At 65.4% G+C, this 45,488-nt stretch carries 33 protein-coding genes and 1 pseudogene (1 of these 34 cut by a window edge); 17 read left to right on the top strand and 17 right to left on the bottom strand.

Translation table 11 applies throughout. The annotated features are described in order from the left end of the window. The first annotated feature begins 186 nt into the window (after positions 1-186). The 5 genes from AC6H0N_RS10120 (at position 187) to AC6H0N_RS10100 (ending at position 4,591) form a co-directional block, all read left to right on the top strand. A complete protein-coding gene (locus AC6H0N_RS10120) occupies positions 187-555 on the top strand; it encodes a diacylglycerol kinase (RefSeq protein ID WP_497573991.1) in 369 nt (122 codons plus the stop codon). A 67-nt stretch (positions 556-622) separates the two neighbouring features. Beyond that, the gene (locus AC6H0N_RS10115; protein WP_497573969.1) at positions 623-1,807 is read left to right on the top strand and encodes a glycosyltransferase family 4 protein; all 1,185 of its coding nucleotides are present in this window, start codon (positions 623-625) and stop codon (positions 1,805-1,807) included. Then, entirely contained in the window at positions 1,804-2,631 is an 828-nt protein-coding gene (locus tag AC6H0N_RS10110; protein ID WP_497573968.1) for a UDP-2,3-diacylglucosamine diphosphatase, read from the top strand. The genes AC6H0N_RS10115 and AC6H0N_RS10110 overlap by 4 nt, the downstream gene beginning before the upstream one ends. A gap of 69 nt (positions 2,632-2,700) precedes the next feature. Next, complete coding sequence (locus AC6H0N_RS10105; RefSeq protein ID WP_497573967.1) at positions 2,701-3,864, top strand: UbiH/UbiF family hydroxylase; 1,164 nt, start codon at positions 2,701-2,703, stop codon at positions 3,862-3,864. A 13-nt stretch (positions 3,865-3,877) separates the two neighbouring features. Next, positions 3,878-4,591, top strand: a complete 714-nt coding sequence (locus AC6H0N_RS10100) for a DsbC family protein (protein ID WP_497573966.1) — start codon at positions 3,878-3,880, stop codon at positions 4,589-4,591. Between the two features lie 28 nt (positions 4,592-4,619). Here the strand turns inward: AC6H0N_RS10100 and mltA are convergent, their stop codons facing one another. Further along, the gene (gene mltA / locus AC6H0N_RS10095) at positions 4,620-5,816 is read right to left on the bottom strand and encodes a murein transglycosylase A (RefSeq protein WP_497573965.1); all 1,197 of its coding nucleotides are present in this window, start codon (positions 5,814-5,816) and stop codon (positions 4,620-4,622) included. 181 nt (positions 5,817-5,997) lie between these two features. Between mltA and AC6H0N_RS10090 the strand changes: the two genes are divergently transcribed. Next, a complete protein-coding gene (locus tag AC6H0N_RS10090) occupies positions 5,998-6,864 on the top strand; it encodes an ATP-binding protein (protein WP_497573964.1) in 867 nt (288 codons plus the stop codon). 2 nt (positions 6,865-6,866) lie between these two features. Beyond that, positions 6,867-7,805, top strand: a complete 939-nt coding sequence (locus AC6H0N_RS10085; RefSeq protein WP_497573963.1) for a Nudix family hydrolase — start codon at positions 6,867-6,869, stop codon at positions 7,803-7,805. Between the two features lie 106 nt (positions 7,806-7,911). On the opposite strand, the gene AC6H0N_RS10080 is transcribed toward AC6H0N_RS10085, so the two are convergent. The 11 genes from AC6H0N_RS10080 to AC6H0N_RS10030 all read right to left on the bottom strand — a co-directional run bounded on the left by AC6H0N_RS10080 (position 7,912) and on the right by AC6H0N_RS10030 (position 18,050). After that, complete coding sequence (locus AC6H0N_RS10080; RefSeq protein WP_497573962.1) at positions 7,912-8,109, bottom strand: DNA gyrase inhibitor YacG; 198 nt, start codon at positions 8,107-8,109, stop codon at positions 7,912-7,914. Between the two features lies 1 nt (position 8,110). Next, on the bottom strand, positions 8,111-8,866 hold the full coding sequence (gene zapD / locus AC6H0N_RS10075) for a cell division protein ZapD (protein WP_497573961.1): 756 nt from the start codon (positions 8,864-8,866) through the stop codon (positions 8,111-8,113). A gap of 88 nt (positions 8,867-8,954) precedes the next feature. After that, a complete protein-coding gene (gene coaE, locus AC6H0N_RS10070) occupies positions 8,955-9,566 on the bottom strand; it encodes a dephospho-CoA kinase (RefSeq protein WP_497573990.1) in 612 nt (203 codons plus the stop codon). A gap of 2 nt (positions 9,567-9,568) precedes the next feature. Continuing rightward, positions 9,569-10,282 (bottom strand): SPOR domain-containing protein, encoded by a 714-nt coding sequence (locus AC6H0N_RS10065; protein WP_497573960.1) that lies wholly within the window; start codon positions 10,280-10,282, stop codon positions 9,569-9,571. A 40-nt stretch (positions 10,283-10,322) separates the two neighbouring features. Further along, positions 10,323-11,057, bottom strand: coding sequence for a type III pantothenate kinase (locus tag AC6H0N_RS10060; protein WP_497573959.1), 735 nt, complete (start codon positions 11,055-11,057; stop codon positions 10,323-10,325). Beyond that, positions 11,054-11,836: a biotin--[acetyl-CoA-carboxylase] ligase gene (locus tag AC6H0N_RS10055; RefSeq protein WP_497573958.1), complete on the bottom strand. Its 783-nt coding sequence runs from the start codon at positions 11,834-11,836 to the stop codon at positions 11,054-11,056. The genes AC6H0N_RS10060 and AC6H0N_RS10055 overlap by 4 nt, the downstream gene beginning before the upstream one ends. Before the next feature lie 85 nt (positions 11,837-11,921). Next, positions 11,922-13,349 carry a nitrogen regulation protein NR(I) gene (gene ntrC, locus AC6H0N_RS10050; protein ID WP_497573957.1) on the bottom strand — a complete coding sequence of 476 codons (1,428 nt, stop codon included), beginning with the start codon at positions 13,347-13,349 and terminating at the stop codon, positions 11,922-11,924. A 36-nt stretch (positions 13,350-13,385) separates the two neighbouring features. Further along, on the bottom strand, positions 13,386-14,456 hold the full coding sequence (gene glnL / locus AC6H0N_RS10045) for a nitrogen regulation protein NR(II) (RefSeq protein WP_497573956.1): 1,071 nt from the start codon (positions 14,454-14,456) through the stop codon (positions 13,386-13,388). A 57-nt stretch (positions 14,457-14,513) separates the two neighbouring features. Then, positions 14,514-15,011: a DUF4124 domain-containing protein gene (locus AC6H0N_RS10040; protein WP_497573955.1), complete on the bottom strand. Its 498-nt coding sequence runs from the start codon at positions 15,009-15,011 to the stop codon at positions 14,514-14,516. A 181-nt stretch (positions 15,012-15,192) separates the two neighbouring features. After that, a complete protein-coding gene (gene glnA / locus AC6H0N_RS10035) occupies positions 15,193-16,602 on the bottom strand; it encodes a type I glutamate--ammonia ligase (RefSeq protein ID WP_497573954.1) in 1,410 nt (469 codons plus the stop codon). Between the two features lie 269 nt (positions 16,603-16,871). Next, positions 16,872-18,050: a cation diffusion facilitator family transporter gene (locus AC6H0N_RS10030; RefSeq protein WP_497573953.1), complete on the bottom strand. Its 1,179-nt coding sequence runs from the start codon at positions 18,048-18,050 to the stop codon at positions 16,872-16,874. A gap of 53 nt (positions 18,051-18,103) precedes the next feature. Here AC6H0N_RS10030 and AC6H0N_RS10025 point away from each other — a divergent pair, with 53 nt between their 5' ends. Genes AC6H0N_RS10025 through clsB form a run of 4 tightly spaced genes read left to right on the top strand, consistent with a single transcriptional unit; the run spans position 18,104 to position 21,613 of the window. After that, positions 18,104-18,556 (top strand): rhodanese-like domain-containing protein, encoded by a 453-nt coding sequence (locus AC6H0N_RS10025; RefSeq protein WP_497573952.1) that lies wholly within the window; start codon positions 18,104-18,106, stop codon positions 18,554-18,556. Positions 18,557-18,574: 18 nt separating this feature from the next. Continuing rightward, a complete protein-coding gene (gene nadA / locus AC6H0N_RS10020; RefSeq protein ID WP_497573951.1) occupies positions 18,575-19,675 on the top strand; it encodes a quinolinate synthase NadA in 1,101 nt (366 codons plus the stop codon). Between the two features lie 43 nt (positions 19,676-19,718). Then, positions 19,719-20,459: an endonuclease/exonuclease/phosphatase family protein gene (locus AC6H0N_RS10015; protein ID WP_497573950.1), complete on the top strand. Its 741-nt coding sequence runs from the start codon at positions 19,719-19,721 to the stop codon at positions 20,457-20,459. Then, positions 20,456-21,613 carry a cardiolipin synthase ClsB gene (gene clsB / locus AC6H0N_RS10010; RefSeq protein WP_497573949.1) on the top strand — a complete coding sequence of 386 codons (1,158 nt, stop codon included), beginning with the start codon at positions 20,456-20,458 and terminating at the stop codon, positions 21,611-21,613. Before AC6H0N_RS10015 ends, clsB begins: the two co-directional genes overlap by 4 nt. A gap of 7 nt (positions 21,614-21,620) precedes the next feature. Here clsB and AC6H0N_RS10005 read toward each other — a convergent pair whose 3' ends face one another. The 3 genes from AC6H0N_RS10005 to AC6H0N_RS09995 are packed head-to-tail and all read right to left on the bottom strand — an operon-like array spanning position 21,621 to position 27,136. Next, entirely contained in the window at positions 21,621-22,040 is a 420-nt protein-coding gene (locus tag AC6H0N_RS10005; RefSeq protein WP_497573948.1) for a CoA-binding protein, read from the bottom strand. A gap of 27 nt (positions 22,041-22,067) precedes the next feature. Beyond that, complete coding sequence (gluQRS, locus tag AC6H0N_RS10000) at positions 22,068-22,985, bottom strand: tRNA glutamyl-Q(34) synthetase GluQRS (protein ID WP_497573947.1); 918 nt, start codon at positions 22,983-22,985, stop codon at positions 22,068-22,070. A gap of 14 nt (positions 22,986-22,999) precedes the next feature. Next, positions 23,000-27,136, bottom strand: a complete 4,137-nt coding sequence (locus tag AC6H0N_RS09995; protein WP_497573946.1) for a CheR family methyltransferase — start codon at positions 27,134-27,136, stop codon at positions 23,000-23,002. 290 nt (positions 27,137-27,426) lie between these two features. On the opposite strand from AC6H0N_RS09995, the pseudogene AC6H0N_RS09990 reads away from it, so the two are divergent. From AC6H0N_RS09990 to AC6H0N_RS09965, 6 genes and pseudogenes are all read left to right on the top strand, one after another. After that, positions 27,427-27,561, top strand: a pseudogene (locus AC6H0N_RS09990) (excisionase); the annotation flags it as partial. 22 nt (positions 27,562-27,583) lie between these two features. Beyond that, on the top strand, positions 27,584-29,119 hold the full coding sequence (locus AC6H0N_RS09985) for a FecR family protein (protein WP_497573945.1): 1,536 nt from the start codon (positions 27,584-27,586) through the stop codon (positions 29,117-29,119). Between the two features lie 20 nt (positions 29,120-29,139). Continuing rightward, positions 29,140-31,074, top strand: coding sequence for a CHASE2 domain-containing protein (locus tag AC6H0N_RS09980; RefSeq protein WP_497573944.1), 1,935 nt, complete (start codon positions 29,140-29,142; stop codon positions 31,072-31,074). A gap of 57 nt (positions 31,075-31,131) precedes the next feature. After that, positions 31,132-31,851: a response regulator transcription factor gene (locus AC6H0N_RS09975; protein WP_497573943.1), complete on the top strand. Its 720-nt coding sequence runs from the start codon at positions 31,132-31,134 to the stop codon at positions 31,849-31,851. Positions 31,852-32,260: 409 nt separating this feature from the next. Beyond that, entirely contained in the window at positions 32,261-39,901 is a 7,641-nt protein-coding gene (locus AC6H0N_RS09970) for a DUF7933 domain-containing protein (protein ID WP_497573942.1), read from the top strand. Continuing rightward, positions 39,898-44,085, top strand: coding sequence for an OmpA family protein (locus AC6H0N_RS09965; RefSeq protein WP_497573941.1), 4,188 nt, complete (start codon positions 39,898-39,900; stop codon positions 44,083-44,085). Before AC6H0N_RS09970 ends, AC6H0N_RS09965 begins: the two co-directional genes overlap by 4 nt. 142 nt (positions 44,086-44,227) lie before the next feature. Here AC6H0N_RS09965 and ychF read toward each other — a convergent pair whose 3' ends face one another. Beyond that, entirely contained in the window at positions 44,228-45,319 is a 1,092-nt protein-coding gene (ychF, locus tag AC6H0N_RS09960) for a redox-regulated ATPase YchF (protein WP_497573940.1), read from the bottom strand. Continuing rightward, positions 45,316-45,488 carry the end of an aminoacyl-tRNA hydrolase gene (pth, locus tag AC6H0N_RS09955; protein ID WP_497573939.1) on the bottom strand. The gene runs 439 nt beyond the window's last position, so the window shows 173 of its 612 coding nt (coding positions 440-612); the start codon falls outside the window, past its right edge; the stop codon is at positions 45,316-45,318. Before pth ends, ychF begins: the two co-directional genes overlap by 4 nt.

Below are 45,488 nucleotides of genomic sequence, written 5' to 3'. Positions count from 1 at the left end.
TGAAACAGGCCCGCGCCGATGATAGTGCAGATACCTGTGTGAAAGTAGGTCATCGTCAGACTAACCCCATATGCAAAAAGCCCGCTCAAATCGAGCGGGCTTTTTTGCGTCTACCGCACGGATGACGCGTGTTCGTCATGGTTTGCTGGCATGATCCGGCGTGATGTCTGGCGAGGAATCGGCATGATGGAAAGTCCGCACAAGGGGAAATCCGGCTTTCGACGCATCTGGAATGCCTTTCATTATTCGATGGCGGGTATTACGGCTGCGTATCGCCACGAGGACGCATTCCGTCAGGAGGTGTTGCTAGCACTGGTGCTTGTGCCGCTCGGTTTTTGGCTCGGAGAGGGTGGGGTCGAGAAGGCGCTGTTGGTTGGCAGCGTGCTTTTGGTGTTGTTGGTCGAACTGATCAACTCGGCCATAGAGGCCACAGTGGATCGCATTTCTCTCGATGATCACCTCCTGGCCAAGCGCGCGAAGGACATCGGTAGCGCAGCGGTGTTGCTCGCGCTGATCATGCTCGCCACTGTATGGGGCCTGATTCTGTTCTGTTGATGGTTTTATTGCGTTTTGCATTCGGCCGTCACAATTCTGTATTCATCGCAGCCTATGCTGCGATGCCATGAATTCTGATTCTCTTGATGCAGAGGAACTCTGGAGCAATCCCGGTCTGCGCATAGCGCTGGTTACCGAGACCTATCCTCCGGAGGTTAATGGTGTCGCAATGACACTGCGTTGCATGGTCGAGGGTCTGATTGCCCGTGGCCACCGAGTGCAACTGATCCGACCCCGGCAAACAGCGCTGGACAAACCTCTCTCTGACGGCGATTACGATGAGGTGCTCGCGCGCGGCTGGAAGTTGCCCCGGTACGATGGCCTGCACTTTGGGCTGCCTGCACGTACTCGCCTGAGCAAGCTGTGGCAGCGGCAGCGCCCGGATTTGGTCCACGTTGCGACTGAAGGCCCTCTGGGTTGGAGTGCTGTATCCGCCGCCAGAAAGTTGCGTATTCCCGTGACCTCGGATTTCCACACCAATTTCGACCACTACAGCCGGCATTACGGTGTGGGGTGGCTGCGCAAGCCGGTTTCTGCGTATCTGCGAGGCTTTCACAATCGCACCGCACGCACCTTTGTACCTACTTCGGCGATGGCGAGCACGCTGCTCGACCAAGGGTATCGGGGTGTCGACGTCGTCGCCCGCGGCGTGGATACGGCTCTCTATGATCCTTCTCGGCGCGATGAGGCGTTGCGGGCCTCGTGGAAGGTAGCCGAAGGCGAGCTTGTGGTTCTGTATGTGGGGCGCCTCGCGGCCGAAAAGAATCTCCCGCTCGCAATGCAGGCCTTCCGGGCCATTCAGGTCGAACGACCGGAGGCCCGTTTCGTCCTGGTCGGTGACGGACCCATGCGCGCGCGGCTGGCTGACGAGAATCCGGATTGCGTTTTCGCCGGGATGCGGACGGGCGTCGATCTGGCCCACCACTACGCATCGGCCGACCTGTTCTTGTTCCCGAGTGTGACCGAGACCTTCGGGAACGTGACCCTCGAAGCAATGGCCAGTGGCCTGTGCGTTGTGGCTTACGACTACGCCGCGGCCAGAGATGTGATTCGTTCAGGAGAGAACGGGATGCTCGCCACTTTTGACGACGCCAGCGGCTTCATTACAGCAGCTCGGGCGGCCGCCGCCGCACCGGAACAACGGGCTGAGATGGGGCTGCAAGCCCGCATTACGGCGATGGGGATCGATTGGGGAGCGATCAACGATCGCTTTGCGGCGTCGTTGCTGGAAGTCTGGAAGGAGGCGCAATGACACATGTTCGCGCGATCTTCATCTCGGATGTGCACCTCGGGACCCGGGCATGTCAGGCGGATCGGCTGCTTGCGTTTCTGCGCGAGTACGAAGCGGATCATCTGTATCTGCTGGGCGACATCGTGGATTTCTGGGCGATGAATCGCAGCATCCAGTGGGCGCCATCGCACAACACGGTCGTTCAGAAAGTGCTGCGCCGGGCGCGCCACGGTGCTCAGGTGATTTTCATCCCCGGCAACCACGACGAGGCTTTGCGCGAGTATGCCGGTGTGTCCTTCGGCGACATCCGCGTCGAGAGTGACTGGATTCACGTGGCGGCGGACGGCCGCAAGTACTGGCTGATTCACGGTGACGAATACGATCAAGTGACGCGCCACCATCGATGGGTGGCGGTGCTCGGGGATGTCGCCTACAACGCGCTGGTCCGCATCAACCTGTTCATCTCGCGCTTGCGTCGCCTGTTTCGAAGGCCTGGATACTGGTCGCTCGCCGGCTATGCGAAGCAAAAGGTCAAGAAGGCCGCGAGCTTCATCTTTGATTTCGAGGACGCAATCGTCCATGCGGCACGCCAGCGCGGCATGGATGGCGTGATCTGCGGCCATATCCACTGGCCTGCCGATCGCGATGTAGGCGGCGTGCGCTACCTCAATTGCGGGGACTGGGTCGATACCTGCAGTGCAGTGGTGGAGTACCTGGATGGCCGTATCGAGGTCGTGCGCTGGGGCGACATGGCGCTTGCCGATGAGGCACTCGCCGCCGCGGCTGCATCTGCAAAGGCGGCTGACGATGTGGGCATGCCGGCCAAGCAGCCGTCTTCGGTCTGAGGCAGGGCTTTCAGTGACTTCAGCGCAGTGCTCGGGCAGAATGGGCCGGTTTCCCGCTGGTGTCCGAACATGGATTTTGATGTCCTGATTGTTGGTGGTGGGCTTGCAGGAGCGAGTCTGGCAGTAGCCTTGCGCGGCAGCCGTCACCGCGTGGCGTTGATTGAGGCTCGCCCGCCGATGCGTCCGCAGGGCTGGGATCAGCGCATCTATGCCGTCAGTCCTGCCAGCCGGGTGTTTCTCGACGGCATCGGTATCTGGAGTCATCTTGATACGGCACGCATGGTGCCCGTGGACGGCATGGCCATCCACGGTGACGCCGGCGGACGTCTCGATTTTGCTGCGTATGACGCTGGGGTTGGCGAACTGGCCTGGATCGTCGAGTCGTCCCACATGCACCTTGAGCTGTGGGAAACGCTGCGGCGTCAGCACAACGTTGAATTGCTGTGTCCGGCCACACCGTCGGAGCTTGAGATCAGCGATTCCGATGCAAGCCTGCGTCTCGATGACGGCCGGCGTCTTCGCGCAAAGCTGATCGTTGGCGCAGACGGCGCCGATTCCTGGGTGCGCGAGCAGGCCGGCCTCTCGGCCTCGATTTCGCCGTATGGCGAGTTGGGCGTGGTGGCCAACTTCAGTTGCGAGAAGCCGCATCGCAACATCGCGCGGCAATGGTTTCGGGACGACGGCGTGCTGGCGTGGCTGCCGCTGCCGGACAACCGCGTCTCGATCGTATGGTCCGCGCCAGAGGCCCACGCGCAAAGCCTGATGGCGCTCGCGCCCGAAGCATTTGAGCAGCGGGTTGCCGAGGCCGGAGGTCGGGCACTGGGGGCGATGCAGGCAGACGGGCCGGCAGCTGCGTTTCCCTTGCGCTTGCTGCGCGTCGCTGAGACCGTGCGCCCTCGCCTGGCCTTGATCGGCGACGCTGCGCACGCCATCCATCCCCTGTCCGGTCACGGCATCAACCTCGGCTTCAGTGATGCCGCAGCGTTGGCGGAACGGCTGAACGGGCTGCCCGCCTGGCGCGACCCTGGCGAGCTCGCGGTGCTGCGCGCCTACGCTCGCGCCCGTGCCGAGGAGCCCGCGCTGCTGCAAGGGCTGACACACGCCCTGAACCGTCTGTTTGTTACCGATAACCCCCTTGTGCGCACAGTACGCAACCGGGGTATGAACCTTACGGCGCGGCTGCCGGTCTTAACCAACGCTCTTGTCCGCTACGCGACCAACGGCAAATTCTGAAACGGAGAACTGCATGTCGATCAACACGCTGCGCACGGTGATGTGCGCAACAGCATTGCTGTGCGCAAGCATGGCGCACGCCAATGAAGAGACGGTGAAGAAGGCGATGAACAAGTTCATCGGCGACTCCGCCGTAGAGTCGGTACGCAAGACGCCGTATGCCGGCATGTACGAGGTGCTGCTCAAGAGCGGCGATCTGTTGTACACCGACGAGAAGGTGGGATTCATCATCGACGGTCGCGTCATCGACACGGCCCGGCGCGTCGACGTAACCGAAGAGCGCCGCAATCAACTTTCCGCGATCGACTTTTCCATCCTCCCGCTCAAGAACGCAATCAAGCAAGTGCGTGGCGACGGCTCTCGCGTGCTTGCCACCTTTGAAGACCCGAACTGCGGCTATTGCAAGCGCTTGGGGGCCGAACTGGCGTTGATGGACAACGTCACCGTCTACACCTTCCTGTATCCGTTGCTGGGGGCAGATTCAGTCGCCAAGTCACACAACATCTGGTGTGCGAGCGACCGGGCCAAGGCCTGGAATGAATGGATTCTGGACAACAAGACGCCGCCCTCGGCGAAGTGCGATACGTCTGCAGTAGAGGCCAATGTGGCGCTCGGCCGCAAGCTGCGCATCCAGGGAACGCCGACCTTGTTCTTTGCGGATGGTCGTCGTGTCGGGGGTTACCTGCCCGGTCCGCAGATTGAGGCTATTTTCGCCGAAGTGAAGTGACACACATGGCCGGCATTGCCGGCCATGTTCATTGGCCGGCTTGCATTCCCTTCGGAAGGAGCACCCACATGCGCCCCTGCTGGCGCATGCGTCCGGCCTGCTCGCCCGCTTCCGGCCCCGTACCCCAGTAGAAGTCTGCCCGCACCACTCCGCGAATGGCGCTGCCGGTGTCCTGCGCCATCATGATCCGGCGCAACGGACGATCCGACAACGGGTGCGTGGTATCGAGGAACACCGGTGCTCCCAACGGAATGAAGCGCGGGTCTGAGGCAATGCTGCGTCCGGCCGTAAGAGGTACCCCGAGGGCGCCGATCGGGCCGTCGTTCGTTGGCGGCAACTCGCGGAAAAAGACGTAACTCGGGTTGGCATTGAGCAATTCGTCGAGTCGCTGCGGGTTGTTAATCGCCCATTGCTTGATGCCCTGCATCGACGCCCGGTCCAGTTCCAGCTCTCCGCGCTCCACCAGCCAGCGCCCGATCGAGGAATAGGGGTGCCCGTTCTGGTCGGCATAGCCGACACGCACCCGCGTACCGTCGTCGAGCTGCATCTGCCCCGAGCCTTGTACCTGCAGGAAGAAGAGATCCAGCGCATCCGAGGCCCAGAACAGCACTTTGGCCGGGAATGCGTCGCCCATCGCCGCGATCTCGCCGCGCGTCCAGTACGGCACCAGGCGGTTGCCGACCAGCCGGCCGCGCAAACGCATGTGACGCAAATCGGAGTGCTGGCCGGCCAGATCGACCGAGATCATGTCAGCGGGCGGGGCATGCACCGGCCAGCGGCTCTTGGCAGAGGGTGTGCGGCTACCCGCGATAACCGGTTCGTAGTAGCCGGTGACCATGCCCTCACGGGTGTTGTCGGGATTCACCGCGAGCCAGGGCGTGAAATGTTTCTCGAAGAAGTTGCGCGCCCGGCGGTTGGAGGGCGACGAGCCGAGCGTCGCAGCTGCAGCGCAGACGTCGCCCCAGCCCGCCCGCTTGGACAGGACTGAGCAGCTGCGCAGCAACGCCGGCCAGGCTTCTGCGTGTCGGTCCGACGACCAGTCCGGCAGCTGCGACCAGCTTCCCTCCTGCAGTGGCTGGGCGGGGGGCGGCTCGGGCTGATCGACGGGGGCGCACACCGGGCAAACGGGGCAGACCGGCGGCGCCGGACACTGATTGGCGATGGCCGGCGCGGTTGCGACCAGCAGGGCGGACGACAGCAGCGCGCGCAGGAGCAAGGGATTCATGTGGGCTTCGGGTAAACTTGGAAAATTGCGCAACGACAGTATACGGGCCGTCTGATGCCCGAGGGAGCGAAGATGTGGGTGATTCTGCTGGAAGCCGCGATTGCGGTGATTCTCCTTCTGCTCATCGTCTGGTTCACGCTGCCGAAACGGCGCAAGGACAAGCAACAGGATGACAACGTCGATGAATGAACTTGCACGCTTCCTTACTCGTGCCGAACAGCTTCTGGAGCGCGTCGAGCGCATGTTGCCGACCGGCGCACAGGAGCCCGACTGGAAATCTGCCATTGCCTTCCGTTGGCGTCGACGTGAAGGGCGTACGTGGCTGCAGCCGGTGACGCGGCCGCACCCGATTCGCTTGAAGGATCTGCGCGACATTGACGATCAGAAGGAGCGCATCGAGCTCAACACCCGCCAGTTCGTCGAGGGCCGCTACGCCAACAACGTGTTGCTGACCGGCGCACGCGGCACCGGCAAGTCTTCGCTGGTGAAGGCCGTTCTCAACGCCTACGCCAAGAAAGGCCTGCGCCTCATCGAGATCGACAAGGATGACCTGATCGATTTGCCCGACCTCATCGAGATGGTGCAGGAGCGTCCAGAGCGTTTCATCGTGTTCTGCGACGACATGTCTTTCGAGGATGCCGAGCCTGGCTACAAGGCGCTCAAGAGCGTGCTCGACGGCTCGGTTGCGGCGCTGCCCGACAACGTGCTGATCTACGCCACCTCAAACCGCCGGCACCTGATGCCGGAGTATCACGACGAAAACCTGCAGACGCGGCACGTTGGCGGTGAAATTCATCCGGGCGAGGCGACCGAGGAGAAGGTGTCCTTGTCCGAGCGCTTCGGCATGTGGATTTCGTTCTACCCGTTCTCGCAGGATGAGTATCTGCAGATCGTCTCCTACTGGCTCAAAGCCTACGGGCTCGACGCCAAAGCCGTTGAAGCCGCGCGTGCCGAGGCTTTGCAGTGGGCGTTGCAGCGCGGCTCGCGTTCCGGCCGCGTGGCGAGCCAGTTTGCTCGTGACTACGCCGGTCGCGCCGGGCTGGTGTGAGAGTGGGCAAACGTGTGGAAGTGGCCGCGGGCGTGATCGTCCGTGGAGACGGCGCCTTTCTTCTCGGGCGCCGTGCGCCGGGCACGTTCTACCCCGGCTACTGGGAATTCCCCGGCGGAAAAGTCGAGCAGGGCGAGGATGCCGCTGCGGCACTGATCCGCGAGCTCGATGAAGAGTTGGGCATTCGTGTGCACGCGGTTGAGCCGTGGATCGTGCGTCGGCATGACTACGAGCATGCCTGCGTAACCCTGCGTTTTTTCCGTGTTACCCAGTGGGAAGGCGAGATCAACGATCACGTGCACGATGCGCTGTCATGGCAATTTGCCGAAACAAGCGACGTGGGCCCGATGCTTCCGGCCAATGGCCCTGTGATGAAGGCGCTGCGCCTTCCTGCATTCATGGGCATCACCCACGCACTCGAGATCGGCGTCGACGAACAGTTGCAGCGGGTGGAGGCGGCGCTGGTCGGTGGCCTGCGGCTGATCCAGATTCGCGAGGCAGACATGCCGCGCGATGCATTGCTGCACTTCACTCGCGAGACCCTCGCCCGGGCGCGCGAACACGGTGCAATCGTGCTCGTGAATGGCGCGCCGAGCGTGGCGCTGGCAGCCGGGGCGGATGGCGTACATCTGAAAAGCACGGATCTGGCGCACACCGATGTCCGGCCGGATTTCGAGTGGGTCGGGGCGTCCTGCCATGATCGTTCAGAGCTTGAGCGTGCGGCACACCTCGGGCTGGACTACGCGCTGCTCGGGCCGGTCCGGCCGACGTTGACGCATCCTGGCGTCAATGGGATCGGCTGGAAGCGCTTTGCTGAGCTGGCCGGGGACCTGCCGATGCCGGTGCTTGGGCTGGGAGGCCTCTCGGGCGATCATCTAGGGGAGGCGCGTGCTCACGGCGCGCACGGCGTGGCGAGCATCCGCTCGGCTTGGTGCGCCTAGGGCTTGTTCCCAACGCCTCGTCGCTGAAACGTGGCGACGCAGTACATCCGGGGGCTTTCAGGTAGTTGCTTGGCAGCTGCTGCGGGCCGCTTGGAGACCACAGGCCCTAGTTGTCGCGAGGAGGTTCCTGGTCGTCGTCGGGCGGCGCATCCGCCGCCACCCGGTACTCTTCAGAGGCCCAGGCGCCCAGGTCGAGCTGACGGCAGCGTTGCGAACAGAACGGGCGGTACTTGCTGGCCGCCTCCCATTTCACCGGCGTGCCGCATTGTGGGCACTTCACCGTCAGTTGCTTTTGTTCGGGCATGTCAGATGCTGCAGAAAGTCAGTCCGAACTGAACGTCGCGCTCGGTCGGACGCGGGCGCGCGAGGGTTTCCGGACACAGGAAGCGGATGTTCAGAGCGAACTTGTTGGCGGAAATTTCGGGGACGACCTGGCCGCCACCTTCAATGCTCACGCGCACCAGTTGTGCCGTGCGGCCGGTCATCGCCAGCTGATGGCCACCGTTGCGCGCCACCAGTGATTCGGTGTGCCCGCTGGCACGCAGCAGGCGCAGCACGATGGTGAGGCCGTCACGAATCGGCAGCATGGGGGTCGCCCAGGTGACGAGGTCGTGGCGTCGCGTTACGGCGTCGCGGCTGAGCCAGTAGTGATACGAGGGCAGGTCGAACTGACATACCCCGCCCGGGATCGCCGCACGGCTGCGAATGGCCATCAGCCACTCGTTCTCGCGCAGGTACTGGCCAACCTTGCCGGCCATTGCCTGGAGCGAGGATGAGGCCTGTTCGATCTCGTACAGCGCGCCGTTGAGCGCCTGCTCGGAAATCTCGGGGTTGTTGCGAAAGGCCATCAGGATCTGGCGCTGGCGCTCCAGTTCCTGCATCAGATCGACCTTGAGTTCGGTGCGTCCGGCGACTTCCAGCACATCGAACAGCGTGAGCAGGGCCACATGATGTTCATGCGGGCCGTCACTGCTGCTGAAGTAGCCGAGCCGGGCGTACAGGTCTTCCAGACGCAGCAGTGTGCGAATGCGTTCGCTCAGTGGGTATTCGTAACTGATCACTGCTTCGCGCCCGGTCCTTTGATGGCCTGTTACCTGTATTTCAGCCAACGATGATAGCACAGCGAAATCGACCGTCAGGCCCGCAGCGTCAAGCGTTTGCTGCTGCGAGATAGCGGTCGTGCAGCGCGTCGATCTGGCGGTGCAGGGCGGCGAGATCGCCACTGTTGTCGACGATGTCGTCAGCGGCGGCGAGGCGGGTTTTACGCGGCGCCTGGGTAGCCATGATGGCGCGCACCTGGTCGGCAGCGAGGCCGCTGCGGGCGACCACGCGGCGCACCTGTTCGTCTTCCGGGCAGTCGATTACGCAGACCCGATCGCAGCGCTGCTGCCAGTGCCCGGACTCGATCAGCAGCGGCACCGCCAGCACGACGTAGGGCGCCACTGCCGCGCCGCAGCGCAGCGCGCTTTCGGTGCGAATCAGCGGATGAAGGATGGCTTCCAGCTGTTTGCGTGCGTCTGGGTCGGCGAACACGAGGGCGCGCATTGCAGCGCGATCAAGCGCGCCGGCGCGATCAATCAAGGTGTCGCCGAACAGTTCGCGAATGCTGGTGATGGCTCCGCCGCCGCTACCGGTCAATTCGTGCGCGATCGCATCGGTATCCACCACGGCGGCACCGAGAGCCGCGAAGCGCTCGGCCGCAGCGCTTTTGCCGCTGCCAATACCTCCGGTGAGACCGACGATGAACGGACGATCCGTCACGGTCACGGTGAGCAGGTCCCGCTTGCATCGGGCCCCACGACGGCGCTCAGACTGGCTGCAAGCGCATCGAGCGCAGGCACTGGGCCGCGCAGCTCGATGCGGTACTGACCGATCGTACCGGGAACGATTTCAGCACTATTGACGCCCTGTGCACGCAGGGCTTCAAGGCGCTGTTCTGCAGCGCCTTCGGTAGAGAACAATCCGAGTGAGACCGACCAGCGATTGGGGCCTTCTCCGCGGATCAGATACATGTCCGACACGCCGCGCTGCTGCAAGGTGGCGACGCGCTGCTCGCCAGCCTCGGCGCTGGCTGCGGGCGGGATGCGCACGCGCCAGTTGGCCGGCTCCTCAAGGGTTTGCTGCGAGAGGGTGACGGTGTCACGGTGGGTCTCCGCCAGCCTAGTCACTTCGGCCAGTGCGGTGCGCCCACGCACGCGGTAGGCGGTGCAGGAGTCGAGCGATGGCTCAGGGCTTGGCTGCGGAGCCTGCTCCGTGGGCGCATCCGCCGCGGGCGGGATGTTCTTGCGGCTGCTCGCGGCTCGCGCGGTTTCCGTGGGCGGGCGGGCACCCGGTTCGATGGCGTCCGGGCGAATCTGGTTGGTCAGCCGTTCGGGTTCGCCGCGCAGGTCGGAATGGCCGAGCCAACCCATGCGACCGCCGGCAAAGGCGACGAGGTTGAGCAGCAGCAATACGATCAGCAGGGTCCGTAGTGACATGCGCGCACTTTAACGCATGACGCCTGATTTGCGCGCCGGCTCAGCCACGCGCGGCGTCGGAATCGGCGGCAACCACGGCGAGTCCACGCAGCACGAGGTTGTCGATGCGGCGTACCGGCACCGACAGCAGCGGTTCGAGGCGCAGAGCGTTACCGCCGGCCAGCAGGCACAGCGCATTCGCTTGCGTTGCGATGCGCGCGAACATGCGCTCGATGGCGCCGGTCTGTGCATACAGGCAGCCGGTGACGATGGCGTCCACGGTGTTGCGTGGAGGGTCCTGAGGATCGCCATCGGCGAGCGGGAGTTGTGCGGTGTCGCGCGCCAGAGAGCGACGCATCAGCTCCTCGCCAGGGAGGATCAGGCCGCCGTGAAAGCGCCCGTCGGCGTCGAGCAGGTCCACCGTGGTTGCAGTGCCGGCACACACCACGATGGCCGGGCCGGCGTGCAGGGCGTGGGCGCCGATCAGGGCCGCCCAGCGATCCGGACCGAGCTGGCCGGGCTGGTCGTACAGGTTGGTCACGCCGCACAAGTCGGGCGAGGCGTGCAGCCAGCGCAGCGGAATGTCATGCGCTGCGACGCATTCCTGCAGGGTGCCGGCACAGGCATCCCCGGCAACATTGACGCCGAGCGCCTCGCGCAGCGCCGGAAAGCGCGTCAGGGTCGTGCTCAGCCCAGACGTTTCAGAGTGCGCAAACGCGTCTTCGGCCAGCCACTGTTCGCCGTCGACGACCGCCCATTTCACCCGCGTGTTGCCGGCGTCCAGCAGCAGTCTCATGACTGGGGCCTCAGAGAAACCTCGCCCGACAGGATGCGCCGGGTGTGGGATGCGTCGCGCAGCAGCAAAGCGCCGTCTTCGGCCACACCGTCGCAGATGCCGTTCGTGTCGCCGGCCTCGCTGCAGATGCGCACCGCCTGTCCGGCAAAAGCGTCGCGCGACTGCCACGCGGCATGTACCGCCGCAAAGCCGCCTTTGCTGAAATCGATCAAGCGCGCGCGCAACTGCTTCAGCACCATCGCCAGTACTTCCTCGTCTGCAGGGGCCAGGTCGACATGCTCACGCAGGGCGGTTGCGCCGGTCGGCAGTGCGATCGGCGTCGTGCGCAGGTTGAGGCCGATGCCGATGATTGCGCGCTTTGCGCGTTGCTGTCCGGACACCAGTTCGACAAGGATTCCGGCCAGTTTTTCACCGCCGCACAGTACGTCATTGGGCCATTTGAGAGCGACGCCGCGGGCGCCGAGCATTTCCATGGCTTCTGCCAGTGCGAGGCCGACGACCAGTGACAGGCCGCTCGGCGGCGGGGCGTCTGCGGGGAGCTGCCAGGCGCAGGAAAACGTCAGCCCTTGACCCTCCGGCGACAGCCAGGCGCGGCCTCGGCGGCCACGCCCCGCGCTTTGGCGGCGTGCGAGCACGACCTGAAGAGCGTCGTCGGCCGGCGCACGGGCGCTCATCAGATCATTGGTCGAAGCGCATTCATCGACGCATTCGAGCGAGAAATGGGTCGCCGCGTCGCCGAGCAGTTCGGCAACGCGGTGCATGGAAAGCAAGTGGGGCACGCCGGCGGACTCAGATTGAAAGGCGCCATTATCGGCCAAGCCCGGCAAGCGGACCAAGCGCGACGCAGCGCCGTTCCGCAAGCGCTCAGTCGCCGTGCTCTGCCTCGAGGGATGCGTGCCGGACGTCTTCGATGTCCAGATCCTGGATTTTGCGTGTAATGGTGTTGCGCCCGATGCCGAGCAACTGCGCGGCCTCGATCTTGCGCCCGCCGGTAGCGACCAGCGCACGGCGGATGAGCGTGCGCTCGAAGGTGTGCGACAGCTTCTCGAACACTTCTCCGGGCGCGTTGGCCAGCATGCGATCGACGTCCCGCGCGAGGCTCTCGGTCCAATCGGCTGAGGGGGCAGCGTTGGGCTGGTCGCGCAGTTCCGGCGGCAGATCGGCCAGGTCGACGACCTGACCCGGCGCCATGACGGTGAGCCAGTGGCACACGTTCTCGAGTTGGCGCACGTTGCCGGGAAAGGAGAAACCCTGCAGGTGGCGCAGCGCTGCTTCGGAGATGCGCTTGGCGTCGACGCCGAGATCTTGGGCGCTCTTCTGCAGGAAGTGGCGCACCAGAATGGGGATGTCTTCCTTGCGCTCGCGCAGCGGCGGCAGGCGCAGACGGATGACGTTCAGGCGATGGAAGAGGTCTTCGCGGAACAGGCCCTGACGTACGCGCTCTTCGAGGTCCTGGTGGGTCGCGGCGATTACGCGCACGTTGGCGCGGATTGGTTGCTGGCCGCCGACGCGATAGAAGTGGCCGTCCGACAGCACGCGCAGCAGGCGCGTCTGCAGTTCGGCCGGCATGTCACCGATTTCGTCGAGAAACAGCGTACCGCCTTCGGCCTGTTCGAAACGCCCACGGCGCTGGGCAGCGGCACCGGTAAAGGCGCCGCGCTCATGGCCGAAGAGCTCGGATTCGAGCAGGTCGCGCGGGATGGCGGCGGTGTTGATGGCGATGAATGGCGCGTCGCGGCGCGGGCTGTGGCGGTGCAGGGCGCGAGCGACAAGCTCCTTGCCGGCGCCTGATTCGCCATTGATCAGCACGGTTGCGTGCGATTGAGCCAGGCGTCCGATAGCCCGGAATACCTCCTGCATCGACGGCGCCTGCCCCAGAATTTCGGGGGCAACCGGGGTTTCAGCTTCCGCACCGGTCTGGTGCGTGCTCTGTTCGAGTGCCCGCTGCACCAGCGCAAGCGCCTGATCAACGTCGAAGGGCTTGGGTAGGTACTCGAAGGCGCCGCCCTGGAAGGCCGACACCGCACTGTCCAGATCGGAGTAGGCGGTCATGATGATGACCGGCACGCTCGGGTGCTCGGCTTTCATCCGCTGCAACAACTCAAGCCCCGAGCGCCCCGGCATGCGGATGTCGGAAATCAGCACGCTGGGCGGATTCGGAGCGTCCTCCAGTGCGGCGATGGCATCGTTCGCAGAGGTGAAGCTCTCATGGGCGATATCCTCTCTCGACAAGGCCTTTTCGAGCACCCAGCGGATGGAGCGGTCATCATCGACGATCCAGACGGTATTCATGATCAATGCACTATTCTGGTGCGCCCGGGGCAAGCCCTATGCGCGGTTGGAAATCGGCAGCAGGAGGGTGAAACACGTACGGCCGGGTTGGCTCTGTACGTCGATCATCCCCTGATGTTGCTCCACAAAGCTCTGTGCGATGGACAGGCCCAGACCGCTGCCGCCTTCGCGTCCGGACACCAGCGGATAGAAGATCTTGTCGCAGATCTCGTCCGGGATTCCGGGGCCGTTGTCGATCACTTGCAATTCCAGTGCCAGTTTGAAGCGGCGCTTGGCCAGCGTGACCTGACGAGCCACGCGGGTGCGCAACAGAATCTCGCCGTCGCCGTCCATGGCCTGTGCTGCGTTGCGGGTGATGTTGAGGATGGCCTGGATGAGTTGTTCGCGGTCTGCGGTCAGCTCCGGCAGGCTGAGGTCGTAATCGCGCTTGACGGTAACCTGCGGAAACTCGGCCAAAATCAGGCGACGCACGCGTTCGAGTACGTCGTGAATGTTGATCTGCGCGGGGCGCATGATGCTGTGGGCTGAGAGCAGACGGTTCATCAGATCCTGCAGGCGGTCGGCCTCGGCAATGATGACCTCGGTGTACTCGCGCAGCACCGGGTCGGTCAGCTCGCGTTCGAGCAGTTGCGCTGAGCCGCGGATGCCGCCGAGCGGATTCTTGATCTCGTGAGCGAGGTTGCGGATCAGTTCGCGGTTGGCCTGCTGCTGCTGCAGCAACTGCTCCTCGCGCGCCACCCGCAGTTGGGCGTCGATCGGGCGAAACTCCAGCAGCAGCGCCACGCCGTCGGCTTCGGCCGGCGTAACGGTGCAGTCCAGCCGCAACGCTTCGCCATCCGGCCGTGGCACCTTGATGTCCTGCCCGGTATAGCTCCAGTTCAACTGCAGGGCATTGTCGAGTGCCGCGTCGAGCGTCGGTGATTTGCCCAGCAGCTTGTGCAGCGGCATGCCGACCAGCTTGCGATGACTGATTGCGAAGAGATTCTCTGCACCGGCATTGAGATATCGGATGATCCGCTGGTGGTCGGTCAATACGACCGCAGAGGAAAGCAGATCCAGGCCCGCAAAGGGGCGGTCGAGGCTGTGGTGTGAAGCAGTGTTCGGCATGTTCCCTCGCCTGATGTTTTGCTCAGTCAAAGCAAAATCCAGGCCACGCGCCGAAGCTCACCGCAGACGGGAAAGCTCCCGCTTCAGGGACTCGATGTTGCGTTCGTGGAGTTCGACCTGATTGGAGTAGCGCTGAAGACGCTCGTTGCGCTTGGCGCCGTTGATGCCTCCGCCCGCGTTGCGCTCTTCTGGCGGAAAGGTGTTCTCTTGAACCTTGAGTTCCTGGCGTGCGGCCGCGAGCGCGGCTTCCTCGCTTTGCAATTCGGCCTGGAGGATTTCGCGGCGGCCGCTGTCGCGGGCCTTCTGGTCTTCCTGTGAGACGCGCGGAAAGCTGCCCTGTCTGGTGCTCGGGCTGGGCGGTGCCGATTCCGCGGAGCCTGAGCGCGCCGGCACGGATGACACGGGCTGATCGCCGCTCATGGCCTTGCAGTCGCGCGCGAGCGTGCGGTCGTTGGTGTAGGTCGTGCGCCCGCGATCGTCCACGCATTTGAAGACGGTGGCCTGGGCTGAACTCGAAATCAGCAGGCTGAGCAGTAGCAGTGCCGTTCTGGTCATCGGGTTTCCGTGTGATCGCCGCAAGTGTCGAGGCCGGCGTGCCAGCCGAACGGTTCATCCGTTGGTGGCTGTGCGCGGCGGTTGCGGTCGAGTGCGTCAGTACATGCATGACGATTAGAACCCATAAAAAAGGGACGGGCAATGCCCGTCCCTTTTACTTACCGCCTGATCGGTAAAACGATCACAGGCTGTAGTACATGTCGAACTCGACCGGGTGGGTCGTGACGCGCAGGCGGTTGACTTCTTCGGACTTGAGCTCGATGTAGGCGTCGAGGAAGTCGTTGGAGAACACGCCGCCGCGGGTCAGGAACTCGCGGTCCTTGTCCAGCTCGGCCAGCGCCTGATCCAGGCTGAAGCACACGGTCGGGATCTGTGCGTCTTCTTCCGGCGGCAGGTCGTAGAGGTTCTTGTCGGCCGGATCGCCCGGGTGGATCTTGTTCTGGATGCCGTCCAGGCCGGCCATCATCAGCGCGGCGAAGCACAGGTACGGGTTGGCAGCCGGATCCGGGAAGCGCGACTCGATACGACGACCCTTCGGGTTGGCAACGTACGGAATGCGGATCGAAGCCGAGCGGTTGCGAGCCGAGTAGGCCAGCTTGATCGGTGCTTCGTAGTGCGGCACGAGACGCTTGTACGAGTTGGTCGACGGGTTGGTGATCGCGTTCAGCGCCTTGGCGTGCTTGATGATGCCGCCGATGTAGAACAGCGCGGTCTCGCTCAGGCCTGCGTAGCCGTTGCCGGCGAACAGGTTCTGACCGTCTTTCCAGATCGACTGGTGCACGTGCATGCCCGAACCGTTGTCACCAACGATCGGCTTCGGCATGAAGGTGGCCGTCTTGCCGTACTGGTGGGCAACGTTGTGCACGATGTACTTGAGCGCCTGCGTCCAGTCAGCACGCTGGGTCAGCGTGCTGAACCTGGTGCCGATTTCGCACTGGCCGGCGTTGGCGACTTCGTGGTGGTGCACTTCGACCGGGATGCCGACCGACTCGAGCGCCAGGCACATGGCGGCGCGGATGTCGTTGAGCGAATCAACCGGCGGAACCGGGAAGTAGCCGCCCTTGACCTTCGGACGGTGACCGGTGTTGCCGCCTTCGAACTTGTCGGCGGTGGACCAGGCAGCCTCTTCCGAGATGATCTTGCTGGTCACGCCCGACATGTCGATCGACCACTCGACCGAGTCGAAGATGAAGAATTCGGGTTCCGGACCGAAATAGGCGGTATCGCCGATGCCGGTGCTCTTCAGGTAGGCCTCGGCGCGCTTGGCGATCGAGCGCGGGTCACGATCGTAGCCCTTGCCGTCGGACGGCTCGATGACGTCGCAGGTCAGCACCAGCGTGGTTTCGTCGTAGAACGGGTCGATGTAGGCCGAGGTGGCGTCCGGCATCAGGATCATGTCCGAAGCCTGGATGCCTTTCCAGCCGGCGATCGACGAACCGTCGAACGGATGGCCGTGTTCGAAATGGTCTTCTTCGAACGCGGACACCGGCAGGCCGACGTGTTGTTCCTTGCCGCGGGTGTCGGTGAAACGGAGGTCAACGAAGCGGACTTCGTTTTCCTGAATCAGCTTCATGACTTCTTGAGAATTCATATCCACTCCTGGTGAAAAGATGCGAATCGGTGGGCGCGTTGTAACATCCCCGGCTCGTATAAAGCAGTTTGTGTGCCAGATTCCGGGCCTAGCGCAGCGTCATGCCAGCTCCGGCGCCGAAGCTTCCGGCGAATCGGGAAAGCGTAATCTGCTGTGGCAGATACGCCAAAGGGGCGCGTGGCTCGCCGTGAAGTGTATCCGCACGCCCTGACATGGCTTTGAACTTGTGATGCACCACATTGATGCATTGCGACGGATAGTTTGCATCATCATGGTGCGCGCTGCACGAAAAAGGTGATTGCGCGGTACTCGGGGTGCGCTTCCAGCCAGTGGTCGATGCGGCATTTCAGTGCATCGGCGTCGGCCTCGTGCAATTGCCCGGCGCCGAGCAGTACTTCGACTTCGATGCGCCCGCCAAGATAATGCAGCAACAGCCGCTTCGGCGCAGCCTGTTTGTCTCCGAGCAGGTCGCGCACTGTGCTCATGACCTGTGCACGATCAGGCAGGGCACCTGCGTTGGCGTTCTGCATCAGGTGATCGTCCTCGGGGTCGATATGCACCAGTACGTCGCGCACCTCCGGATGAGCCTCGCGGATGGCGCCATGCACGCGATCCGAGATGCGATGCCCTTCGGAGACGGAAATGTGCGGATCGACCAGGATGTGCGTGTCGCACAGCACGCGGTCGGCCATGCGTCGGGTGCGCATGTCGTGGCTGCCCACCACGCCCGGCGTGGCGCGCACCGTATCGCGAATGCGCGCGACGTCGGTGGCCGGCAGCCCGGTATCGACCAGTTCCCGCATGGCGAGCCACCCCAGCCGTATGCCCACGCGCAGAATCAGGAAGCCCACCACTGCGGCCGCCAGCGGTTCGAGAAACGGATAGCCGGCCAGGCTGCCGCCGATCCCGACTGCCACCACCAGTGACGAGGCCGCGTCAGAGCGGGCGTGCCAGGCGTTGGCTTCGAGAACGGGCGCTTGCAGACGGCGGCTCGCAGCCAGCGTAAAGCGGAACAAGCCTTCCTTGGCGAAGAGCGTGGCAATGGCCATGTACAGCGCGGCCATGTGAACCGTGGGGGCTTCGTCCATGTGCTGCAGACGATTGCCGGAGGCGATCAGAAAGCCGGCCCCCACCCCGCACAGCACCAGGCCGAGCAACAGGCTGGCGGCCGTCTCGATGCGGCCGTGTCCGTAGGGGTGGTCGGCGTCAGCCGGCTCGGCCCCTTGCCTGCCGGCGAGCAGAACGAGCAGGTCGGTAAACAGGTCCGAAAGCGTATGTGCGGCGTCGGCGACGAGGCTGAAGGCATTTGCCAGAATGCCGATCACGATCTGCCCGACAGCAAGTGTCGCGTTGGTGCCGATGGCGACCAGCGTAGTGCGCTGGATGCCGCGTGAACGCTGGCTTCCAGGCAGGTTGGCGCGGCGTGCTGAGGTGGCGCTACGGGCCATGCTGGGCTCTTCGGCGTATAATTGCGGGTTTCGATTCTAGTCTGATCACGGTCATGGGCAAATTGAACGAAATCCTCGGTCTGGCGCACGAACGCGCTGAACGTCTGGGCTTGCCGTATGCCGGTGCACTGACGCCGGCGGAAGCTTGGGAGGTGCTGCAGAACGCACCGGGTGCCAAGCTCGTCGATGTACGCACGCGAGCCGAGTGGGACTGGGTAGGGCGTGTGCCCGACGCGGTCGAGATCGAATGGCTCAGCTACCCCGGCGGCACTCCGAATCCGTCCTTCGCGCAGCAATTGCAGCGCGAGGTGGATTCCGAGGCGCTGGTCATGTTCCTGTGCCGTTCGGGCGGGCGCTCCGACAAGGCAGCGCGGCTGGCTACCGAGTCCGGTTACGCCGAAGCCTACAACATCCTCGAGGGCTTCGAAGGGGATCGCGACGCCAACGGCCAACGCAACCGGGTGGGTGGCTGGCGCTACGCAGGTTTGCCCTGGACCCAAGGCTGATCACGCATCAAGGACATCATGACCCAAGCCATCATCCGTTTCGATCGTTTCAACCAGCTGCAGGACGATGAGGCGCAGGAGCGCATCCTCGCCGCGCGCGCCCGTCTGGGCAGCCGCGCCGTGCTGCTTTGCCATCACTATCAGCGCGCTGACGTATATCGCCATGCCGATCTCACCGGCGATTCGCTGCGCCTGGCCAAGCTCGCCTCGCAGACCGAAGCCGAGTACATCGTGTTCTGCGGCGTTCATTTCATGGCCGAAGTCGCGGACATTCTGTCGAAGCCGCAGCAGATGGCCATCCTGCCCGACCTCGCGGCCGGCTGCTCAATGGCCGACATGGCCAGTCTGGCCAAGGTCGAGCGTTGCTGGCGCGAGCTGGCCGAAGTGCTCGGCACGCCCGACGAGCTGATCACGCCGGTCACCTATATCAACTCCGCGGCCGACCTGAAGGCGTTCTGCGGCGAGCATGGCGGCATCGTGTGCACCTCCACCAACGCGCCGAAGATCCTCGACTGGGCCTTTGCGCAGCGCGAGAAGGTGCTGTTCTTCCCCGACCAGCACCTCGGGCGCTGGACCGGCCACAACCAGGGCATCGCCGCCGACGAAATGGTCGTGTGGGACCCCGATCTTGAATATGGCGGCCTCACGCCCGAGCAGATCCGCAAGGCGAAGATCCTGCTGTGGAAGGGGCACTGCTCGGTGCACCAGATGTTCCAGGAGAGCCACATCCGCCGCTGGCGCATGCAGCATCCCGACGGTTTCGTGATCTCGCACCCGGAGAGCAGCCTCGAAGTCTGTCTTGCCTCCGATCACGTCGGCTCCACCGAATACATCATCAACACCATCAAGGCTGCGCCAGCCAACACCAAATGGCTGGTCGGCACCGAACTGAATCTGGTCAGCCGCCTTGCCGAAGAGATGCGCCCGGAAGGCAAGAGCGTGCAGTTCATGGCGCCCACGGTATGCATGTGCTCGACCATGCAGCGCATCGACCCGCAGCATCTGGCCTGGGCGCTGGAGAACCTTGCGGACGGAAACGTCGTCAACCGTATCAGCGTGCCCGAGCACGAAGCGGAACTTGCCCGCCTTGCCCTCGATCGCATGCTGGAGGTGTCCTGAACGGCCCGTTCACCGGCACCTCGCTGGCTGCCGGGATGCATAAATGAAGCTCAAGGTCTGCACCTACAACATCCACAAGGGGTTCTCCCACTTCAACCGGCGCATGGTCATTCACGACTTGCGCGAGCGCCTGCGGACGCTCGATGCCGACGTGGTGTTCCTGCAGGAAGTGCAGGGCATGAACATGCGTCACGAAGCCGCGCACCTGAACTGGCCCGCTAACCCGCAACACGAGTTTCTCGCCGACGAGCACTGGCACCAGACGGCCTACGGCCAGAATGCGCTGTATGACCACGGCCATCACGGCAACGCCATCCTGAGCCGTTTCGACATCGTTTCGTCCTACAACCAGGACGTCTCCGACCATCGCTTCGAGCAGCGCGGCCTGTTGCATTGCGAGGTCGACCTGCCCGGCGGGCCGCAGACCGCGCATTGTTTCTGCGTCCACCTCGGGCTCACCGGTGGCAGCCGCCGGCGCCAGATGGAGGCGCTGGCAGAACGTATCGAGCGCATCGTGCCGCCTGACGCACGGCTGATCATTGCCGGCGATTTCAACGACTGGCTCAATCGCGCCGAACCTCTGCTGGCGCAGCGGCTGGGCCTGGTCGAAGTGTTTCGCGGGCGACCGGCGCGCAGCTTCCCCAGCCATCTGCCGGTGCTGCGGCTGGACCGCATCTATGTGCGGGGCTTCGACATCGAGTCCGCACAGGTCCATGCCGGTGCAACCTGGGGCAAGATCTCCGACCACTCGCCGCTCACCGCGACGCTGGAGTTCGCTACGTGAGCACGCTGGTCAGTGGCAACCGGGTGGTGCTGCTGGAGAACGGCGAGACCTACTTTCCGGACGTGCTGGCCGCCATCGCCGAAGCAACGCGCGAAGTGCACGTCGAAACCTATCTGTTCGAGAACGACGTCACCGGCCGGCGTTTCGCCGACGCCCTGCGTCGCGCGGCCCATCGCGGTGTGACGGTGCGGGTGATGGTCGACGGCTTCGGCGCCCGTCCTTTCGTCGAAGAGATCATGAGCGGGCTGGAGGCCGATGGCGTCCAGGTGCTGGTGTATCGACGCGAGATGCGCAGCCGGCGCTTTCGCCGTCACCGTCTGCGCCGCCTGCATCGCAAGATCATCGCTGTTGACGGGCAGATGGCCTGGGTTGGCGGCATCAACATCATTGACGACATCCAGGATGGCGGGCCGCCGCATCCGCGATTTGACTATGCCGTGCGCGTCGAAGGCCCGCTGGTCGCGTCCATCGTGCATGCCGTCCGGCATCTGTGGTGGCTGGTCTCATGGGCCCATCTGCGCGAACGCGGGGCGGCCCCGAAGCGCCCGACGCGCCGGCCCAAGACGGCCGGCAACATGCGCGCAGCCTTTGTCGTGCGTGACACGCTCGGGCATCGCAGCGATATCGAAGAAGCCTATCTCGACGCCATTCACGGTGCCGCCGACGACATCACCATCGCCTGTGCCTATTTTTTCCCCGGCCGCTCGTTCCGGCAGGCTCTGGTCGACGCGGCGGACCGAGGTGTACGCGTCACCCTGTTGCTGCAGGGGCTGGCCGATCATCCGACGCTGGCCTACGCCACGCGCGCGCTCTACCCGTACTTTCTCGAACACGGCATCCAGTTGTTCGAGTATCACCGCAGCTATCTTCACGCCAAGGTCGCGGTAGTGGACGGGCGCTGGGCGACGGTCGGGTCGAGCAACATCGATCCGTTCAGCCTGCTGCTGGCGCGTGAGGCCAATGTGGTGGTCGAAGACGCCGCATTTGCCGGCGAACTGCGCAGCAGCCTCGGGCGGGCGATGCAGTCAGGCGCGACCGAACTGCGCCCCGAGGATTGGCGCTGTCTGCCGCGGATGCAGCGCATGCTGTCGTGGCTGGCTTACCAGGTCGTGCGTCTGGCCGTCGGGCTGGCCGGCTTTCGCGGCCGGCACTGAGCGCGTCTCAGCGGCGCGACGATCCAAACAGCCGCGCGTGCTCGACCTTGATGCACAGGTCCATCACCACCTCCAGCCCGGCCGCTTCCGCGATGGCCTCGGCTTCCGCACTGACCAGCCCGAGCTGAATCCACAGGCTTTTTGCACCGATCGCCACGGCATCCTGCGCAATCGGCGGAATGTCGTCGGGGCGGCGGAAGACGTTGACCATATCCACCGGGCCGGGAATGTCGCGCAGGCTCGGGTAGCACTTCAAGCCGTCGATCTCGGTGCATTGCGGGTTCACCGGAATGATCGTGTAGCCACGTTCGCGCATGAACTGCGCAACGTAGTGGCTGGGCCGGTCGGGTTTGTCGGACATGCCGACAACGGCGATGGTGTGAGTGCGCTGGAGTAGTTCGCGCAGTGCCTGATCAGTGCTGAGCATGCTCGGAGCCTGTGATGTGAAAAAGGGTCATTTTGCCGCGAAAGCCGCCGGCATTGGGCCGCCTGAGGCACGCGCCACGCTGTCCATCTGCCAGTGCTCGATGCCCCAGCAATGCACTTCGGCGAGCGGCGCGCGCGCCAGTTCGGGCGGTGGGCGCTGGCCGAGAAAAGCCAGCGCGGCGTGCACGGCAGTGGCGGCAGGCTGGTCACTCACGGGGCGCGCCAATGTTTGCTTCGATAGCTTGTCGCCGGCGTGATCCAGCACCACCGGCACGTGTGCGTAGCGCGGTGTGGCAAACCCGAGCGCACGCTGCAGCGCGATCTGGCGTGAGGTCGAGGCCAGCAGATCGGCGCCGCGCACGATGTCGGTCACGCCGGCCGCGGCATCGTCCACCACCACCGCGAGCTGATAGGCAAACAGGCCGTCGGCCCGCAACACCACGAAATCGCCGACATCGCGTTCCAGGTCTTCATGTTGCGGCCCCTGGATGGCGTCGTCGAAATCCAGCGTGCCCTGCACATGCATCCGCCAGGCGCGTGCTTCGCGGCCATGCGGCAGGCCGGCGCGGCAGGTGCCGGGATAGACGCGCGAGCCGTCCGCAGCAAGTGAGGAGTCGGCGAGTTCCTTGCGGCTGCAGGCGCACGGGTAGAGCTTGTCGTCGGCGCGCAGCTGCTCGAACGCCGCTTGGTAAGCCTCGCCGCGGCGGCTTTGCCAGACGGGCTCTGCGTCCCACTCGAAGCCGAACTCTTGCAGCGTGCGCAGAATGTCTTCTGCAGCACCGGGTACGCAGCGCGGCGTATCGACATCATCAATGCGTACCAGCCAGCGCCCGTCGGCCGCGCGGGCGTCGAACCAGCTCGCCGCGGCGGCAACGAGCGAGCCGAAGTGCAGCGGCCCGCTTGGCGACGGCGCAAAACGCCCGATGTAAGACGCCTGCTGCGACACGGCTGGCCTTGCGCTCAGTGCACACACTGCAGGACAGCGGCGAGCAGCGTGTCCATGTCCACCGGTTTGCGCAGGTGCAGCGTGAATCCGGCCGCCTTGGCCTTGGCCACGTCCTGCGCGCTGCCGTAGCCGGTCAGTGCAATCGCCGGCGTGTTTTCGTTCAGGGTGCTGGCGCGCAGCGCGCGCATCATGGTGTGCCCGTCCATGCCGCTCATGCCGATATCAGACACGATGACGTCGAAACGCTGGTCGCCAGCAAGCTCGATGGCGTCGTTGCCGCTGCTTGCGGTGGCGATCTCGGCGCCTTCGTCGCCCAACAGCAAGCGCATTGCCTCTAGCGTATCCGTCGAGTCTTCGACCAACAGCACCTTCACGGATTTCAGACGGCCGCCGGCTGCAGCTCCTTGAGACTGATCCAGCTGCGTTTCCGTCTCCAGGCAGATCGGCAGCCAGACGGTAAACCGCGCGCCGCGGCCGATGCCTTCCGAGAACGCCTCGATCTTTCCGCCATGCGCTTCCACCAATTGGTGGACCAGAGCCAGTCCGATACCCAGGCCATGCTGCGAGCGATGGGCGTGCTGGACGTCGGCCTGACCGAACATCTCGAACACCCGTGGCAGGAAATCTTCCGAGATGCCTTCGCCGGTGTCGGTCACGTCGACGCGGGCGAGGTCGCCTTCACGTCGCAGCCGGAGCATGATCAGGCCCCCGCCGGCGGTGAATTTGCCGGCGTTGTTGAGCAGGTTCCAGATGATCTGTTCGAGCCGGGTCGGATCTGCGCTGACGTAGAGCGGCTCCTCGGCGAAATCCTTCTCGAACACGATCTCGTCTTGCTGCACGGAGGGGCCGAACGTATGCGCCACCCCTTCGAGCACGTCCTGCAGCAGCAGCGCCGTGAAGTTGAGCTTCAGCTTGCCGGTGCGCACGCGCGTCATGTCCATCAGATCGTCGATGATGCGCGACTGGTTGCGCACCGCGTTCTGGATGGCGGCTGCGGCCTTTGTGAGGTTTCCGCTGGCACGCGCCGCCGGGGTTCGGGAGATGAGTTCGGTATTGAGCTGAATGAGGTTGAGCGGGTGCTTGAGCTCATGCGACAGCACCGCAAAAAACTGGTCCTTCTGCTGGCTTGAGGCCTGCACCGTTTCCAGCTCGTTCTGCTGGGCGGTGGTGCGCTGCTGCTGTTCGGTGACGTCACGCGCGATCTTGGCGAAGCCGATCAGTTTGCCGTCGATCAGCGGGTTCACCAGCCCGCTGCAGAAGATGTTCGTGCCGTCCTTGTGACGGTGCCAGCGTTCGTCCGATGCGCTGCCGAGTTCCAGCGCACGCTTGCGTTCCGCGTCGGCGACGCCCAGTTCGCGGTCCTCGGGGGTGAACAGCATGTCGACGGGCTGGCCCAGGGCTTCTTCCTCGCTGTAGCCAAATATGCCTTCTGCGGCGGGGTTCCAGCTGGTGATCAGCCCTTCGCAGTCGGTCGTGATGATGGCGTAGCCCTTGGTGCTCTGGGCGAGCAGCTTGAGGTGCGCTTCGCCGGCACGCATGCGCTCCTCGGCATGGCGCCGTTCGGTGATGTCCAGGAAGGTCAACACCGCCCCCTGGATGCGGTCATCGACGGTGCGGTAGGGTAGCAGGCGGGCCAGATACAGGCGTCCGTCGTCGCGCCTGACTTCGCGTTCGACCAGGTGCAGGTGCTCGAACACGCTGTCGATGTCCGTGCGCAACTGCGCGTAGCTGAGGCGATGGGTAATGTCGAGCAGGCTGCGCCCGGCGTCTTCGCCGATGACATTGAAGAGGTCGCGCGCGCGCGGCGTAAACCACTTGATGCGCATTTCCCGGTCGATGAACATCGTGGCGATGTCGGTCGAGGCTATGAGGTTCTGCAGGTCGTCGTTGATCTTGCTGGTCTCGTCGACCTTGACCTTGAGCTCGGCGTTGACGGTCAGCAACTCCTCATTGATCGACTGCAATTCTTCCTTGCTCGTTTCCAGCTCTTCGGTGGCCGAGCGCAGCTCCTCGTTGATGGCCTGCAGTTCTTCGTTGGACGCGCGCAGTTCCTCCGAGGAGGTTTCGGAATGCTCGATCGTCAGTTGCAGCTGTTCCTTGGTGCGCTGCAATTCGTCCTCGAGCTGCACGAGTACGCTGTCCTTCGCCTGGCGGTGCTCCGGTGCGGCGTTTTCGTCGAGGCTGTCGTCGACCTCGTCGAACAGCACGAGCATGAAGTCGGTGCGGGCCTCTTCGTCACGGAACGGGCGCACCACCATATTGACGAAAGCCACGCGGTCTTCATGCTGCAGGCGCACGCGGCGTGCCTCCACGCTCTTGCGGGTGTGCCCGGCCTGGTACAGCGCCGTGCGCAGTTCGAGGCGCAATTCCGGATGCACCAGCGTCGTCAGGTTCAGCGACGGCTCGCCGCCGACGTAACGCAGGTAACGCCCGGCGCGCTCCGACATGTGCACGATGTCGCCGTGGGCATTGACGATGACGCTGGGCGGCGCGTACTGCTCAAGCACGCGTTGATGGACCTCGGCGAACGAGAAGCGCCGCGCTCGTGCGCGCTGCTCGTCGGACGCCTTGATGGACGGCACGCCCCCGCCATTGGGAATCAGGGTGGGTGCTCGGCGCCCAAGCGCTGCCGTCGTTTCACGCGCGCGGTAAATGCGGTTCTTCTTGTCGACCGGGGTGAACAGCTGCGCGCAGGCGTCCGGTGTTTCGGACGAGCCGAGAAACAGATAACCGCCGGGTTTGAGCGCGAAATGGAAAATGCGCAGCACCTCGCTCTGGATATCGCGGTCGAGGTAGATCAGCAAATTGCGGCAGGAAATCATGTCCAGCCGGGAAAACGGCGGGTCGCGCAGCACGTTGTGGCGGGCGAACAGAATGCGCTCGCGCAACTCCTTGCGCACACGGTAGTGGATGCCGTCCTGGGCGAAGAAATGGCGCAGTCGCGTCGGCGGTACGTCGGTGACGATGGCGGCCGGATACTGGCCCGCGCGCCCTGATTCCAAAGCGGCTTCGTCGATGTCCGTGGCAAAGACATGCAGACGTGTGCGAGGGCAGTGCGCCTCGGCATGCTCGGTCAGCAGCATGGCCAGCGAATAGGCTTCCTCGCCGGTCGAGCAGCCGGCAGACCAAACCCGCACTTCACGCTCATCTTCCTGCGCCGCGCAGTGCTCGAAGAGCTGCGGGATGACCTCGCGCTCAAGCGCCTCGAAGGCGTCGCGGTCGCGGAAGAAGTTGGTGACGCCAATCAGCATGTCGGCGAGCAGCGCCGGCGTTTCCGCGTTGTGCTCGCGCAGGTAGGCCGCGTAGGTGGCCATGTCGCTCAGCGCGTTGACCTGCATGCGGCGCTCGATGCGGCGCAGCACCGTGGCCTGCTTGTAGTGCTTGAAATCGTGGCCGGTGCGCGACCGCAGCACGGTGAGGATGTCACGCAGGGCCAGTTCGGCCGTCTTGGCAAGCGGTTCGTCGCTGCGCGTAACGTCGGCGGCAATGTCTCCCGCGACATCCGGCCGCTGGGTCGTCAATACCTCAAAATTGCGGGCGAGTTCGACCAGGCGTTCGCCGATATCCACGACCGGCAGCACGATATCGACGGCGCCGGTTTCGATGGCGCTGCGCGGCATCGAATCGTATTCGGCATCCTCGGGGCTCTGCGCAATGGTGACGCCACCCTGTTCCTTGATGCGCGCCAGCCCGACGGCGCCGTCCGAGCCCGATCCCGAGAGCACGATGCCGATGGCGTGGGTGTCGTGCACGTCGGCGAGTGCGCGGAAAAACAGATCGATGGACACCTGTGGGCCGCCCGCACGCTCGGGTTCGACGAGCCGCAGATAACCGTCGCTCATCGACAGGTCCTTGCCCGGCGGAATGACGTAGATGTTGTCGCGCTCGAGCGGAACGGGTTTCGTGACCTGGCGAACCCTCATTGATGTCGCGCCCTGAAGGATCTGATCCGCGCTGCTTTCGTGCTTGGGCGACAGATGCATGATCACGACGAAGGCCATGCCGGGGGAACTCGGCATGTGCTCGAACAGCGAAATCAGGGCCTTCAGGCCACCGGCAGAGGCGCCGATGCCGACCACCGGAAAGTTGAGGTGACTGCGCGCAGCGTTGTCGTTGTTGTCGGGCACAGGGGCGTTCGGGGTACTGGACATCGTCGTCTCGACTGGGAGCATTCCGGATTGACGCATGCAATTCGGGGGCCCGGATCGGCATTTTCCGCTCACGAGCAATGGGGGCGGAGGCGAGCAAGGATGATAAGCCTTTTGAGGCCATGCCCCAAAAATCGGGCCGTCGCGGAGAGCGTGCAAATATGGCAGGGCGCTGTGCCCGGGCAGGTAACTCCTGCCCCCGCCCGCAGACCGTCCGGTTGCAAGGAATGAGGCGTTTCCCCGCAACTACTGCGCGCCTTCGTGCGTTTTGGTGAGTTAACGGCGAGGGCGAGTTGATACGATCGGCCGTTTATCCGCGGCCAGTCGATCCCGGCAGGCCGTACCTCATTTTGCGAGACGCCGGTCGTGATGCGATTGATCCGTTGCCTGTCGTTCCCTGTTGCTTTGGCCTGGTGTGCCGTGTGCGCCGCAGGCGACTGGGAATACGTCGTGAAACCGGGCGATACGCTGATCGGGATCGCCGATCAGTATCTGCAGCGCCAGCACGACTGGCCCAAGCTGCAGGCCGTGAACCGGGTGCCCGACCCCAAGCGTCTGATGCCCGGCGAGTCCATCCGCATCCCGCTGCATCTGCTGCGGCTGGAGGCTGCCTCGGCCACGGTGATTCACGTGCGCGGCAGCGTCAGACGCGTCCGCGGCTCGCTTTCCAGCGAGGTCGTGGTGGGCGACATCCTGAGGTCGGGCGAAGAGCTGCATACCGACGGTGACAGCAACGTCAGCCTGCGTTTTGTCGACGGTTCCCGTCTGCTCGTGTCGGAGCGCAGCCGCCTGGTGTTCACGAAGCTCAACCGCTATCGCGGCACGGGCATGGCAGAGACGGTCATCCGGCTCGATGAAGGCGATCTGGAGAACCGCGTCGAGGCGCAGCGCGCGCCGGCCGGCCAGTACCGTATCGAAAGTGAAGCGCTCAATCTCGGCGTGCGCGGCACGCGCTTCAGGGCGGAAGTTGCGGCCGACGGCACGGCGCGCAGCGGCGTGCTGCAGGGCCGGGTTGCCGCGACCGGTGAGCGGGCGGCGCGGCCAGTGGTGCTGGCTGCCGGCTTCGGTACGCTGGCGCGGCGCGGGGAGGCGCCCGCCGCGCCGATCAAACTGGCGCCGGGCCCGGATCTGACCGGCCTGCCGGGCAAGATCGAATATCTCCCGGTGCGACTTGCATGGCCGCGCTCGCCGCTGGCGGCGCGCTGGCGCGCACAGATCTTCCCGGTCGACAACGAAGACGCGCTATTGCTGGATGCCGTGCTCGACGAGCCGACGACGAGCTGGACCGATCTGCCCGACGGACTTTACCGGCTGCGCGTGCGCGCCGTGATGGACAACGGTCTGGAAGGTCTCGAAAGCCTGCACGACTTCGAACTGGCCGCCCGGCCTGAGGCTCCGCTGGCGCTGGCGCCGCAGGCCGGCCAGCGGGTGCGCGGTGACAGCGTGACCATGCGCTGGGCACAGCCGCACGGCGTCGCCGGCTACCGCCTGCAGCTTGCCGCGAACGCGGAGTTCGATCCGCTGCTGGTCGACCTGCCGGCGCTGAGCAAGACCGAGGCACGCATCGACCTGCCGCCGGGCGACTATTTCTGGCGCCTCGCCAGCATCGACGGCAAGGGTCATCAGGGGCCGGTCGGCCCCACGCATGTGTTCAGCCAGAGGTTGTTGCCGGAAGGCCCGGCGCTCGGGGCGACAGAAGTGATCGAGGACGCCACGGTGCTGCAATGGCACGCCAGCGAAGCCGGGCTGACGTGGCGGGTGCAGGTGGCGCGCGATGCCGATTTTGCAGACGTGATTGCCGATGAACAGGTGAGCGACCCGCGCTTCCGCCTGGAGGCTGGCGCAGAGCGCGTGGTGCACGTGCGGGTGCAGGCCATTGATCAGGACGGCGTGGCCGGGCCCTTTGGCGTGCCGCAGCAGATCGAACTGCCGTCCGATGCCGGCCACTGGTGGCTGTTGATCCTGCCGATGTTGCTGGTGCTCTGAACATGCAGGCAGCACGGGCGATGCGACCCTGGCTGAGGCACGTGCTCGAAAGCCCGCTGTTGATGCTGACCGTGCCCTTGCTGGTGGTGGTGCTGGCGGCAAACAGCGCGTTCTTCTCGCGTGTTGAAGGCTGGCTGCAGGATTCCGTGCATGAGCTGGTGGTGCCCGCCCGGTCCTTTGATGACGTGCTGCTGATTGCCATCGACGATGCGTCGCTGGCCGAGCTGAAGCCCTACCTCGGGACCTGGCCATATCGCCGCAGCGTCTATGCACTGCTGCTCGACTACCTGGGCGAGCAGCAGGTGCGCAGCGTGTTCTTCAACATCCTGTATGCCGATGCGCGCGAAGGGGACGAGGTGTTTGCCGCCGCACTGGCGCGTCACCCCGAGGCCGTGCTGGGGGCCGCTGCGCTGCGCGACCGGGCCCGCCTGGACGCAGCGCCCGCTGTGCCCGAGGGCGTGCTCTGGCGTCAGCCCGGCTTGCCGCTTCCAGCCATGACCTGGGGCGCGGTCGCCCTGCCGGCGCCGATGCTGCAGGGGGGAAATAGCGTGCCGCGCGTGGGTGTGCTGTCCGTCGAATATGACCCGGATGGCGTGCTGCGCAGTGTGCCCTTGCTGCACCGGGTCGGCGCCGGCTACCTGCCGTCGGCCGTGCTCGCGACCTTGCAGGACGATGCCGCGCAGCCGCTGCTCGAACGCGCCGCGGATGGTCTGCTTGTGAACGGTAAGCATTGGCCGGTGGCGGAGGACGGGTCGATCAGGCTGCTGTTCCCGCCCAACGTCGAGGCCGTGCCGTTGTTGCCGTTCTCGGCGCTGGTGAAAGCCGCGCTCGGCAAGCCCGGTCATGCTATCGATGCGGATCGTTTGCGTGGCAAGACGGTGTTCGTCGGCCAGACCGCGCTGTTTGCGGACCGCGTGACAACGCCGCGCGGCGTGATCAGCGGAACACAGTTCTGGGCGCTGGCGCACGGCGCGTTGCACGACGGACAGTATCTGGCCCCGCCTTCGGTGGCCTGGAACGGCACCTTGCTGGCCTGCGGCCTGCTGCCGTTCGCGCTGGTGCTGGTGTGCCGCGAATCATCGCGCCGACGCTGGATATGTGTACTCGGCGGCGCAGCGTCGGCGTGCGCGCTGGTCGTCGGCTTGCATCTGGCGCTGTTGAGCGCACAGCAGGCCAGCTGGCTGGCCTTGCCGCTGCTGGTCGTGTTCATGGCCTCATTGCTGACGATGTATGGCCTGCTCCACCACCGCGTGCGTCAGGCGGTGGCGGTCGAGCTGGAAAGCGAGCAGCAGCGCCAGCTGCTCGGGCTGGTGTCGCACGAACTCAAGTCGCCGCTGGCGGCGATTGATCTCACCTTGCAGAACCTGGCGCGTCTGGATGGCGTGCCGCCCGAAATCCACGCCCGCCATCAGCGGCTGCACCGGGCCAGCCGGCGTCTGCAGGGTTTGATCGACGAGTATCTGAATGCCGATCGGCTGGCGGGCAGCGACCCCGTTGCCGCCGGCGAGCGCTTTGATCTGCGCGCCGTGGTCGAAGAGGCCGTCAGGTTGAGTGCCGACATGGCGGGGCGGCCGAACATCGCAACGGTGCTGCCGTCGCTGCCGGCAATGATGCGCGGAGACCGCAAGTACATGCTGACCGCGCTGAGCAATCTGATCGACAACGCCGTCAAGTATTCGCCGCCGAATGCGCCCGTCAGCGTTGCGCTTGCCGGCGATGGCCGCGACTGGTCGCTAAGCGTGCGTGATGAGGGCTGCGGCATCTCCGAGCACGATCAGGCGCATGTTTTTGAACCCTATTACCGGGCCGAGGGCGTCCAGCAACCCGGCAACGGGCTGGGTCTGGCCCTGGTGCGCCAGATCGTCACGGCGCACGGCGGCAAGGTCGCGGTAAGGAGTTTGCCGGGGCAGGGCGCGAGTTTTGTAATGCACATTCCGATGGATGGGAAGTCTTGATATGGTCCGGCTATGAGTTCAGACGAGTATTCATTTGCGGGTGAGGAAGAGGATTTGATGTCCACATCCAGGCCGGGAGATGGCGTCAGCGTATGCGTCGTGGAGGACGACGAGGATCTGCGCGAAGAACTGGTTGCCGGGCTCGGCGACTTCGGTTTCGAGGTGCGCGGCTTCCCCGATTCGACGGGTCTGTACCGCGGTCTGCTGGTCGGGCCGTGCGACATCGTTGTGCTCGATGTGGGCTTGCCGCACGAGGACGGCTTTGCCGTGGCCGCCTCGCTGCGCGAGATCCGTGACATGGGCATCGTCTTCTTCACCGGCCGCGGCTCTACCGAGGACCGCGTGCGCGGCCTCATGCAGGGCGGCGACGCCTATCTCGTCAAACCGGTCGACCTGCGCGAACTGGTGGCCACGCTGGTCAGCGTGCGCCGTCGCATGGCGGCCGTGGCGGTGTCGGCGGTGGGTGAGGAGCCGTCCACCGACGCCGCGGTGGGCTGGACGTTGGCGCCGGACGGCTGGTCCTTGCTGGCGCCGCGCAGCGTAGTCGTGCCGCTGACCTCGCTTGAGCGCAGCCTGCTGCAGTATCTGTTCGAGCGGCCGGGCGAAGTGGCCTCGCGTGAAAGCCTGATCCAGGCGCTCGGGCATCGGCTCGACTACTACGACAACCATCGCCTGGACGTGCTGGTCAGCCGCTTGCGTCGCAAGGTGAAACGCGAGGCGGGCAGCGAGTTGCCGCTGCGGGCCGTGCGCGGGCACGGTTTCATCCTCTCGCTGTAGGGGGCGGCCGCTCGGAAGGGGTGTTTCCGCCACCCTTTTCACCCTTGGCAGAGGGCACTTCTGTCGTCTTCGTGCGACAGCAGTTCAATGTTTTTTCAGCGCTAAACGGGCTTTTCGTGGCCGTTTTCACGCCCCTTTGTGAGGCGGGTGAGAGGAAGGAGAGCTTTGGCCAGTTATCGACGGTGAACGTGACCCATCGGGGTAGCACGAGTTCATAAACTCCGCGCTGCTTCCGGGGGGTCCATCGCTTTCGCCGTATGCGGATTGAGAGCAGCGTGGAACGCCATCGGACGCCGTGACCCAGGTCACGGCGTTTTTGTTTTCTCACGCCATGCGAGCCGCCATGAGACACGACTGCCCAACGTCCCTGAGTTCCATCAGGAACCTTGCCCCGCCCCGAGCCACCGCGATGTGGCGAGGGCTTACGGCCGCGCTGCGTGGCAAGGTGCCGGCGCTGCTGCTGGCCTCGACCCTGGGCTTGTCCGCGTCGGCTGCGCTGGCAGAAGTGTCACTGACCACGGCCTACACAAATTCATCCACCGCCTACTTCGGTGACGTGCGCACGCTGCGCATCACGGTCACCAACTCGGCGGAGATCACCGTCACCGACGGTGCCTTGACGGTTCCGGGCGGCAGCTTCGTGCTGCCGCCGGAGTTCGAGATTGCGGCGCTGCCCAATGCGCAGAGCACCTGCGGCGCGGCGGTAGTGGTGGCCAGCGGGCGCAACGTCGAGTTCAGCGACGCCACCATCCCGGCGGCCAGTGCGGGCACCAACGGCACGTGCTCGGTCGAGGTGGATGTGCGCATCGCGGTCAACCCCGGGTCGACCACTTCCTACACCTCGGCGGTGAATGCCGGCTGGTTCACCGGCGACGAAGATGGCACGCCGGTAAGCAACGCCGGCAACGCCGAGATCGGCCTGACGGTTGGTCCGCTCGGCACGCTGTCGGTGAGCAAGAGCTTCAACCCGACGACCATCCGGATGGGCGACACCAGCGCCATCAGCATCACCGTCAGCAACCCTGGCGCCAGACCCCGCGCCACAACCATCACCGGTCTGGCGGAAAATCTGCCGGCCAACGTCACGGCAACCGGCACGGCGACCGGCGGCACCTGCGGTGCGGGTACGGCAGACGGCACCACGGGCAACGTGGCGATCACGCTGGATGCAGAACGCACGCTGAACCCCGGCGAGTCGTGCACGGTGACCTGGGAAGTGCGCGGCAACGCCGCCAACGGCAACACCTCGAGCAACACCAATACGGTGCCGGCCAACTCGGTGGCCAACAGCCGCAACATGGGCCACAGCGCCGCTACGGCTGGCATCACCGTGCAGTCGCCGGTGACGCTCGGCAAGAACTTCGAGTACGACAGCGTGCGGCCCGATGAGCCGGTGCGCATGACCATCACGCTGCCGAACCGCTCGGACAACGATGCCAGCGTCAGCTTCACCGACAACCTGCCCGCGGGCATGGTGGTGTCCACGCCCAACGGCCTGAGCGTGCAGGAATGCGGCGCGGGTGTTGTGACGGCTGACTCCGGCACGAGCACCGTCAGCCTCGCCGGCGGCACTGCGCTGGCCAACACCACCTCGACCGGCACGCGCTGCACGGTGCAGGTGGATGTGCAGGCCGCCGGTCCGAACACCAATGCCGGCAACATCGTTCCCTACACCAACACCATCGCGCATGCCGACTGGTCGCAGACGCTGCCAGACGTCGGCCTGATTTCGGGCCAGACCGGATCGGCCAGCGACGACGTCACGGTGTTCAACGAATTCACCGTGCACAAGACCTTCGTCGGCCCGCAAGGCGAGCCGCTGAACTCGGTCGGCCCGGTGCCGGGCGATCTGGTGCGCTTCCGCGTGGCCTTGCGCAACTATTCGGCGGCTGTCGTCAGCGGCGTGAGCGTGACCGACGTGCTGCCGCAGACCGGCGGTGCGCAGCTGCGCGTGGCCACCAGTGCCACCCTCGGCGGAACCGATCCGCTGACCACTTGCGGCGGATCGCCGGCTTACCCGGCCGATGGTGCAACGACCGCCGTGTTTTCGGGCCTCACCGTGCCGGCCGGCAGCGGCGCGCAGAACGGCTCGTGCTACGTCGAATTTCATGCGCTGGTCCCGGCCAACTGGCCGGCTGGCGCGAGCATCAGCAACGACCTAAGCACCCAGCCCAATGCCGGCATTGACTGCACCTCAGGCGACTGCACGGTGCAGGTCGGCGGGCAGAACCAGTCGGTGCTCGTGGCCTCGGCCGTCAGCGCCCAGCATCTGCGCGTTGCCAAGGGCTTCTCGCCGAGCCCGGCCACGCAGGGTCAGGCCTCGGTGCTGACCATCACCTTGTTCAACAACGGCTTCTGGGATCTGGAGTCCGTTGGCGTCATCGACGCGCTGCCGCAGGACACCGACGGCGGCACCGGTCAGCTGGTCGTCGCGCCCTTGCCGGGCGCCGCCACGACCTGCAGCGGCACGCCGGTGTATGCCTATCTCGACGGGCGCACGGAATTCCGCGTCAGCGGCCTCACCGTTCCGGCGCGCGGCTCGTGCCGGGTGTCGGTGAACGTGGTCGGCGCCCTGGCCGGCAGCTACCCCAACGTGATCCCGCCCGAGAACGTCGAAGCCACCGACGCCCGTGACGGCCGTGCCGTAGCGCCGACCGAGTCCGCCGAAGCCACGCTGGTGGTGACCCCGACCTTCGCCGTGGCCAAGAGCTTCTCGCCCGGCACCGTGGCACCGGACGGCGGCGTCTCGCGCGTGACCATCACGGTGAGCAACAACGGTGGCGCCGCGCTCACCGGCATGAGCGTGGTCGACCCGCTCGCCGGTACCGGCCTGCTGGTGGCCGAGGCGCCCGCGGCCAGCACCACCTGCGCGGGCCCGGCGGTGATCACCGCCGCACCCGGCACGACCGGAGTACGGCTGGAAGGCGCGCAGGTGCCTGCGACGACTTCGTGCACCTTCTCGTTCAACGTGGTTACCGACGGCTCGCAGGGCACCAACCCGAGCGTCAACACCTTGCCGCCGGGCGCCGTTACGGCCGATGGCGGTCTGGAAACGAATACGTCCACCACGGCGCAGCTGAGCAAGCTGGGCGGCGCCGGGCTGCCGTTCGTGCAGAAGGGCTTTGCGCCCGACACGCTGACCACGCTCGGCGAGACCTCGCTGCTGACGATCACCATCAACAACAACGAGCCGGGTGCGGTGGACCTGACCGGCGCCGGGCTGGTGGACGACATGCCGGGGGCCATCGAGGTGGCGGCGCCGCTGCAGGCCAGCACGACCTGCCCGGGCGGGGTGGTGAGCGCAGTGCCCGGCAGCAACCGTGTGGCCTTGTCGGATGCCAGCATTGCGGCCGGCAGCACGTGCGAAATCAGGGTAGGCGTGAGCCTCAACAGTACCGGTACGCATACCAACACGGTGCAGCCGGGTTGGCTGACCAACGACCAGAACGTCACCAACAGCAACACCTTCCCGGCCAACCTCGGAACGGTGGCGCGCGCCGGCGTGGACAAGTCCTTCTCGCCGGTCAGCGTTGCCTCGGGTGAGCCGTCGCTGATGACCATCCGCGTCACCAACCGTGGCGCCATCCGGCTGTCGAACCTGAGCATTGTCGATGACCTGACGCTGGTGCCGGGCCTGGTGCCGGCGAATCCGCACAACGCCAGCACCACCTGCGGCGGCGTGCTGGCAGTGACGCCGACCCGGATCGAGCTGAGCAACGGCACGGTGCAGGCCGACTCGTCCTGCGTAGTCACCGTCGAGATGACGGCCGACAGCTCCGGCACCTACGTCAACACGCTGCCGCCGGGCTCGGTGACGGTGGATGAAGTGGTGCTGATCCCGCCGGGCGATCCGGTGACCGGCACGCTGGAAGTGCGTGATCCGCTGACGGTGGCCAAGAGCTATGCCAACCCGCAACGGCTGGTGAACCAGGCCAACCGCTTGACCATCACCATCAGCAACCCGAACGACACCGCGATCACCGACGTCCGCCTCACCGACACCTATCCGCAAGGCAGCTTCAACACCACCACGCCCAACGCGGTGGCGAACTGCACCAGCGGCACGAATGGGGTCGTGACGGCCACGCCGTCGGGCAACTTCGTACGCCTCACCGGCGCAACGCTGGCGCCCAACGGAAGCTGCACCATCGCCGTGGACGTGCTGAGCAATACGCCGGGCATCTACGTCAACACCATCCCGGAATCCGCGGTGCAGAGCGCCGAGGGCGCGACCAACACCAATCCGGCGCAGGACCAGTTCGAGGTGCCCGAGCCGCCGACGCTGGGCAAGTACTTCGATCCGGTGCAGATCCCGGTGGCCGGTACCTCCACGCTGCGCATCCAGCTCGGCAACGACAACGAGTCGCCGATCACGCTCAGCGCGAACCTCGACGACGACCTGCCGCAAACGCCGGGCTCGATGACCGCAACCGGCATCAACGTCGGGGCCACCACCTGCACGATGGGCTCGATTTCGCTGCTCGATTCCGGTGCCGGCGCCAACACGCGCATCCGTTACGCCAGCGGCGCCGCGATCCCGGTTGGTGGTTGCGTCATCGCCGTCGATGTCACGGCCAGTGCGCCGGGCCAGTACAACAACCTCATTCCCGCCGGCGAGCTGGAAACCAGCGTTGGCCCGAACCCGGAGCCGGGCACGGCCGTGCTGGCCGTGAGCACCAACCATGCCGTCACCGGCAAGGTATACATGGACGAAAACGACAACGGGATTGCCGAATCGGCTGAGCCCGGCGTTTCCGGCCAGGTCATTCAGTTGTGGGAACACGACGGCGGCCAGTACGTGCTGCGTGAGAGCACCGTCACGGACAGCCTCGGCAACTACGCTTTCCTCGAACTGCCCGACGGCCTCTACCAGGTACGTCAGCCCAACCAGCCGCCGAACACCATCAACGGCCAGACCACCGCCGGCAGCGCGGGCGGCACGGCCACTGGTGTGGCGAGCGTGCCCAGTACCATCACGGGTATTGAACTGACCGGCGCCGGCGTCACGCCGATGCTGGCGACCGCCAACAACTTTGGCGAACTGGCCTACGGCCGCATTGCCGGCAAGGCCTTTGTCGATACCAACAACGACGGCACGCAGCAAGGCACCGAGCCGCCGCTGCCGGGCGAAACCATCCGCCTGCAACGCCTTGTCGGGTCCGACTGGGTGGACGAGGCGCAGACCGTCACCGGCGCCGACGGCAGCTACGAGTTCGCCGATCTGGAGCCGGGCACCTACCGCGTGACCCAGCCGAATCAGCCCGAGGGCACGGCCAACGGCCAGACCATCGCCGGCTCCGGCAGCACGACGCCGGGCGTTCCGAGCAACCCGAACACGCCCGACGTGAAGAGCCAGATCGAAGGCATCGTGCTGGGCTCGGGCGAGTCTTCGGTCGGCAATGACTTTGCCGAGATGGCCGCCACCCGCAGCGTGACCGGCCGCGTCTTCCTCGACTACGACGGCAACGATCTGCTCAACGGTGTGGACCACGGCATCGGCGGCCTGCCGGTGACGCTGACCGGCAACGACATCAACGGCAATCCGGTTTCGCTGAACACCACCACCAACCCCGATGGCAGCTACGCCTTCACCGGCGTGCCCGAAGGCAACAACTACACCATCACCCAGCCGGGTCAGCCGGACGGTGCCAGCAACAAGAATCCGGTCGCCGGCACCACCGGTGGTTCGCCCGCCCACAACGCGACGTCGAGCGAGCTGACCGGCGTGGATCTCTCGGGCACCAACCGCGTTTCGGGCGAGAACAACTTCCCGAAAGTGCCGGATAACGAAGCGCCCGACCTGACCATTGCCAAGTCGCACTCGCCCGCCACGTTCGGCGCTGGCTCGACCACCGGCTTCTACACCATCCAGCCGGGCAACATCGGTCTGGCGGATACCAGCGGTGTGATCACCATCGTCGACACGCTGCCCGGTGGCATCACCGCCTTGGGTGTGCCGAGCGGCAATGGCTGGGATTGCGGTGTTTCGGGCCAGATCGTGAGCTGCACCACGGCGGCAGTGATTGCGGCCGGCACCTCGGGCGAGCCGATCACGCTGCGTGTCGAGGTGGCCGAGTCGGTGCTGGATCAGATGCTGCTCAACACCGTCACGATTTCCGGCGGCAACGAGCCGCCCGACTTCACCAGCAACAACACGGCCGAAGACCCGACCGAGGTGCTGAACCGCTCGTCGGTGGCCGGCAAGGTCTGGCGCGACGTCAATCACGACCGGGTTTTCGACTCGGGCGAGCCGCGCGTGCCGGACTGGACCGTCGAACTGTGGCTCAACGGCGTACAGGTGGCCACCACCACGACCGATGAGCAGGGCGAGTACATCTTCAACAACCTGGCGCCGGGCAGTGGCTACGACATCCGTTTCCGCGAGCCGAGTACCGGCATGGTGTTCGGGCGTCCGGTGCCCAATGAGCGCGGTGTGGACTACACGCCGGGGGCCGTCGATCCGTCGGCCAACCCGGGCGGCGCCGACAACGGCGGTGGAACGCTGAACGAGCTGACGCTGGAACCCGGCGCCAACGTGGTCGAGCAAAGCCTCCCGCTCGATCCGGCCGGCGTGGTGTATGACGCCGTGACCCGTCAGCCGGTGCCGGGTGCCGTGGTGACCATCGAAGGGCCGGGCGCCTTCAATCCGGCCGACCATCTGGTCGGCGGTGAGGCCGGCCAGAACTTCACCACCGGCGTCACGGGCTTCTACCAGTTCCTGCTCACGCCGAGTGCGCCGGCTGGCGTCTATACGCTGACCGTGACCGTGCCGCCGGCGTATGTGCCGGGCGTATCGACGATGATTCCGGCGTGCGCCAACACGCCGTCGGTCGGCGCTGTGCCGTCGCCCGCACTGGTGACGCTGTCCAACGAGGCGCCGTCGTCGGGCACCACGCAGCACGAACCGCTGACCTGCGAAGCGGCGATCTCGGGTACGGCGACCACGACGCAGTACTACCTGACGTTCAACCTGACGCCGGGTACCTCGGCCGACGTGCTGAACAACCACATTCCGCTCGATCCGGTGCTCGAAGGCGCCATCCGCATCGTCAAGACGACGCCGCTGGTGAACATCGTCAAGGGTGGTCTGGTGCCCTACACCATCACCGCAACCAACACCCTGAGCGCGACGCTGTCGGGTATCGACGTGGTCGACCAGATTCCGGCCGGTTTCCGCTATCGCAGCGGCAGCGCCAGCGTGCGCCACGGCAGCAGCAGCGTCTTCGTGCCGGCCGAGCCGCGTGCGCAGAACCGCCTGTTGCGATGGCGTGACATGAACTTCGCGGCGGGTGAGACCAAGACCTTCCGCGTGGTGCTGGTGGTCGGTGCCGGCGTGGGTGAGGGCGAGTACACCAACCTCGCCTGGGCCATGAACCAGCTGGTGGAAGAGCGTGTGTCCAACGTCGGTTCGGCGCTGGTGCGGGTCATTCCCGATCCGGTGTTCGACTGCTCCGACATCATCGGCAAGGTCTTCGACGACCGCAACGCCAACGGCTACCAGGACGAAGGCGAGCCGGGCATCCCGAACGTGCGCGTGGTCACGGCGCGTGGCCTGCTGGTCACGGCTGATGCCGATGGCCGCTTCCACGTCTCGTGCGCAGTGATTCCGCAGCGTGATCGCGGCAGCAACTTCGTCATGAAGCTCGACGAACGCACGCTGCCGTCCGGCTACCGCATCACCACCGAGAACCCGCGTTCCGTGCGGGCCACGCGCGGCAAGCTCACCAAGCTCAATTTCGGCGCCACGGTGCACAAGGTGTTCCGCATCGAGGTCGATCAGCGCGCCTTCGGCGAGGGCGATGTGCTCGCGCCGGACTGGGCCGGGAAGCTCAAGGGCTTGATGCCGGCGCTGTCTGCGCAACCCGCAGTGGCCCGTCTGGCCTATCGCGTGACCGCGGGAGAAGACCTGGACGTGGTGAACAAGCGACTCGACGGCCTGCGCAGCACGCTGACCGAGGCTTACCGCGAGCAGGAGGACGACGGCCCACCCCTGATTGTTGAAACGGAACTCATCGATGTCGCGAACAGCGCGCAAGGAGAGCGGAAATGAAGGCGCATCGCGTACATCGTGCCATGCCGTACAAACTGACCGTGGTGGCCACCCTGGCGGCGCTGTCGGCCTGGCCGGCCATGGGAATCTCGGCGCAGGACAGCGCGCAGGAGCCTGAAGGCAAGCGCATCGATAACCGGCGTGTCGAGCCGCGCGGCGTCACCTCGCCGGTTGAGCGGCAGAGTGAAGTGATGTGGCCGCTGCCGTCTGGCGTGACGCGCAGCGACCTGGCGGCGATGCGCGCCGCCGCTGCACCCGAGCAGCCCCCGCAGCAACAATTGCAGCTTGACGAAGAGCGTGGCGCGGCGGCGTTCAGTTCCGGCGATGCCGAGCTGACGGCTGAAGCGCGCGCCGTGCTCGACGGCCTGCTGCGCGATCTGCGCGGCAAGGTGAACATTCGTCTGGCTGTGGCTGGCCATACCGACAGCCAGCGTCTGTCGCCGCGGGCGCGTGAGCGCTTCGGCAGCAATCAGGGCTTGTCCGAGGCGCGTGCGCTGGCAGTGGCCGAGTACTTGCGCGCCGAGCTTGGGCTACCGGCCGAGGCCGTCAGCCTGGCCGGCTTCGGGCCCGACCGTCCGCTGGCCGACAACGCCACGCCCGAGGGCATGGCGCGCAACCGGCGCGTCGAGATTTCCGCGTGGTACGCCGACCCCCTCGCTGCACAGGCGCCCGATGAGGTGCGGAGCTGCGCGGCAGTCGGCCCGATCGACGTGCCGTTCCGCGTGACGGTCGACGGTGAGCCGATGAGTCTCGACGGCGAGCGCGGCGGCATGAGCGAGGCGGATCGCCAGCGTTGCACCGACGTCGCGCTGGCGCAGGCCGACATCCAGATCAAGTACGACGATCTGGCCGCGCGCCCGTCGCTCAACGTGTGGGTCGAAGAGGATGTGGCCGAGCGGGGCAGCACGGTGCATTTCCGTGGCTACGCCAACTACGTGGCGTGGATCGAGCGCGCCGAAGTGCGTGTGTTCCGCGCCGGCGAAGCGCCCGACGGCAAACCCAAGGTCGTGCTGCCGCTCGGCTGGGAAGAGCCGCTGGCATGGTCGGTGCCGCTGCGCGACGAAGACGGCGCAATTTTCCCGTCCGGTGACCTGCGCGATGGCGACTACCAGTATGTGCTGCGCGTCTATGACAGCGCCGGCCGTTACGACGAAACGGCGGTCAAGACGCTGACCGTTGCCTCCAAGCCGCGTCCGCTGGCTGACCGCGACGTGGAAGAACGCGAGGCGCTGACTGGCTGGGGCGAGAACGCGCTGTCGCTGCGCAACATCCCGGTGCGCGGTGGCACGGTGACGGTGAGCGGCACCCGCCTGGCCGAAGGTCAGCGCGTGCATGCGCTGGGCCTCTCGGTGCCGGTGGACCGCGAAGGGCGCTTCGTGGTGCGCCAGATCATGCCGTCCGGCCCGCATTCGGTCGAAGTGCGCGTGGATGAAGCCAACGGCGAGTCGGCACTGTTCCGCCGCAACGTCTCGATTCCGGATGACGACTGGTTCTACGTTGCCATCGGCGACCTGACGGTGGGCCGAAATGGCGTCAATCGCAGCGACAACGCCGAGCTGGTGACCGGGGACACCGACCACTATCGCAACGAAACCTATGTGGATGGCCGCGGCGCCTTCTACCTCAAGGGCAAGATCAAGGGCGAGTGGCTGCTGACCGCCGCCGCCGACACCCGCGAGCAGCCGTTCAAACACCTGTTCTCCAACTTCTCGTCGAAGGACCCGCGCTACCTGCTGCGCAACATCGACCCGGACGCCTACTACCCGGTGTACGGCGACGACAGCACGACGGTGGATGACGCGCCGACGCAGGGCAAGTTCTACGTGCGGCTCGAACGTGGTGATTCGCAGGTGATGTGGGGCAACTTCCACACCTCATGGTCGGGCAGCGAGTTGGCGCAGTATTCGCGCGGCTTGTACGGCGCCCGTGGCCGTTATGTATCCGAAGAGGCGACCAGCTTCGGCGAGCGCCGCACGCACGCTGAAGTGTTCGCGGCCGACCCGGGCACCTTGCCCGCCCGCGAGGAGTTCCGCGGCACCGGCGGCTCGCTGTACTACCTGCGCAACCAGGACATCACGGTAGGCTCCGAGCGCGCCTGGATCGAAGTACGCGACCGCGACTCCGGTCTGGTGCTCGAACGCCGCATGCTCACGGCCGGTCTGGACTACGACGTGAACTACCTGCAGGGCCGTTTGATGCTGGAAAGCCCGCTGCCCTCGACCGGCAGCGCCAGCGGTCTGGTGCAGACTTCGCCATCGTCCGGCAACCCGCTTTATCTGGTGGTCAGTTATGAATACGTGCCCGGCGTCGAGAAGGTCGATAGCCTGGCCGTCGGTCTGCGCGCCAGCCATTGGCTCAATGATCACGTGATGCTGGGGGTTACCGGCTTCCGCCAGGGCGAGGGCGAAGCCCGTCAGACCCTGCAGGGCCTCGACATCACCGTGCGCGTGGCAGCGGGTACCACGCTGAAAGCCGAGTTCGCGCGCTCGACCGGCGCGGCCGGCACGCTGACCTCGTCTGTCGATGGCGGCTTTGGCTTCCAGGACAGTCTTGCCGGCGGCAGCGACGTGTCGGCCAACGCGCGCCGTATCGAGGCGCGCATCGATCTGGCCGAGGTGACCGAAGACACCGACGGATCAGTCACCGCTTATTGGCAGGACCGCGAGGCGGGCTACAGCGGTCCGGGCCAGATATCGGTGGCGGGCGAGGCCGTGACGCAGGTCGGCGTGCGCGCCGAAGTGGACGTGACCGACACCGACCGGGTGACGGTCAAGGCCGACCAGCGTGAAGGCGACATTCAGGATCGTCACAACGTCGAGCTCGCCTGGCAGCATCGCGTGACCGAAGAATGGGCGGCGTCCATCGGCGTGCGTCAGGACGAGCGCGACAACAAGGCGCCGGGCTTGATCGCCAGCCCGACGCTGGCACAACAGGGCCGTCGCACTGACGTGATCGGTCGCGTTGATTATCAGCCGCTGGTTGAAGACGGCACGGTGGCGGATTGGGCAGCCTACGCCTACGTGCAGGGCACGGTGGCGAAGTCGGGCGAGCGCGACGACAACAACCGCGTCGGCGCGGGCGGCAGCCTGCAGGTCAATGACCGTGTGCGTCTGCGTGCCGAGGCTTCGGGCGGTGACGGCGGCCCGGGCGGCCTGCTCGGCGCCGACTACCGCATCAGCGATCGCAGCAATGCCTACCTGAACTACGTGATCGAGACCGAAGACCCGGAATACGCCTGGCGCGGTCGGCACGGCTCATGGGTAACGGGCGCGGACTATCGCGTCAGCGAAACGGCCCGGGTGTTCGGCGAGAACCGCTACACCCACGGCGCCGGCCCGCAGGGCCTGACCCACGCCTTTGGTGTGGATCTGGCGCCGACTGATCGCTGGACCATGGGCGCGACTTTCGAGACCGGGCGCATCACAGACCCGCTGGCGGGCGACTTCAAGCGTCGCGCGCTGGGGCTGTCGATCGGCTACAAGCATGACCGGGTGCGTTATGCCGGCAGTGTCGAGTTCCGCCGTGATGAGTCCGATTTTGGCGTGGGCCGCACCTGGCTGATGCGCAACTCGCTGGGCTACCAGCTTGACCCGTCGTGGCGTTTGATCGGCAAGTTCAACCTCTCGCGCAGCAGCAACAGCGGGGCCAACTTCTGGGACGGCGATTTCCACGAGATCGTGGTGGGCGCAGCCTATCGGCCGATCAACAACGACCGCTGGAACACGCTGTTCAAGTACACCAACTACCACAACGTGCCGTCCTCCGGACAGCGCTCGCCCAGTGGTGGTTCGGCCGATTACGCGCAGCGCAGCCAGGTGCTGTCGGTCGATACGGTGTGGGATTTCCGTCCGTGGTTGTCGCTGGGCGCGAAGTACGGCCTGCGCATCGGCGAACTCAAGTTCACCAACCCCGACAGCGAGTGGTTTTCGAGCCGCGCCGATCTGCTGGTGTTGCGCGCCGACTGGCATTTCGTGCGCGAATGGGATGCGGTGGTCGAGTGGCGCAAGTTGCGCGCTGAAGAAGCAGAAGATGCGCAGGCCGGCTTCCTGCTGGCGGTGTATCGCCATGTCGGCGAGCACGTCAAGGTGGGCGTGGGCTACAACTTCACCACCTACTCGGACGACCTGACGGACCTGTCTTACCGCAGCCGCGGCTGGTTCCTGAACGTGCTGGCGACGTTCTGAGCGGGGAACGTCGATCTGTCGGCTGAACGTTAGGGGCGCCGGAAGGCGCCCCTTTTTCGTCTGCTGCCTCCGTGGACGCAAACAAAAAGGCCCCTGATCGTCGATCAGAGGCCTTCTGTGTTTCCGGGACGGGCGCGACGGATCAGACGTTGAACAGGAAGTTCAGCACGTCGCCATCCTTGACGACGTATTCCTTGCCTTCGGCGCGCATCTTGCCGGCTTCCTTCGCGCCGGCTTCGCCCTTGTACTGGATGAAGTCATCGAAGGCGATGGTCTGGGCGCGGATGAAGCCGCGCTCGAAGTCGGTGTGGATCACGCCGGCTGCCTGCGGCGCGGTATCGCCGACGTGGATGGTCCACGCGCGAACTTCCTTCACGCCGGCGGTGAAGTAGGTCTGCAGGCCGAGCAGCGTGAAGCCGGCACGGATCAGACGGTCCAGGCCCGGCTCTTCGAGGCCCATGGACTCGAGGAAGTCCTTCATGTCCGCCTCTTCCAGATCGGCGATTTCGGCTTCGATGGCGGCACACAGCGCCACCACCTGAGCGCCTTCGGCCTCGGCGTGGGCGCGCACGGCGTCCAGATGCGGGTTGTTGCTGAAACCGTCTTCGGCCACGTTGGCGGCGTACAGCACCGGCTTGGCGGTGATCAGGCAGAACGGGCGGATGGCAATCCATTCGTCCTTGGCCAGGTCGAGGGCGCGCACCGGCTTGCCCTGGTCGAGCTGGGCGAGGCACTTCTCGAGCACCGGCAGCAGGTTCTTGGCTTCCTTGTCGCCAGCGGCGGCAGGGCGCTTGTAGCGGTTGATGGCCTTGTCGATGGTGGCAAGGTCGGCCAGCGCGAGTTCGGTGTCGATGACCTCGATGTCGCGGATCGGGTTCACCGAGCCGGAGACGTGCACGACGTTATCGTCGGCGAAGCAGCGCACAACGTGCACGATGGCGTCGGTTTCGCGGATGTTGGCGAGAAACTGGTTGCCCAGGCCTTCACCCTTGGAGGCGCCCGCCACCAGCCCGGCGATGTCGACGAACTCGACGATGGCAGGCTGGATCTTCTGCGGCTTGACGATCTCCGACAACGCAGCCAGACGCGGATCCGGCACCTCGACGATGCCGACGTTCGGCTCGATGGTGCAGAACGGGTAGTTGGCTGCTTCGATACCGGCCTTGGTCAGGGCGTTGAAGAGGGTCGACTTGCCGACGTTGGGCAGTCCGACGATTCCGCATTTGAGGCTCATGAGCTGGGTTCTTCCTTGTTCTTCGCCGGCTTCGGGCGGGTATTGAGTCGGGTCGTCGCGGCCGTCCAGTTGCCCGCGGCAATCAGCGGCCAGGCAAGCAGCGCGCGATCCATTGCGGCGTCGATTTCTTCCTGCTCTTCGCGACGCGGCGGTTTGAGCACGAAGTTGG

It is taken from the genome of Pseudazoarcus sp. NS34 (assembly GCF_059703725.1).
The sequence above is the reverse complement of the archived record's forward strand: the minus strand, read 5'-3'. Positions and strand labels throughout refer to the sequence as shown.

Coding starts and splice junctions, on each gene's coding strand:
- AC6H0N_RS10120 (WP_497573991.1), top strand. CDS start 187: ATGGAAAGTCCGCACAAGGGGAAATCCGGCTTTCGACGCATCTGGAAT.
- AC6H0N_RS10115 (WP_497573969.1), top strand. CDS start 623: ATGAATTCTGATTCTCTTGATGCAGAGGAACTCTGGAGCAATCCCGGT.
- AC6H0N_RS10110 (WP_497573968.1), top strand. CDS start 1,804: ATGACACATGTTCGCGCGATCTTCATCTCGGATGTGCACCTCGGGACC.
- AC6H0N_RS10105 (WP_497573967.1), top strand. CDS start 2,701: ATGGATTTTGATGTCCTGATTGTTGGTGGTGGGCTTGCAGGAGCGAGT.
- AC6H0N_RS10100 (WP_497573966.1), top strand. CDS start 3,878: ATGTCGATCAACACGCTGCGCACGGTGATGTGCGCAACAGCATTGCTG.
- mltA (WP_497573965.1), bottom strand. CDS start 5,816: ATGAATCCCTTGCTCCTGCGCGCGCTGCTGTCGTCCGCCCTGCTGGTC.
- AC6H0N_RS10090 (WP_497573964.1), top strand. CDS start 5,998: ATGAATGAACTTGCACGCTTCCTTACTCGTGCCGAACAGCTTCTGGAG.
- AC6H0N_RS10080 (WP_497573962.1), bottom strand. CDS start 8,109: ATGCCCGAACAAAAGCAACTGACGGTGAAGTGCCCACAATGCGGCACG.
- AC6H0N_RS10065 (WP_497573960.1), bottom strand. CDS start 10,282: ATGTCACTACGGACCCTGCTGATCGTATTGCTGCTGCTCAACCTCGTC.
- AC6H0N_RS10060 (WP_497573959.1), bottom strand. CDS start 11,057: ATGAGACTGCTGCTGGACGCCGGCAACACGCGGGTGAAATGGGCGGTC.
- ntrC (WP_497573957.1), bottom strand. CDS start 13,349: ATGAATACCGTCTGGATCGTCGATGATGACCGCTCCATCCGCTGGGTG.
- glnL (WP_497573956.1), bottom strand. CDS start 14,456: ATGCCGAACACTGCTTCACACCACAGCCTCGACCGCCCCTTTGCGGGC.
- AC6H0N_RS10040 (WP_497573955.1), bottom strand. CDS start 15,011: ATGACCAGAACGGCACTGCTACTGCTCAGCCTGCTGATTTCGAGTTCA.
- glnA (WP_497573954.1), bottom strand. CDS start 16,602: ATGAATTCTCAAGAAGTCATGAAGCTGATTCAGGAAAACGAAGTCCGC.
- AC6H0N_RS10030 (WP_497573953.1), bottom strand. CDS start 18,050: ATGGCCCGTAGCGCCACCTCAGCACGCCGCGCCAACCTGCCTGGAAGC.
- AC6H0N_RS10025 (WP_497573952.1), top strand. CDS start 18,104: ATGGGCAAATTGAACGAAATCCTCGGTCTGGCGCACGAACGCGCTGAA.
- nadA (WP_497573951.1), top strand. CDS start 18,575: ATGACCCAAGCCATCATCCGTTTCGATCGTTTCAACCAGCTGCAGGAC.
- AC6H0N_RS10015 (WP_497573950.1), top strand. CDS start 19,719: ATGAAGCTCAAGGTCTGCACCTACAACATCCACAAGGGGTTCTCCCAC.
- AC6H0N_RS10005 (WP_497573948.1), bottom strand. CDS start 22,040: ATGCTCAGCACTGATCAGGCACTGCGCGAACTACTCCAGCGCACTCAC.
- AC6H0N_RS09995 (WP_497573946.1), bottom strand. CDS start 27,136: ATGTCCAGTACCCCGAACGCCCCTGTGCCCGACAACAACGACAACGCT.
- AC6H0N_RS09980 (WP_497573944.1), top strand. CDS start 29,140: ATGCGACCCTGGCTGAGGCACGTGCTCGAAAGCCCGCTGTTGATGCTG.
- AC6H0N_RS09975 (WP_497573943.1), top strand. CDS start 31,132: ATGTCCACATCCAGGCCGGGAGATGGCGTCAGCGTATGCGTCGTGGAG.
- AC6H0N_RS09970 (WP_497573942.1), top strand. CDS start 32,261: ATGTGGCGAGGGCTTACGGCCGCGCTGCGTGGCAAGGTGCCGGCGCTG.
- AC6H0N_RS09965 (WP_497573941.1), top strand. CDS start 39,898: ATGAAGGCGCATCGCGTACATCGTGCCATGCCGTACAAACTGACCGTG.
- ychF (WP_497573940.1), bottom strand. CDS start 45,319: ATGAGCCTCAAATGCGGAATCGTCGGACTGCCCAACGTCGGCAAGTCG.